The following is a 56,457-nucleotide window of genomic DNA, read 5'->3' on the forward strand; positions in this document are numbered from 1 at the left end:
CGACCAGGGCCTGCACTACCAGCACCCCACCTGGCGCGCCATCCTCGACAAAGCCCGTCTGCCCCAGTCGATGTCCCGCCGAGGCAACTGCCTGGACAACGCCATGGCCGAGAACTTCTTCGGCCACCTCAAAGCAGAACTGTTCCACCACACCAAGTTCGACACCGTCACCGAGCTCACCACCGAACTCGACAACTACATCGACTGGTACAACACCACCCGCATCTCCACCACACTCGGCGGCCTGAACCCGGCCCAATACCGAGCCCAGAACCAACCCGCCTAACCTCCACTTAGCCAGTCCAACTTCCGGGGACCAGTTCAGGGCAGCGCCCCCAGGGGAAGCACGCAACCCAACCAGGCCGCCCGCAACCCAACCACCCACCAAAGCCAGCAGATCAGTAAGCCCGAACACCCTTCCCCAACACCGTCACCCCAGAAGCCGAAACCGTGTACCGCTCCCGATCCATAGGAGCATCCACACCAATCAAAGCCCCATCAGGCACCACAACGTTCTTGTCCAAAATAGCCCGCCGCACAACAGCACCCTTACCGATCCGAACCCCAGGCAACAAAACAGACCCCTGAACCACAGACCCGACCTCGACAGTCACATCGGACGAGATCACCGACCCGTGGATCTTCCCGGAGATGATCGACCCAGGCCCCACCATCGAATCCTCCGCAGACCCCCCAGCGATGAACTTGGCAGGAGGCATCGGCGGAGTAGCAGTCCGAATAGGCCACAACTGGTTGTACAGGTTGAAAATCGGATGGACCGAAACCAGATCCATGTGCGCGTCGTAGTAGGCGTCGATAGTCCCGACATCCCGCCAGTACCCACGATCCCGATCAGTAGCCCCGGGCACGTCGTTGTCCTGGAAGTCGTAGACGTGCGCCTTCCCCCGGTCCACCAGCATGGGGATGATGTCGCCACCCATGTCGTGGTCCGAGTCGGGGTTCAACGCGTCCCCGCGCAAGGCGTCCAGCAACGCCTCGGTCGTGAACATGTAGTTGCCCATCGACGCGAAAGTCACGTCCGGGTCGTCCGGCACGTGCGGCGGCTCGGACGGCTTCTCCAGGAACCGGGTGATCTTTCCCGACGCGTCGCTGTCGATGCACCCGAACGCCTTGGCCTCGTTGCGCGGCACGCGGATGCCGGCGACGGTCACGGCCGCGCCCGACTCGACGTGCTGCGAGATCATCTGGCCGGGGTCCATCCGGTACACGTGGTCGGCTCCGAAGATGACCACGTGGTCGGGCTTCTCGTCGTGGACGAGGTTCAGCGACTGGAAGATCGCGTCGGCCGAGCCCGTGTACCAGCGGGGGCCCAGGCGTTGCTGGGCCGGGACCGGTGTCACGTACTGACCGAGCACATTGGACAGGCGCCACGTGGTCGAGATGTGGCGGTCCAGTGAGTGCGACTTGTACTGCGTCAGCACGCAGAGCTTCGCGAGCCCGGCGTTGACCAGGTTCGACAGCACGAAGTCGACCAGCCGGTAGTTGCCCCCGAAGGGCACAGCCGGTTTCGCGCGGTCGGCCGTCAGTGGCCACAGGCGCTTGCCTTCACCACCGGCAAGCACAATTCCGAGAACGTGCGGCTGCCCCTTCACGGTATGTGACCCTATCCGTGCGATCGTTCTCGAACCAGACGCAAAGCGGTTCGTCCCAACCCCTACCGCCGTGATCTACGGTGGGTGCGTGCGAGTAGCGCTCTTGACCCGGGAGTATCCGCCAGAGGTGTACGGCGGGGCTGGCGTGCACGTGGGTTTCCTCGTGCCCCATCTTCGCGAACTCGTGGAGGTCGACGTGCACTGTTTCGGTGCACCGAGATCGGACGCCACGGCCCACAACGCCCCGCACAGCCTGGAGCAGGCGAACGCGGCTCTCACGACCCTCGCGGTCGACCTGGAAATGGCTTCGGCGATCTCCACGGCCACGCTGGTCCACTCGCACACCTGGTACGCCAACATGGGCGGCCACCTGGGCAAACTTCTGCACGGCATCCCGCACGTGGTGACGGCGCACTCGCTGGAGCCGCGCCGGCCGTGGAAGGCGGAGCAGCTCGGCGGCGGGTACCGGATCTCCTCGTGGGCCGAGCGGACGGCCTACGAACACGCGGACGCGGTCATCGCCGTGAGCGAGGGCATGCGGGCCGACGTGCTCGACGCCTACCCCGCTCTCGATCCGGCGAGGGTGCACGTCGTCCGGAACGGAATCGACAGCAAGGCGTACCACCCCGTCACCGAATCGGACGCCCTGACGTCCCGTGGAATCGATCCCACCAAGCCGATCGTGGCGTTCGTGGGAAGGATCACCCGCCAAAAGGGTTTGAGCCACCTCGTGGCCGCCGCCCACCAGATCGACCCGGAAGCGCAGATCGTGCTGTGCGCGGGGGCACCGGACACGCCGGAGATCGCCGAGGAGATCAAGCAGGCGGTCAGCGAACTCGCGCAGGCACGGCCGGGCGTCTTCTGGATCCAGAAGATGCTGCAGCCCGCCGAGGTGCGGCAGATCCTGAGCCACGCGGCGGTGTTCGTGTGCCCGTCGGTCTACGAGCCACTGGGCATCGTGAACCTGGAGGCGATGGCGTGCGCCACCGCGGTCGTCGCGAGTGACGTCGGCGGCATCCCCGAGGTCGTCGTGCACGGCGAGACGGGCCTTCTCGTCCACTACGACGAGCATGATTTGTCGACATATCGACACCAGCTCGCGGAATCGATCAACGAACTGATCACGGACCCCGAGCGCGCGAAGCGTTTCGGGGCCGCCGGACGCACGCGGGCTGAGCAGGAGTTCTCGTGGTCCGCGATGGCCGAGCAAACCGTCGAGGTCTACCGCAGCGTGATTTGAGACACACTCGGCCGGGGCAACCCGGAAGAGTGAGCGCCGCCTTTAACCAGTAGTGACGTTGTGACTTCAACTGGTGAGGGGCGCGAGGACTGTGCGTTGTGCGGTGCTGGGTCTGACGGTCCTCCTCGCGGTGACTGGATGTGCCACAGCCCCCGCCGCGCAACCGGCGGCGGTCCAGCTCACGATGGACGGCAAGAAGCTCGCCGATGCCTCTGAACTGCAGGCCAACGCCGAGGCGCAGCTCGCCTACACGCTGGACTATGGCTATGTGGCACGGGCCGGCGCCGCCGCGGTCAGCTGCTGGTTCGCGAAGACGGGCCTGGAGTCCGAGGTGGACAAGCGGCTGTGGTGCGGACCGGTCCAGGTGCCCGGCACCGGCGCCGGCACCGACTGGGTGCCCGTGCCGCTCAAGGAAGTCACCAAGACGGATGACGAGGTCCGTTACGAAGTGCAGTCGCCGCAGGTGCCCGAGAAGGGCAACCGCAGCACGCCGATCGGGACGCTCGTGCGCACCGACGGCAAGGAGTTCGACCCGTCGAAGCAGCAGGACCTGACGGCGGGACGGGACTTCCTGGCCGTGCTGCCCGACGACGGCAAGCGCTCGAACCACGAGCTCGGGCTGGGCGACGCCGACATCAAGCTGCGCGACGACCTGCTCGGCACCGCCGTGACCGGCTGGGCGAACCCGGACATCTGGTACACCTCGGAAGGCACGCTCCGCGCCGAGCCCGGGTCACGGCTGCGCGTCGTGAGGATGAAGGTCGAGAAGCTCAACGAGACGGACAGCGGTTTCCACCGCACCAACTGGCAGGGGTTCGCCCCGCAGCCGTCCGAGCTGGCGCTGGAGGTCCCCGGCAAGCGCCAGATCCTCCCTGCCGACCGGTTGCCGGCCAACGGCTCGGTCTTCGTCGTCTACACCGTGCCGGACCCGCAGGAGGGCACCGAGCACCTCATGCTCGGCACGCTCGGCGCCAAGTCTCTGGAACAGCGCGCCGAGGTGCCGTCCGGCAAGCGTTCCGACAACGCACCGCAGGTGCTGCAGCGCGCCTCCGCCCCCGCCCAGTTCGCGGAGCAGACGCAGAAGATCCGGTTCAACGACCACGAACTAGGCATGAAGATCACCGGGGTGCGGCTCGGCCGCCAGCGCCCGGTCAAGCTCGGCGAGAGCCAGTACGACGTGGCCACGATCTCCGCGCCGGACAAGGCGTTGCTGGAGGTGCGGGTCGAGGCGACCGGCGACCTGCCCGACACCGCCGGCGGCCTGTGGACCAAGGACCTGATCACCGTCACGCTGCCGGACGGCTCGGCCGCACGGCAGGTCGGCGCGCGCTACGACGGGGGCCCGCTGCCGTTCGCGATCGTCGTCGAGGTGCCGGCGGACACCCGCTCGGTCTCGGTCGGCATGGTCGACGGGCTGCTGGACCTGCCGCGTCTCGGCAGGACGACGATCGCGCCGGTCGACTCGCGCGCCACCCTCGCCCTGGAGTTCTGACCGAGCATCGCCGCGAGGGCCAGCCAGCCCAGGAGCACCAGCACCAATCCGCTCCAGCCCCACTCCTCGTACGCGGTGGCGCCGGACGTCCCGCCGATGCTGCTACCCAGGTAGAAGCCGGCGAGGTAGAGCCCTGAGGCCTGGCCGCGGGCGTGCGAGGGGGCTCGCGCGGCGACCCAGCCGCTCGCCGTCGTGTGCGAGGCGAAGAACCCGGCGGTGACGATCGCCAGGCCGAGCGGCACCCACACCAGGCTCGCCAGGGCACCAAGAGCCAGCACGCCGATGCACAGCAGCAGCACGCGGCCGCGGCCGAACCGGTCGGCGAGCCTGCCCGCGAACGCCGCCGCGGTGCTGCCGAACCCGTAGAAGAGGAAGACCAGCGTCTCCAGCCACGCAGGGCCGGTGAGCTGGAAGCCGGCGACGTTGTAGAACGAGATGAACGTCCCCACCAGCAGCACCGCGACCACGTACATGGACAGCAGCACCGGGTCCTTCAGCGCGGCCTTCATGCCGCTGGGCGCCCGCTTCGGCCGGTGCTGGGCCCTGGGCAGGAAGAACACCACGACCAGGGCCGCGACCAGCCCGAACACGCCGGCGAGCAGCACGGAGCCGCGCCACCCCAGCCAGTCCGACGTCATGCCGGTGACCAGCCGTCCCGACATGCCGCCCAGGCTGTTCCCCGCGATCATCGCGCCCATCGCGGCGCCGAGCTTGCGCTTGTCCAGTTCGTCCGCGAGGTAGGCCATGGACGCCGCGGGCACCCCGGCCGCCGCGACGCCCTGCAGCACCCGCAGGACCAGGAACACCTCGTAGTTCGGTGCGAACGGCAGCACGAGCCCCAGCAACGCCGCCACCAGCACGCTGACCACGATCACCGGCCGGCGCCCGGTCCGTTCGGACAGCATCGCGATCGGCACGACCACCACCGCGAGCGCCAGGGTCGCCGCGGAGAGCGCGAGCGACGCGCTGCCCGGCCCCAGTCCAAACTCGGCGGCGATCTGCGGCATCACGGCCTGCGGGGTGTAGAGCAGCGCGAAGCAAGCGAACCCCGAAGCGGCGATGGACGCGGTCAGCCTGTTCACTCATCCGACGCTAAGCCATACGTCCAATACGGAATTGCGGCAAAATCGATTCGTGGATGAATTGGACCTGGCACCGAAGCTGGCGGTGCTGAAAGCGCTTGCCGCCGACGAGCACGTGACTCGTGTCGCAGAACGCGTCGGGCTCCCCCAGCCCACCGTCAGCCGCTGGATCGCCGAGCTCGGCGAGCAGCTCGGCGCGCCGCTGCTGGTGAAGACCGGCCGCCGGGTCCGCCTCACCCGCACGGGCCGGTTGCTGGCCGAGGCCGCGACGCGCTCGCTGACCGCGCTGGAACCCGGCCTGCGCGAGGTCGAGGAGGAGCTCGACCCGGAGAAGGGCCGGGTCGTGCTGGGCTTTCTGCACATGCTCGGCCGCGCGATCGTGCCGGAGCTGGTCCGCGGCTATCGCGCGGAGCACCCGCACGTGCGGTTCGGCCTGGTCCAGAACGCCCGCCAGGCCGTCGTCGACAAGCTCCTGAGCGGCGAGATCGACCTCGCGCTGGTCGCCCCGCCACCGGAGGGGCCCGAGTTCGAGTCGGTGGTCGTGTTCGAGCAGCCCCTGATCGTGGTGGTGCCCGCCGGGCACCGGCTGGAGTCCCGCAGGGCCGTGCGGATCGGGGACCTGGCCGACGAGGACCTGATCACCCTGGAACCCGGATACGGCCTGCGTCAGATCACCGACGACATGTGCGCCGCGGCGGGGGTCACGCCGCGCTACGTGTTCGAGTGCCAGGAGATCGAGACCGTGCGGGGCCTGGTCGCGCACGGTCTCGGCGTGGCACTGCTCACCCACGCCGAGTTCGCGCCGCCTCCCGGACTGCGGGAGCTGTCACTGACCCCACGGACCGGCCGGATCTTCGGGCTGACCTGGCTGCGGGACAACCCGCTGCCACCCGCCGTCCGCGCGTTCCGCGATCACGCCCTGAGGACTCACGGCGTCCAGCGCTGAGTGCCCGACCACGTCCGCAGGTACGACTCGGCGCCACCGAGCATGTCCTGAACGAGCTGGTCGCCGCCGAGCTGACGGACCTTCTCGACCCAGTCCGGCAGGAGTCCGATGTGCGCGCCGCCGTCGACGTTGATGTCCCAGACGCGCTCGCCGGTGCGCTGCCGGTCGACCAGCGGGCCGTCCGGGTAGGTGCGGAACGGGTAGGTCACGCCGGTCTGCGGTGCCGGGTGCGAACCGACGCCGTTGTAGTCGGAGCCGAACCCGATGCCCACGTCGTACTTGCGCCGCAACGGTTCCGCGGCGGCCGCCTGGGCGACGTAGGACTCGGGGCTGTTCTCGTAGCCCGCGATGAACCCGCCGAGCTGGTAGACCTTCTCGGTCCACTGGGCGTCCATCCAGCTGTGGCTGGAGATGATGCCGGGGTAGCGCGCCTGCGCGGCGAGGTCGAGCGTGCGACCGGCGGCCTTCACGCTCATGTGGTCGATCTCGATCATCATGTGCCGGCGCATCATGCCCTGCACCGCGTACTCGCCCAGCGACGTCAGGCCACGCACGTTGCACCGCTTCGCCGGGTCGTACGCCGGCGCGACGGCCGAGGCCGGGATCAGCGCGTTCGGGCCGACGGTGCCGATCGGGTTGTCCTGCTGCGGGCCCTTGCACTGCTCGGTCTGCCACCACTGGCCGGTGCGCAGGAACTGGCCGGCGTTGATCACGCCGCCCTGCGTGCCCGAGTCGAACCGGACGCCGCACAGCGCGTTGTCGAACTTGTGGCACAGGAACGCGCTGCGCACGCCGAGCGCGTACATCTCGTCGAGGCTGCGGTCGATGTCGCCCCTGTTGCACAACGGGATGTCGAGGAACGTCCGGCAGCCGAAGAGCTCGGAGGTCTCGACGCCGAGGATCACCGCGAGCTTGCCCTGGGTGATCACGTCGCGGGCCTGCTCGGCCGACGTGACGATGCGGAACCAGCCCTTGCCCGCGCCACCGAACTGCCTGTCGACGAACGCCTGCAGCTCGTAGGTGCGCTGAGCCTGCAACCGGACCGACTGCATCTCGTCGCAGGGCTTGTCCTTGAACGGGTGGATGATGCACAGCATGGCGTTGCTCGTCAGGTCCTGGACCAGCACGCGCTGGCCGCCACGCCACGCCCGTTCCAGCCAGGCGTAGTAGTTCTGCTGGTGCGAGACCGTCGTGGACGACGGCCAGTCCTTGAACGTCGGCCAGCCCACCGGGTCGTGGCCGTCGAGGTCGCCCGTCACGATCGCCTCGAAGATCGCGCCCAGACCCGCCGGGTGGTGCTCGGGGCAGTCCTTCAGCGCGTCCGCGATGCCCTGCTCCGAGAACGGCTTGCCGCAGATCAGCTTGCCGCCGAAGCCCTCGTTGGTCATGAGGTGGTTGTGCGCGTCGACGAACCCGCGCACCCTGCCCTGGCCGTCCGTCCCCTTGAACGGCTCACCGGTCACGTTGATCTGCGAGTCCACCGCCGGCCGCGCCACCGGTTCCCACCAGGGCGTGCTCGCGGTGGCAGGACTTAGGGCCGCTAATACCAACGAGACGGCGAGAGCCAGGCGAAGTAACACGAGAGCTCCTCTACGACGGTGTGAAGGCGCTCACATCATGCCGTGGAACTTCGCCGTCTCGTATGGGCAGATCGGGTGCTAACGCGAATATTTTTCAGCCAGCTCGACCAGCGTCCGCGCGCCGAAGCCGGTGGCTCCCGCGACGACCTCGTCGTAGACCTTCTCCGAGCGCGCCGGGCCCGCGATGTCGAGGTGCGCCCACGGCACGTCGCCCGCGAACTTCTGCAGGAACAGCGCCGCCGTGATGCCACCAGGGCCGGGCGGGCACTGCTTGTAGTCCGCGATCTCGCTGGCGACCGCGCTGACGTGCTCCTCCAGCAGCGGCATCCGCCACCACTTCTCGCCGACGTTCGCCCCGGCCTCGACGACCTCGGCCGCGATCTCGTCGGACGAGCTGAACACCCCGCCCGTGCGCAGGCCGAGCGAGACCTTCATCGCGCCGGTCAGCGTCGCCACGTCCACGACGAGGTCGGGCTTCAGGTTCTGCACCGCGTACGCCAGCGCGTCGGCCAGGACCATGCGGCCCTCGGCGTCGGTGTTCGTCACCTCGGTGGTCGCGCCGCCGTAGTGGCGCACGACGTCGCCCGGCCGGTACGCCGAGCCGCTCACGTGGTTCTCCGCGCACGGCACGAGCCCGGTGACCCTGACCGGCAGCTGCCTGCGCGCCACGGCCAGCAGCGCGGCGATCACCGCGCCACCGCCCGCCATGTCGGTGCGCATGAGGTGCATGCCGTCCGCGGGCTTCACCGAGATGCCGCCCGTGTCGAACGTGATGCCCTTGCCGACGAACACCAGGTGCGGGCCGGTGGTGCCGTACGTCAGCTCCAGGAACCGCGGCGGCCGGGCGGATCCGCCGCCGACCGCCAGCACGCCGCCGAAGCCCTGCTGTGCCAGCCACTTCTCGTCGCGCACGGTGGCGCTGAGCCCGTCGACCTTGTCCGCCATCCTGGCGGCGGTCGTGGTGAGCCAGCGCGGGTCCTTGACGTTGGACGGGGTGTTGGCGAGATCACGTGCCAGCGACGTCGCGGTGGCGAGCGCGTGGGCCTTCAGCGCGGCCGACGTCAGCACCTCCTCGAACCCGTCGTCGGCCGTGATCAGCCGCAACGAGCCGACGCGCTTCGGGGCGTCCTCGCCGGTGACCTTGAAGCGGTAGCCGCCGAGCGCCACGCCCAGCACCAACGCGCGCACCTTGGCGGCGTCGAAGTCCGGGGTCAGCAGGACATCGGCGGTCTTCGGCGCGTCGTCGCCGCTCAGCGCGCGCACGAGACTGGCGCCTGCCGCGCGGTAGTCGGCGAGCGACCCGGTGCCGACACCGAGCGTCCAGGTCTCGTCGTGCCGCACCGCCTCGCCGGCCTTGCCGGTCAGGTCGGAGACGTCGATGCCGTCGCCGCCCGGTCCGAGCGCCGGTCCCGTGGCCACGAGCACGACCGCCGGGACGTTGCGGCGCGTGGTGGTGGCCACCTCGACGTCCACGAGCTTGGTTGGCACTGCCGGCACCGTCGACGCCACGGTTGGACCTCCCCTATTGCATTAACGACCGTTCATTCTCACCCAGTGCTGTGATCGTCGTCGTTTGCCCCGTGTTTCGACGGTCAGACGGGTGCATCGTGGTCCCGCCTCCGCGTCCTCGTACTGGTTGTACGGGGGCGCGGGGGCGGGGCCGCGAGGTGCCCTGCTGAGCGCCGAAAGACGCGGCGATCGCCGGCGGTCACAGCACTGCTGTGATCGTCGTTCGCCCTGGGTGGGAACGAAGCGATGCCCCGGTCTCCACTGTGGAAACCGGGGCTCAACACTGCTTCCTCGCCGGGATGCCTCAGCCGGCGGCGGCCCTCAGCGCGTCGCCCAAGGCGCTGGCCTCGTCCGCCGACATCTCGACGACAAGGCGCCCACCACCCTCGAGCGGCACGCGCATGACGATGCCGCGTCCCTCCTTGGTGACCTCGAGGGGACCGTCGCCGGTCCGGGGCTTCATGGCCGCCATCGCGTGCTCCCTCCGTCAACATCTTCCCCGTCCGGCCAGGCCGGATCTGCTCCATTCTCCCCTATGGCGACTCAGGGGCGAAACCGAACCGATCTTTTGGCGAGTCCGGGTGACAGTTGTCGATCTTGGTTTGTGCCTGATCAACACCTGTTTTCGCGACAAGGCAACACTTTTGCCACGGTCGGTCGTGTCGCGTCGGTCTTGGCCCTCGACCGCGGCCGTCGCGGTCTGAACGGCCTTGGTCGTGTCGTGACAGACTGGGCCGGGTGCGAGCCCGTTCCGCGCTCTTCGACGTCTACGGCGGCCACCTGCGCGAGCGCGGTGGCGCCGCCACCATCGCCGCGCTCGTCCGGTTGCTCGAACCCCTGGGTTTCGCCGCGCCGGCCGTCCGCACGGCCGTGTCGCGCACCGTGCGGCAGGGCTGGTTGCAGCCGTCCCGGTTGCCTGACGGGCCCGGATATGCCATGACACCTCGCGGGGAACGCAGGCTCGACGAGGCCGCCGCCCGCATCTACCGCACCGGGCCGTCCACGTGGGACGGTCGCTGGCACGTGGTGGTGCTGGAGGAGATGCCGGGCCGCGACTCGCGCGACCACCTGGCGTCGGAGCTGCAACTGCTCGGCTACGGCGCGCTCGGTCCTGTGACGTGGATCGCTCCCCGGCCGTCCCCGGAGCTGGCAGACGTGCTGGCCGCCGAGGAAGTCGCGGCACGAACTTTTCACGGTTCACACGACGGTGGCGACGCCGAGCTCGCGGCGAAGGCGTGGGACCTGGCCGAACTGGGCCGCGACTACGCCGCGTTCGTCGCGCACTGGCACGAGAAGGTGTCCGTTGTGGACGAAACGGACGACGCGGCGGCGTTCGCGGCCTCACAGCAGCTGCTGCACGCGTGGCGCAAGTTCCTGTTCCGCGATCCCGGTCTTCCTGCTGAACTGTTGCCACCGGACTGGCCCGGGCACGCGGCAGCGTCGTTCTTCGACGAACAGACACTGCGGCTGGCACCGGGCACGAGTCGTTTCGTGGACGAGTGCCTGCGGCCGGTGCGCAACGTTTCCACTGCTTGATGGAGGTCCAGTGTCCGAGCTCCTCGTCGACGACGCCGATGGTGTGCGCACGCTCACGTTCAACCGCCCCGAGTCGTTCAACGCCTTCACCGTCACGCTGAAGGTGGCGTTCCTCGCCGCGCTGAAGGAGGCGGCGGCGGACGAGTCGGTGCGCGCGGTGGTGATCACGGGTGCGGGCAGGGCGTTCTGCGCGGGCCAGGACCTCAAGGAGCACATCGGCCTGCTGCAGGCCGGTGATCCGGCGCCGCTGCACACCGTCGAGAAGCACTACAACCCGATCGTGCGCGAGCTGATCGGCATGCCGAAGCCGGTGATCGCCGCGGTCAACGGCAGCGCGGCCGGTGCGGGCGCCTCGTTCGCCTACGCCGCGGACCTGCGCATCGCGGGCACGTCCGCGAAGTTCCTGATGGCCTTCGCGAACGTAGGCCTGACGGCGGACTCCGGCGCGTCCTACACGCTGCCGCGGCTGATCGGCCACGGCCGCGCGATGGAGATGATGCTGCTCGCCCAGCCCGTCGGCGCCGAGGAGGCGTTGCGGGTCGGCATGGTCAACCAGGTCGTGCCGGACGCCGAACTGCTGTCCACCGCGCACCTGCTGGCCGCTCGACTGGCAGCCGGGCCCACGACCGCGTACGCGAAGATCAAGGAAGCGCTGGCCGCGGCGGCGGACGGGACGCTGGAGGACGCGCTGGAGGCCGAGCGGCGCACCCAGGCCGACTGCGGCGCGACCGAGGACCACCGCGAGGCGGTCGACGCGTTCGTGAACAAGCGGGCGCCGAAGTTCATCGGGCGGTAGCCCGCCATCGGTCCGCGCCGCCGCCTTCAGCGCGGCGCGGATCTCACTTCGTCACGTCGGAACCACGGGTGTACCCGGACGCCAGGTCGATCACCGTCTCAACGGCGAGAACGACCGCCGCCGCCTCCGGATCACCGTCCAGCAGACCGGGATCACCGTAGTTCGAAAGGTCTCGGGCGCCGATCACGTCCTCACACCTCGACACGATCAGGCGGTCCTTGACGCACCGGATGACGACCGTCATCGGGTCGTGCCACGCCGCATGGCGCGCATTGCCCTCGTTCTCGAAGTTGCCCACCACCTCGCCCGCTCTGCTCGCGACCCGATGGCCGACCGCGGCCCACTGGATCGGGGCCGTCTCGCGGGCGATGTCCTCGACGTTCTTGATCTCAGCTCGAAGCCGCACGATCAGTGCGTGGATGTCGGTCATGACCGACCAGCTGAAGTGGTCGAAGGCTGGGCACGGAAGCACGTCGCGATGTGATCGTCGACCATGCCGGTCGCCTGCATCAGCGCGTAGCACGTGGTGGGGCCGAGGAACTTGAAGCCGCGCTTCTTCAGTTCCCTGGCCATCGCCCTGGACTCGTCCGTGATCGCCGGCACGTCCGCGAACGTGGCGGGCCGCACGTGGCCGGTGGGCGCGAACGACCACAGCAGCGCGTCCAGGTCGACGCCCTCCGAGACGATCAGCCGCGCGTTGTGGATCGCGGCGTCGATCTTCAGCCGGTTCCGGACGATGCCCGCGTCGGCCATCAGGCGTTCTACGTCGGCGGGGCCGAACTCCGCTACCAGCACCGGGTCGAAGCCGCCGAACGCCGCGCGGAACGCCTGCCGCTTGCGCAGGATCGTGATCCACGACAGCCCGGACTGGAACGCCTCCAGCGACATCCGCTCGTAGAGCTCGGGCGTGCCGTGCAGCTCCACGCCCCACTCGGTGTCGTGGTACTCGGCGTAGTCCGGGGTCGAGTCGCCCCAGGGACAACGGGAGATCACCGGTACTCCTCCGCGAAACGAGCGAACCGCTGCAGCGAACGGCGCAGCATCAGCACGAACAGCGGCTTCACCAACGGGTAGAAGAACGGCACGTCGAGGCGTTCCGTCCACACGAAACGGCTGCCGCGCACCGCAAACACGGCGGTGCCACGAACCACACGACCCAGGTGCACGACCTCGACGGCGTGCGGCGGGTCCCAGCGGGTGATCCGCATGCGGTCGCTGACGCCGAACGTCACGGCGTCGATCTCGCTGCCGACCGACCTCCCGTCACCCTCGACGACGGAAACGCGCGTGCCGAACACCCACTCCGACTGGCGTTCCCAGTCGGTCATGGCGCGGAAGATCGTGTCCGGCGGCGCCGCGACCTGGACGGTCAGCTCAAGCTCGGTGCTCACAGCTCTCCAGCTCCTCGAGCTCGCGCACGCGCGCCCGCAACGTCTCTACCTCGGTCGCGAGCCGCTGCAACGCCCAGTCGACCTCGGTCATCTTGTAACCGCGGAAGACCTGCTGGAACTTCAGCTCGCGGACGTCGTCCTCGGTGATGTCGTCGGAGGGCAGCCGCGTGGGCGACGCTCCGGGCGGCAGCGGCGCGAGTTCCTCGCCGCGCCCGAACACCAACGCCGCGAGCAGGAACACCACGGCCGCGACGGCGATCATCACGATCAGGTAGATCAGGGCGTTGTTCACACGACGATCGTGGCACAGCTCAGGCAGCGGCGAGCGAGCAGACCGAGCCGGACGATCACGATCCAGGTGATCGCGGTCGCGACGACCATCGGCGACGACTGCACCAGCCGGGACGCGTCGAGGTGCGCGGTCGCCAGGATGATCGAGATGTTGCCGAGCAGCACCACGCCGACGGCGACGATCGCGATGGCCGCACCGATCCTGGCGAGCAGTTTCGTGTCGTATCCGCGGGCCAGGAACCGGCCGAGGATCAACGCCACCAGCGCCACGCCGGACGCGGCGCCGCTGGTCAGGTCGTTGGCCTTGGCGATGAACAGGTACCAGGCCGGCGGCATCGTGGCGAAGTCCTGCCACGGCCCGATGAGCAGCATCCGGCCGTACTCCCACGCCATGTGCATCAGCGGCAGCACGATCGCGAGCCAGACGAGCGTGCGCGTGCCGTACGCGACGGCCAGTTCGGCCTGGTACTCGTTCGCGATCTCGCGCACCGGCCCGAACTCCTCGACCGCGCGCTCCTGGGCCTCGCGCTCGGTGAGACCGCGGTCCACGTGCGCCTCGGTGGCGTCGGTGAGGCTGTCACGGGTCTCGGTGAGCAGGTCGCGGACTTGCTTCTTCGAGCCCTGCAACCGCGACCCGAGATCGGTCACGTACCTGTCGATCACGTCCTCGCCGGTCAGGACTGCGCCCACTTGCCACCTCCCAGCACTCCGTCGATCACCGTCGTGAACTCGCGCCACGCGTCGCGTTCGGCGTTCAACGCGCGCTGCCCCGCCTGCGTGAGCTTGTACGTGCGGCGCTTGCGGCCGCCGACCGTGCTCCAGTCACTGCTGACGTGCCCGGCCCGTTCGAGCCTGCGCAGCGCCGGGTAGACCGTGCCCGTCGGGAGGTCCAGCGCACCCCCGCTGCCCTGCTGCAACGCTTCGATGATCGCGTAGCCGTGCAGCTGCTCGCCGTCGAGCGTGGCCAGCAGCAACGCGTCGAGGTGGCCGCGTAGCGCGTCGGGCTTCATGGGTAGCGACTCTACTGATCCGGGCCCTGCGAGTGGTCCCTGAAATCTTCCGTCAGGGTCAGCCCTGAGATCCCCCTGAGATGCGCTTTCGGGCCTTAATAAGTAGGCGAGCTACACATACCGTCCCTACCCATGAGCGCAGTAGACCTCGCCCGGCTCCAGTTCGCGACGACCACGTCGTTCCACTTCCTGTTCGTGCTGCTCACGCTGGGCCTGGTCACCCTGCTCGTGGTCATGCAGACGAGGTTCACGATCACCGGCGCGCCCGTGCACGAGCGGATGACGCGGTTCTGGGGCCGGATCTACGTGATCAACTACGCGCTGGGGATCGTCACCGGCATCGTGATGGAGTTCCAGTTCGGACTCAACTGGTCCGGGCTCGCGACCTACGCCGGTGACGTGTTCGGCGCGCCGCTCGCGATGGAGACGCTGATCGCGTTCTTCCTGGAGTCGACGTTCCTCGGGTTGTGGATCTTCGGCTGGGGCCGGCTCAACCGCTGGCTGCACCTGGCGCTGCTGTACCTGACGGCGCTGACCGCGTTCGCGTCGGCGTTCTGGATCATGGCGGCGAACGGGTTCCTGCAGCACCCCGTCGGCTACCGGGTCGACGGGAACGTGTTGCGGCTGGACGACTTCGGCGCGTTGCTGACCAACCCGACCTTCACCTCGGCGCTGACGCACGTGGTCTTCGCGGCGATCACGGTCGGCGGCGTGTTCATGACCGGGGTGTCGGCGTACCACTTCATCAAGCGGACGCCCGAGGTCGACTTCTTCCGGCGCTCGTTGCGGATGGGCGTGGTCACCACGGCGCTGGCCACTCCGGCGTTGATCGGGGCAGGGTTCGCGCAGTTCCCGGTGATCGCGAAGTTCCAGCCGGACAAGACCGAGGCGGCGCCGTGGATCGGCGCACCGCTCGGGTTCATGATCCTCATCGGGATGGGGCTGACGATGGTCAGCTGGCTCACGCTGCCGTTGCTCGTGAAGGACGCCGTGATCCGGATGCGTTTTCCGTTGTACCTCATGGTGATCGGCATCCCGTTCCCCTTCGTCGCGGCCATCTTCGGGTGGATGTTCCGGGAGATCGGGCGGCAGCCGTGGCTGGTCTACGGCCTGCTGCGCACCGAGGACGCGGTGTCCCATGTGGACGCTTCGCAGATCCTGTTGTCGCTCATCGTGTTCACGTTCCTGTTCCTGGTGCTGGCGTGCGTCGACTGGGTGTTGATCGCACGTGCGGTCCGCCGTGGTCCGGACGTGGCGCCCGCTCCCGTTTCGCCGATGGTGGTGACGCTCTGATGGAAACTCTCTGGCTGACCGTGCTCGGTGTTCTCACCGTCGGGTACTTCGCTCTGGCCGGCTTCGACTACGGCACCGGACTTCTGCTGCCGTTCCGCGGACGCGAGGTCTCCCTGCGGCGGATGAACCCGTTCTTCCTGGGCAACGAGGTGTGGCTGGTCGCCGCGATCGGCGTGCTGTTCGCGGCCTTCCCGCGGCTCGAAGGCGAACTGCTGTCCGGCGCGCACAGCACGTTCACGCTGGTCCTGGCCGGGCTGGTGCTGTTCATGGCGGCCGTGCAACTGCGGCTGTGGTGGTGGCTGGTGTTCACGGGCGCGCTGATGGTGTCCGTGGGCTGGGGGCTGTTCCTGGCGCACCTGCTGCACGCCCCCTGGCCCGTCGCATTCGTCATGCCGGTGCTGTTCGCGGTGCACGGCTGGGTGTTCCAGACCCGGCGCTGGAAGCTGTTCCCCGTCACCGCGCTGCTCTGCGCGCTGCCGATCCCGCTGGCGTTCAGCTCGATCGACGTCACCGGCCTCATGGCGCACGACGACACTCTCGGCCTGCTCGCGTGGGTCGCGATCCCGATCATCCCGCTGGTGGTGCTGGTGCAATGGTCGATCGTCGCCATCTCCTCGCGCTGATCCCGATCCCGCTCCTGGTGCTCGCCCAGGCCGAACTCCTGGCGTCGGTGCTGAGCGGCGGAACGGGACTTCTCCTGCTGTGCCTGGTGATCGGCGCACGAGTGCTGGTCTGGTGGGGGCACCGCGAGTGGGCGCACCGGGCCGCCGAACGGACTCGGGCGCGGCTGCGGGAAGCGTTCCTGCGTTCGCCCGGCACCAAGGCCGGCGAGGTCGCCACGCTGGTCACAAGGGGCGTGCACGACGTGACGCCGTATGTCGTCGGGTATCTGCCGCAACAGGTTCTGGCGGTGGCCGTGCCGCTCGCGGTGGTGATCAGGCTGGCGTTCGCGGACCTCACGGCCGCGTTGACGATCCTCGCGACCCTGCCGTTGATCCCGATCTTCGGCGCGCTGGTCGGCGCCCACACCCGTGAACGGACGGCCCGCCAGTGGGACGCGCTGGCCACCCTCGGCGGGCACTTTCTGGACGTGGTCAAGGGAATCGGCACGCTGCGGGCGTTCGGGCGGGCCGAGGCGCAGTCCACGACCGTCCGCACGCTGGCCGCGCGGCACCTGACCGAGACGATGTCGGCGCTCAGGGTCGCGTTCCTGTCGGCGTTCGTGCTGGAGCTCGTGGCCACGATGTCGGTCGCGCTCGTCGCCGTGCCGGTCGGCCTCCGGCTGCTCGGCGGCGGAGTGCCGCTGCACACCGCGCTCCTCGTTCTTCTCCTTGCCCCGGAGGCATTTCTGCCGCTCAGGGCCGCCGGCGCCCAGTACCACGCGAGCGCCCAGGGCCGCGAGGTCCTCGCCAAAGTGCCGGCACACCGGGAAACCACGGGCCAGGCTCCGCCGGACCTCGCTCAGGCCGAGATCGTGATCGACGGCGTGAGCGTCCGCAGCCTGAAGAACTTCTCGTTGCGCATCCGGCCCGGCGACCGGATCGCACTGGTCGGCCCGAGCGGTGCGGGCAAGAGCACGATTCTCGGGCTGCTGCTGGGTTTCGTGCGACCCGACCACGGCCGCGTGCTCGTCGGTGGCGTCGACCTGCGCGAGATCGACCACGGGCAGTGGCTGGCGGCGCTGTCCTGGGTGCCGCAACGGCCCACTCTCGTCCCGGCGAACCTCTCGTCCGGTGAGCAGCAGCGGGTCGCGCTGGCCAACGCCCTGGACCGGCGTCAGGCAGGGCTCTTCCTGCTCGACGAACCGACCGCACACCTCGACGCGGAAACGGAGTCCCTTGTGCTCGAAGCAGCCCGCGAGTTCACCCGAGGCCGGACCGCGGTGATCGTCGCGCACCGGCCCGCACTGCTCGGCGAGGTCGACAGGGTGGTCGCGGTATGAAGCTCGCGATCCTCGTCGGCACGCTCGCCGAACTCGCCGGCGTCGGTCTCACCGCGACCGCGACGTGGCTGATCATGCGCGCCGCCGAGCACCCGCCGATGCACGCCCTGACCGTGGCGATCGTCGCGGTCCGCACGCTCGCGCTCGCCAAGGGCGCCCTGCGCTACCTGGAACGCCTGACGAGCCACAGGGCCGTGCTCAGCGAGGCCGTCGAACTGCGCGGCCGGGTCTACGACGACCTCGCGCACCGCAGGCACATCCCGTCCGGCACGGCCCTGACCCGCATCGTCACGAACGTCGACCAGCAGCTCGACACCAGGCTCCGCGCCACGCTCCCGTGGATCACCGCCGCGCTGGTCGGCACCATCGTCACGGCCGCTTCGGGCTTCTCCCTGCCACTGGTCGCCGGTCTGCTGATCAACCTCGCCCTGCTCCCGTGGCTCGCCGTCCGCAGGCCACGGGACCTCACCCCGTTGCGCGCCAGGCTGACCGAACAAACCACCGAACTGGTCCACAGCAAAGAAGAACTCATCGCCTACGGCCTGTTCGACGAAAAACTCCGCGCCGCCACCAAGACCGCGAAGGAGCTGTCCCGCAGGGAACGCACGAGAGACCTGACGCCGCTGGCGATCGCCGTCCAGTTCGGCGCGGCACTGCTGATGCTCGCCCAGCACGAACCGGCCTGGCTGGTCATGGCCGCCGTCGCCACGTTCGAGATCACCGTCCCGCTCGCAGCCCTCACCAAGCCCGTCCCGGAACCCACCGACGAGCCCGAACCGGCCCACAGCCCGGAAACCCCCGAGCTGACCGGCAGAACGGCCATCGTCGGCCCGAGCGGTTCGGGCAAGACGACGCTCCTCAACGCCATCGCGCGGAAACTCGAACCGAGCAAGGGCGCGCTGGCCGACGCCCACGTCTTCCACACCACGGTCCGCACGAACGTCCTGCTGGCCAAACCCGATGCCACCCAGGAACAACTCGACAGGGCAGCCAGGATCACCGAACTGGATCTCGACTGGGACCGGGTCGTCGGCGAACGCGGTGAGGAGATCTCGGGAGGCCAGCGACAGCGCCTGATCCTCACCAGGTCGGTGCTGGCGAACCCGGAGATCCTGCTCATGGACGAGCCCACCGAAGGCCTCGACCCGGACCAGGCCGACCGCGTGCTCGGCAAGGTCCTGGACAACTGCCAGGGCACCGCGCTGGTCGCCACCCACCGGGAGGAGCAGCTAGCCCTTTTTGATCACGTGCGCCATCGGGGGCCGATCGGCCACGAGCACGTCGGTCGAGTCGGGTAGCCACTCGCCGCCGACCTGCACGAACTGCGTCAACGGACCGGATTCCGCCTCGACACCGCAGCGCGCCAGAGCCGTCCCCATGATCTGCGACGACATCGCCCCGAGCTGCAGCAACGACCGGTTCCGGTGCTTGCGCACACCCAGGTTCACCTGCGCCAGCGCGGAAAGGCCGTGCATCCGGTGCACGTCGAGCAACAGCCCGATCTCCACGCCGTACCCGGCCGCGAACGGCACGGACTCCAAAAAGGACCGGGTCGCCGCGTACTCGCCACCGAGTGGCTGCACGACACCGGAAAGCTCGGGGCGCAACGTGTTCAGCAACGGCCGCGCCACCAGTTCGGTCACCCGGCCGCCGCCGGAGCTCTCCAGCCGCAACGGCCGCCGGTAGAACCCCTTCACCAGATGCACGCCGCCATCCAGCAGCAACGGCCCCAGCAACGCCGTGACGAACGCGGTCTCCGGGTCCACCAGGTCGGAGTCCAGGAACACGATCAGGTCCCCGGACGTCGCGGCGAGCGACCGCCACAGCACCTCGCCCTTGCCCGGCAACGGCGGAAGCCACGGCACGACGTCCTCGCGCAGCACGACCCGCGCACCGGCGGCGGAGGCGACCTCCACCGTCCGGTCGGTCGAGCCGGAGTCCATCACCACCAGCTCGTCCACGAGCGTGCCAAGCAACGGCCGGACCACGGAGACCACGTCCCCGACGGTCTCCTCCTCGTTCAACGCGGGCAGCACGACGGACACGGTCCGGCCGCGCTTCAGCGCGACCAGCTCGGCAGGAGTCCACGACGGCTGCTGCCAGGTGTGCGAGGCGAACCAGGCTTCGACGGAAGGCAGCATCAGGCGAGCGCCCGCATCGCACGGGCCGGCGGACGGGTGCCCCTCACGCTCGCGACCATCTCCACGACCTTCCTCGCCTGCCGTACGTCGGACGCACGAACGGCGCGTGCTCCGGACATCGCAGCCACTGTGGCAGCCGCGAGCGTGAAGTCCTCGTCCCCTGCGGGGATGGTCACCACCTCCACCGTCCCGGTCAGCGACGGCAGGTCCAGTTCACCGGCGAACTCGACGATGTCGGCGCCGTCAGCCATGGCCTGGTCCAGGACATCCGCGCTGGTCAGATGCGCAACGACCAGCACTCGGTCTTTCGGCAGGTCAGTGACGCGGAATCGGTTCACACCCTCCAGCGTAAACAGTGACCTGACTCACAGACGTTGCTACTCACGAGTAGGTAGCTGGTTTACTCCCCGGTAACACCCCTGTGTGATCTACGTCATGGTCAAGGAGGACCAGAGTGCGACGGTCACTTGTTCTAGTGCTGGTACTCCTCTCAACCCTGCTCGGTACTCCGGCTGCCATCGCGGCCCCCGGACACCAGATCTCGTACGAGTCGATCACCGGCGTCGGCGGCACCGCCCTGAAGGCACTCGTCGTCGAACCGACCGGACAGGGCAGCGGCCCCTTCCCGTTGCTCGTCATGCCGTCCAGCTGGGCGGTCCCGAACATCGAGTACGTCGGCGCGGCGGCCAAGCTCGCCAAGGAGTCCGGCTACGTCGTGGTGAGCTACACCAGCCGCGGCTTCTGGGACTCGGGCGGCCAGATCGACGTCGCCGGACCGGACACCGTCGGTGACGTCAGCAAGGTCATCGACTGGGCCATCGCCAACGCGCACGCCGACGGCACCAAGGTCGGCGCGGCCGGGATCTCCTACGGCGCCGGGCAGTCGTTGCTCGCCGCCGCCGTCGACAAGCGCATCAAGGCCGTGTCGGCGTTGAGCACCTGGACCGACCTGGCCCGCTCGCTCTACCCCAACAACACCGTGAACAAGCAGGCCGTCGAGTTGCTGCTGGCCGCGGGCAAGGCCACCGGACGTCCCGGACCCGTCCTCGTCGAAGCCGAGGACGCCTACCGCGACGGCAGGTTCGCGGACGTCCTGCCGATCTCCGAGGGCCGTTCCGCCGCCTCGAAGATCGCCCAGATCAACGCCAACGGCACCGCGGTGATGATCGGCAACGCCTGGAACGACGGTCTCTTCGCGCCCGGCCAGGTCGCGGACTTCTACGGTCGGCTCACCGGTCCCAAGCGGCTCATGCTCTCGCCGGGTGACCACGCCACCGCCGAACTGTTCGGCGCGGCGGGGCTGCCCAACGAGATCTGGGAGTCGACCGGCCGCTGGTTCGACCGCTACGTCAAGGGCACGGCCAACGGCATCGACGCCGAACAGCCGGTGCAGCTCAAGCCCAACAACGGCGGCACGTGGAAGAAGTTCGGCGCCTGGCCGAACGGCAACGCGGACACGGTGCAGCTCGCCGGCAAGAGGATCCACGCCGGCTGGGGCACCGTCGCCGACAGCGGCACGCTCCTGCTCTCCGGTGCGCTGCAAGGGTTCCTGAACATCCCGACCGGGGTGTCGCTGCCGTTCGTCGACCGCAACGTCGCGGGCGTGTGGGGCGGACCGCAGTACCCGGGCGGTGCGACGCTCGCCGGCACGCCGAAGCTCAGGCTCCAGGTCACACCGAGTGCGGAGACGACGACGTTGTTCGCGTACCTGTACGAGGTCGGGCCGCTGGGTCTCGGCGCGCTGATCACGCACAAGCCGATCAAGGTGACGGGTGCGGGCCGCACGCAGACGCTCGACGTGGAGCTGGAGCCGACGGTCTGGAACGTCGGCTCGGGCAACCGGCTCGGCCTGGTGATCGACACGGTGGACCCGCGTTACCAGACGGAATCGACGCGTGGCTCAACCGTCACCTTCGGACCGTCGAGCCTCACGGTTCCGAAGGCGTAAGAATGTCCGGGTGGACCTCACCCGGAAACAGGTGCTCCTCCACCGGATCCATCAGCACGAACTGGACCGGCGGATCAGCGACGCGGCCGAGCTGGCGGTGTTCTCCCTGGGCGTCCAGGACAACACCTCCGGCTCGGCCCTGCTGAGTCTCGCCGCCCGGCTGGACGCACCGTCGACGGCGGACTTCACCGTGACCTGGTCCGTACGGGGTGCGCCTCACCTGCACCGGGCCGGCGAGCTGAAGGCGTTCGCCCGCGCGCTGTGGCCGTGGAGCGACGCCGACGCCCGTGCCCGCGCCGCACGTCCGAAGGTGGACGACATGGTGGCGTCCCTGCGGCACATAGCCACCGCCATGAGGTCGATCGTCACGAAGCCGATGACCAAGGGCGAGGTCAGCAAGGCGCTCACGCCGTTGGCTCCGAAGCAGACGATCGAACCGTGCCGGGGCTGCCAGACCGAGCACGTGAGCGACCCGATCTTCCGCCTCGGCGCACTGCCCGCGGGTCTCCGGATCATCCCGGAGGAGAAGACCGTGACGTTCGAACGCATCCACGGCTGGCCGGGCGTACCGCGCAGGACCGCGGGCTTCGACGAGCTGGTGCACCGGTACCTGACGCTGCACGGCCCCGCCGGACCGTCCGAAGTGGCCGGTTACTTCGGCACGTCGACCCGTGAGGTCAAGAAGCGATGGCCGCAGGAGGGCCTGGTCGAGGTCACCGTCGAGGGTGAGAAGGCGTGGCTGCCGGAGGAGGTGGAGATCGCCGGCGCCGAACCGCCGGCGGTCAGGCTCCTGCCGCCGACCGACCCGTACCTCCAGGCACGCGACCGCGACCTGCTGCTGCCGGACAAGGCGGCGCAGAAGGACATCTTCCGCATCCTCGGCCGGCGCGGGGCGATCCTGGTGGACGGCGAGATCGCGGGTTCCTGGCAGGGCAGGGTGGTGTCCGGCAAGCGGTTCGAGGTGACGGCGACGCCGTACCGCCCGCTGCCGGACCTGCTGCCGGAGACCCAGGTCCTGGCCAGGGCGAAGGGGCTAGACGACGCAAGCGTCAAGGGCGACTGACACGTCGTCCGTGACGATCAGCGACTTCAGCGCGGCGTGCGAGACGAAACCCTTGTCCCGCAACTCCGTCAGCCACTCGACGAGTCCCTTGTAGTGGTTGTCGACGTCCAGCAGCACGACGGGCTTGCCGTGCATGCCCAGCACGCCGGCCGTCCACACCTCGAAGAACTCCTCGGCGGTGCCGATGCCACCCGGCAGCGTCAGGAACGCGTCCGCCTTGTCGTCCATCATCTTCTTGCGTTCGCGCATGGTGTCGACGACGTGCAGCTCCGTCGACTCGTGGTCGGCGATCTCCCTGGTGGCCAGGCCCTTCGGGATGACGCCGTAGGTGTGCGCGCCGCCGGCCCTGGCCTGCCGTGCCACCGCGCCCATCATCGACGTCTGCCCGCCGCCCCAGACGAGGTGCCAGCCGCGTGCCGCGATCTGGCGCCCGACCTCCGCCGCGAGGTCGATGTAGCTCTGGGGGACGGTGGCGAGGCTTCCGCAGTACACAGCTACGTACACGGTCTGAGGTTCTCACTTTTCTCGTTCGAAGGACCAAGGGGCCCGTGACGACGTCCGGGAAGTCGCCCGTGGCCCCTGAACACGAGCTTTAGTGCGAGTCCGCCCACGCCTTGTGCGCGTCCTTGACCACGCGCACCGCGTCGTCGATGTCGTCGGTCAGGTGCAGCAGCGCGAGGTCCTTCTCGCCGACCTTGCCACCCGCGAGCACCGAGCTCTGGATCCAGTCGTAAAGACCCTGCCAGTACTCGGTTCCGAACAGCACGACCGGGAACTTCGTGACCTTCTTCGTCTGCACCAGGGTCAGCGCCTCGAACAGCTCGTCGAGCGTGCCGAAACCACCCGGCAGGCAGATGAACGCCTGCGAGTACTTGATGAACATGGTCTTGCGCACGAAGAAGTAGCGGAAGTTCACGCCGAGATCGACCCACGGGTTCAGGCCCTGCTCGAACGGCAGCTCGATGCCGAGGCCGATCGAGAAGCCACCGGCCTCCGAACAACCGCGGTTGACCGCCTCCATCGCGCCGGGGCCACCCCCGGTGATCGCCGCGAACCCGGCCTCGGCCAGCGCCGCGCCCAGGTCACGCCCGGTCTGGTACTCCGGGTGGTCACGGCCGGTGCGCGCCGATCCGAAGACCGTCACCGCGGCCGGCACCTCGGCCAGCGCGCCGAAACCCTCGACGAACTCGGCCTGGATCCGCAGCACCCGCCACGGATCGGTGTGCACCCAGTCCGAGGGGCCACGGGAGTCCAGCAGGCGCTGGTCCGTGGTGGTGGTGCGGTCGTCCTTGCGGTCACGCCTCTCCACGACCGGACCGCGTTGCTTCTCCGAGGGGCGCTCGTCGACGGCGCCGTTCTTCGTCTCTTCCGTCATCACTGAGATTCTAGTGATCAGTCCAGCAAAAACCGCTTAAGCACTGCGAAACACTCGGTGATCTGCCGGACCGGCACGTTCTCCTCCTGGGTGTGCGCCAGCGTCGGATCGCCCGGTCCGAAGTTGATCGCGGGCAGGCCCAGCTCCGCGAACCGCGCCACGTCCGTCCACCCCAGCTTGGCCACCGGGGTGCCGCCGGCGGCCTGCACGAGTTCCTGTGCCGCAGGGGCGCCCAGGCCCGGCAGCGCACCGGCGGCGCGGTCCGTGACGGTGACGTCGAAGCCCTCGAACACCTCGCGCAGGTGCTGTTCGGCCTGCTCCACCGTGCGGTCCGGCGCGAACCGGTGGTTGACCGTGAGCACGGCCTCGTCCGGCACGACGTTGCCCGCGACGCCGCCGCTGATCTTCACGGCCTGCAGGCCCTCGTGGTAGTGGCAGCCGTCGATCTCGGGCTGGCGCGGCACGTAGGCCTCCAGCCTGCGCAGCGCCTCACCCAGGCCGTGGATGGCGTTGCGGCCCATCCACGCCCTGGCGGTGTGGGCGCGTTTTCCGGACGTCCTGATCTCGATGCGCATCGTGCCCTGGCAGCCCGCCTCGACGGTGCCGCCGGACGGCTCGCACACGATCGCCAGGTCGCCCAGCAACCACTCCGGGAGGTCGCGCTCGATCCTGGTGAGCCCGTTGCGTTCGGCCTCGATCTCCTCGCAGTCGTAGAAGACGAACGTGAGGTCGTGGCGCGCGTTCTGGCTCAGAGCCGCGATCGCGAGCATGACCGCGTCGCCGCCCTTCATGTCGACGGTGCCGCAGCCGTGCAGGACATCGCCCTCGCGGCGGCTCGGGAAGTTCTGGTTGATCGGCACGGTGTCCAGGTGCCCGGCCAGTACCACCCGGCGCTCCCGGCCGAAGGTCGTCCGAGCCAGCACGGAGTTCCCTGATCGGGTGATCTCCAGGTGGGGCGCGTGGAGTTCCAGCGACCGCTGCACGAGGTCCGCGATCTCCGCCTCCTCCCCGGACACGCTGCGAACATCCACCAGCGAGGCCGTCAGGTCGATCGGGTCGGCGAACAGATCAAGGGTGTCGGACACGCGGTTCACCCTACCCAGGCGGCTTGGGCGCTGAGCCGTTCAGCCGATACCGTGCTGTGCGTGATCAAGCGCACACTCCTGGTCATCTCCCTGCTGCTCATGGCTACCGGCTGCGGCGAGGCTCCCGCCGCGTGCGACCGGCAGTGCGGCGAGATCCGGACGTTGTTCACCGCGCCGTGCGGCTCGCAGCACAGCTTCACCCCGGCCGACTGCGCCGCGTGGGTCGACGACGTCAGCACCATGACCCGTCAGCTGGACCGGTCGCTGCAGGGCAGGCAGGTCCAGCAGGACGTCAGCGAGGTCCTGCCCCGGCTGATGACCGCCGTGGGCGACTTCGCGGCGCACCGGTGCGCCGAGGTGCGCGTCGACAACGTGTCCAGCACCGACGCGCGTCAGTCGAAGTGCAACGAGGCCCTCATCGCGACTCGCGGCGACCTGGGCTCGCTGTACTTCAGCGCGGAAGTGCCCGACTGACCCTTAGGACTAGGCTTGGTGGCCGTGAGCACCGCATACGGCATCGGCCTGGCCACTGTGACCCCGGACGGCACCGTCCTCGACACCTGGTACCCGTCCCCCGCTCTGGGCGGGACGGCGGAGCTGGGCACCGTGCGCGTGTCCTCCGCCGAGATCGCGGAGGCCCTGGGTGAGGCCGCCGCGAAGCTGCTCGGGGAGGACCTGGAGCGCGGCGTCGAGGTCGTCGGCGTCAGGGTCGCCATCGACCTGGAAGCGGCACCGGAGAACACCTACGACATCTGGCTCCGCCTGCACCTGCTCAGCCACCGCCTGATCAGGCCGCACGGCGCGAACCTCGACGGCATGTTCGGCCTGCTGACGAACGTCGTGTGGACGAACCACGGCCCGTGCGCGGTCGACGGCTTCGAGCAGACCCGCACCCGCCTGCGCGTGCGCGGCCCGGTGACGGTGTTCAGCATCGACAAGTTCCCGCGCATGGTCGACTACGTCGTCCCGTCCGGTGTCCGCATCGGCGACGCGGACCGGGTCCGCCTCGGCGCCCACCTCGCGTCCGGCACCACGGTCATGCACGAGGGCTTCGTGAACTTCAACGCCGGCACGCTCGGCAGCTCGATGGTCGAGGGCCGCATCTCCGGCGGCGTCGTGGTCGGCGACGGCTCGGACGTCGGCGGTGGCGCGTCGATCATGGGCACGCTGTCCGGCGGCGGCAGGCAGGTCATCAGCATCGGCGAGCGCTGCCTGCTCGGCGCGAACGCCGGCCTGGGCATCTCGCTCGGCGACGACTGCGTGATCGAGGCGGGTCTCTACATCACCGCCGGCACGAAGGTGACGCTGCCGGACGGTGAGGTCGTCAAGGCGGTCACTTTGAGCGGACAATCGAACCTGCTGTTCATCCGGGACTCGGTGACCGGCACGGTGAAGGTCAAGCCCCGGAAGGGCACCGGCGTCGAACTGAACGCCGCGTTGCACGCGAACGACTGAGCGCAAGGCGAACTCGGTGTCTGGGGCCCGGTCTGCGCAGGCAGACTGGGCCCTTGCCGGCTCTAGGAGGTGCACGTGCTGAAACAGCGACTGGAGTTGAACGCTCGCGCCGCGATCGAACGTGCCCTGGAGGGGGCGCAGTCCGAGGACTCCTTCGTGGAGTTCAAGACCCAGTGGCCGATCGACCACGGCAAGGCCGCCCGGCAGATCGCCGCGCTGTGCAACGCCGCGCGCGGGTCGGAGGCCATGTGGATCGTCGGCGTCGACGAGAAGGGCCGGCACGTCAAAGGTGCGCTGGCCGAGGAGCTGTCGAGCTGGTGGCCCCGGGTCGAGAGCCACTTCGACGGCGTGGCACCGGGTCTGACCACCGTCGCGTTCGACTGGGTGCGCGGCCGCACCGTCGTCGTTCTCAGCCTGCAGACCGACAACGCGCCGTACGTGTTCGTCACGAAGAAAGAGCCCTACAGCAGGGAAATCCCGTGGCGCTCAGGTGAACGGACCCGGTCCGCCCGCCGCAGCGAGGTGCTGGAACTGCTGGTGCCCAAGCTGGACATGCCCGGCTGGGAGTTCGTCAGCGCCCGTGCGACGTTGAGCCAGCACTCGCCGACGCTGCGGTTCGAGGGCGACCTCTACCTGGAGACGAACCAGCCGTTGTCGTTGCCGCACCACCGATGTCACTCGTACGCGACGTACGGGCTCGACAGCGAGACGGTCGACCTGGCGTTCAGCTTCCGCACCAACACGCGGGACGTGCGGGCGGTCGAACGCGTCGTGCGCGTCGCGGAACCGGCCGTGCTGCACGTCAGCGCGGACGCCGACGTGGAACTGGAAGCGTTCTCCGACCTCTGGGACCTGCACTGGCACCTCGTGCTCGGCCTCGGCCTGAGCGGCGAGGAGATCAGCACGTCGGTGCGGCTCACGACGGATGCCGTGCCACCGAACCAGTTCACCCGCAGGGTCTGGTCGGCTCTCAAGCCTTGAGTCGCTCGGCTGCCGCGCCGATCCGTTCGTCGGTGGCCGTGAGCGCGACCCGCACGTGCTTCGCGCCCGCCGGTCCGTAGAACGTGCCCGGAGCCGCCAGGATGCCGCGGTCGGCCAGCCACGAGATCGTCTCCCAGGCGCCCTCACCGCGGGACGACCACAGGTAGAGCCCGGCCTCCGAGTGCGACACGGTGAACCCGGCCGCCTCCAGCGCGGGCTTCAGGACCTCACGCCGGGCCAGGTACCGGGACCGTTGCTCGGCCACGTGCGCGTCGTCCTCCAGGGCGGCGCGCATGGCCTCCTGCACCGGCCGCGGCACGATCATGCCGGCGTGCTTGCGCAGTTCCAGCAGGCCCGCGATCAGTTCCGGGTCGCCGGTGACGAACCCGGCCCGGTAGCCCGCGAGCGACGACGACTTCGACAGCGAGTGCACGGCGAGCACCCCGTCGAACGAGTCCACAACGGACGGATGCAGCACCGACACCGGTGAGGAGTCCCACGGCAGCGCCAGGTAGCACTCGTCCGACGCCACGACCGCACCGACCGCGCGGGCGGCGGCGACCGCGTCCCGCAGCTGCTCGGCCGACAGCACTCGCCCGGTCGGGTTCGACGGCGAGTTGAGCCACACCAGCTTCGTGCCGGCGGGTGGCAGTTCCCCGTCGGCCAGGCGGACGACCTCGGCCCCCGCCAGCAGCGCGCCCACCTCGTAGGTGGGGTACGCGACGGCGGGCACGGCCACGACGTCGCCCGGCCCGACGCCGAGCAGGGTGGGCAGCCACGCCACGAGCTCCTTGGAGCCGATCGTGGGCAGCACCGCCGCCTGCGGGAGGCCGGCGATCCCGTACCGGCGCTCCACTGCGGCGACGAAGGCCGCACGCAGCTCAGGAGTGCCGTGGGTGGTCGGGTAGCCGGGAATGTCGGAGACCGACGACAGCGCGGACTGGATCACCGCGGGAACCGGGTCGACAGGGGTGCCGACCGACAGGTCGACCACGCCACCGGGGTGCTTGCGCGCCTTGGCGGCGTGGTCTGCCAGCTGGTCCCACGGGAAGTCCGGCAACGCCGGGCCCCTGCGTGAAATGATCAATGCCCCTCAGCCTGCGGCGCGAGGACCTTCACGAACTCCGGGTCGGCGCTGACCTTGCCGACCTTCGACGCGCCACCGGGCGAGCCGAGTTCGTTGAAGAAGTCGACGTTCGCCTTGGTGTAGTCCTTCCACTCATCGGGGACGTCGTCCTCGTAGTAGATGGCTTCCACCGGGCACACGGGTTCGCACGCGCCGCAGTCCACACACTCGTCGGGGTGGATGTAGAGCATCCGGTCGCCTTCGTAGATGCAGTCGACGGGGCACTCTTCGATGCACGCCTTGTCGAGCAGATCCACGCACGGCTGGGCGATCACATAAGTCACTGCGCTCTCCAACTTCATCGGTCACACCGCGCAAGCCGGAGAGTACGCGGCACGTTCGAGTATCACCCGGTCAGGCTTGCCTTAGCTGCACGGTGTGCCACGTCACAACCCCTACTCGGAAAATCTCTTCCCAACCTAGCGAGGATGGACGTGTGCACACCGTGGATCACCTGGAATCACTCTGCGCGCGAGCATGGCCCGTCCTGGCAGAAGTTCCGCTTGGAGACTGGTTGATGCGCGCCGCCGCGGGCTTCACCGGCCGCGCCAACAGCGCGCTGACCTGCGGCGATCCCGGCATGCCGATTCCAGACGCGTTGAGGGCCGTCCAAGGGTTCGCCCGCGAGCACGGCATCAAACCCACCGCGCATGTGGTCAACGGCTCACCCCCGGAGTCCGCGATCGAAGCCGCCGGCTGGCGGGTCGATCTGGATCATCCGGGCGGTGCCGAGTCACTGGTGATGACAGGCCCGCTGGAGAAGTTCGCGGAGGGCGTAGCCGAGAGCCGTGATCTTCCCGGATGGTGGGAACTCACGGCCGGACCCGAGGTGTCGGCCGCGCAACGCCACGTGCTCGGCAGCGGGAGCGGCGTCTGCTTCGCGAGCACCACCGCCGGCGACACCGTGATCGCGGCTGTGCGCGGCGCTGTGGTCGAGGACGTGCTGCACGTCGCCCGGCTCGCCGTACGGCCGTCACAGCGCCGTCAGGGCCTCGCGAGGCGGCTCATGGGCGAGGTGGCGGGCTGGGGCCTGGAACAGGGCGCCACGACGTGCGTGCTGCAGGTGGCCGAGCACAACGAGCCGGCGATCAGGCTGTACGAGGAACTCGGCTGCACCGAGCACCACCGCTACCGCTACTGGATCCCGGCGGGCTCGTAGCGGCCCGGCCGGTTCGCCGCGTTGCGCGCCATCACGGCACCCACGGCAACGGCACCGGGGAACGCGCCGGCCGCGAGCATCAGCAGCCCGCGCCAGTCCTGCAGCAGCAGCACGGAGTTGCTAGCGTTGGAGCCCGGCTCGAGATAGCCGAAGACCAGCAGCGTGAAGAACCAGACCAGCAGCGGCAGCGCGGCGGTCAGGACCCGCTGGGACAGCCCGGCCGCCCACGTCACCAGCAGGGGCGTCGTGACGCCGGCCACGATGATCATGATCGGGAACGGCCAGGCGCCCAGGTCCGGCAGCAGCGTGCCGTCGAAGCGCAGCGGCAGGAACATCGTTTCGAGCACGGCGAGCACTGCTGCCTCGACGCACAGGAGCACCAGGAAGACGACTCGCCAGCTACCTGTCACCCAAGTCCTCCGAACAGATCCGCGGCCGCACCCTCCGGCGAGCCCTTCGCGAGCACGTAGTACTCGGCACCGACCAGCGGCTGCGCGATGTCGTTCGACAACGCGTACCCGCTGTCCCACACACTGACCTGCGTCGAGTGTGCACGCAAAGCGCGGCGCTTGGCCGTCAGGTGCTCCGACACGTCGACAACCGTGGTGATCTCCTCATCCGGCGTCGCCGGCAGTTCGCCCGCCTCGGGCAGCCGGAACGCCTCGGGGACGGCCTCCAGCGCGGCCACACCGGCGTTCGTGGCGTCGCGGGACGTCACGGCGTAGAAGACCCGCTCGACCTCGGACACCTGGGCGCACGCGGCGACCGTGATCTCGTGCGCGCGGATGTGGTCCGGATGGCCGTAGCCGCCGAACGCGTCGTAGCTCACGACGACCTGTGGCTTGACCTCGCGCAGGATCTCGACCAGCTGGGCGGTCTGGTCGTCGAGCGATCCCTGGACGAACGCGCGCGGCTTGGCGTTGGACGGCACGTCGACCATGCCGGAGTCGCGCCAGCGGCCGATGCCGCCGAGGAACCTGTGGTCCGTCACACCGAGTGCGGCGCAGGCGGATCTCAGCTCACCCACCCGGTATCCACCCAGCTGGTCGGCTGCGTCGGCGGCGAGGTTCGCCAGCGCGGGCGGGATGATCTCGCCCTCTTCACCCAGCGTGCAGGTGACGACGGTGACGTGCGCGCCGGCCGAGGCGTAGCGCGCGATGGTGCCGCCGGTCCAGAGACTCTCGTCGTCCGGGTGGGCGTGCACGAAGAGCAACCGTGGTGGGGCAGTCAGCGTCACCGGAAAAGAGTAATGGTTGTGTCAGATCTGGTTACGCCGTACCCAACAACCGGGAAACGACGTGGGCGGTTGTGGCCGACAGTCCGGCCACAACCGCCCACGAGTTCACACGACCGAGCGTTCCTCGGCGAAGTGGCACGCGGACAACGTTCCTTCCGGCCCACCACGCTTTTCGAGCTTCGGTTCCTCGGTGGCGCAGATGTCCTGGGCCTTCCAGCACCGGGTGCGGAACCGGCACCCGGACGGCGGGTTGACCGGCGACGGCACGTCACCGGTCAGCACGATCCGCTGGCGCCGGCGCTCCGCCTTCGGGTCCGGCATCGGCACCGCGGACAGCAACGCCTGCGTGTACGGGTGCATCGGCCTGCCGTAGATGGCCTCGCGATCGCCCATCTCGATGATCTTGCCGAGGTACATGACCGCGACCCGGTCCGAGATGTGCCGCACCACCGAGAGGTCGTGCGCGACGAACAGGTACGCGAGCCCGAGCCGTTCCTGCAGTTCCTCCAGCAGGTTCACGACACCGGCCTGCACCGAGACGTCCAAAGCGGACACCGGCTCGTCCAGCACCATGAACCGCGGGTTCAGCGCCAGGGCACGGGCGATGCCGATGCGCTGCCGCTGACCGCCGGAGAACTCGTGCGCGTAACGGCTGCGGTGCTCGGGGTTCAGGCCCACGAGCTCCATCAGCTCGTTGACCCGCCGCTGCACGCCGCCCTCGACACCGTGGATCACCAGGGGTTCCGCGATGATGTCGTTGACCTGCCACTTGGGGTTCAGCGACGCGTACGGGTCCTGGAAGACGATCTGGATGTCCTTGCGCAGCGGCCTCAACTGCTTGTTGGTCATGGACGTCAGCTCGCGGCCCTCGAACTTCACCGAGCCCGAGGTCGGCTTGTGCAGCTGCAGGATCGCGCGCCCGGTCGTGGACTTGCCGCAGCCGGACTCGCCGACGAGGCCGAGCGTCTCACCGGGTTGCAGCAAGAACGACACCCCGGACACGGCCTGCACCGTGCCGGTGTTGCGCGGGATGATCCCCTTGCCCCGCACGGGGAACTCCTTGACGAGGTCGGTGACCTCCAGCAGTGGCGCGGTCACTTCGCCTCCTCATCTTTCAGGCCGGTGAGCAAAGACCCGTGCACGGCGGTCACTTCGAGCGACTCGTCGGGGTTGGCCGCGGCGAACGCGGCCGGGTTCTCCACCGTGCCGATCTCGTCGTGCAGGAACAGCCTCTGCGGCGTCTCGACCGTCGCCAGGTGCTCCCAGCGGTGGCACCGCGTCGTGTGGTTCGCGGCGCCGGCCTCCTCCAACAGCGGTTCCCACTCGTGGCACACGTCGGCGACGAGCGGGCAGCGCGGCGAGAACGAGCAGCCGCTCGGCAGGTTCACCAGCGACGGCGGCGTGCCCTTGATCGGGGTGAGCCGCTTGCCCAGGGTGGCCGGGTTCGGGACCGAACCCAGAAGTCCCACCGTGTAGGGCATCCGCGGGCGTTCGAAGACGTCGTCGACCGGGCCGGACTCGACCACGGTGCCGCCGTACATCACCTGCACGCGGTTGACCATGCCCGCCACCACGCCGAGGTCGTGCGTGATCATGACGATCGCCGCGTCGGTCTCGGACTGCAGGCGCAGCATGGTGTCGAGGATCTGCGCCTGCACCGTCACGTCGAGCGCGGTGGTCGGCTCGTCGGCGATGATCACGCTGGGGTCGTTGATGATCGCCATCGCGATGACCACGCGCTGCCGCATGCCGCCGGAGAACTCGTGCGGGTACTGGCTCGCACGCTTGTCCGGCTGCGGGATGCCGACGAGTTCCAGCGACTCGATCGCCTTGGCCCACGCCGCCTTCTTGGAGACGTTGTGGTGCGCGCGATAGGTCTCGGCGAGCTGCCACCCCACGGTGTAGACGGGGTTCAGCGACGTCATCGGGTCCTGGAAGATCATCGAGATGTGCTTGCTGCGGAACGGTTGCATCTGCTTGTAGGTGCGACCGTTCAGCTCCTCGCCGCGGTAGCGGATCGAGCCGTCGATGACCGCGTTCTTGGGCAGCAGGCCCATGATCGCCATGGAGGACACCGACTTGCCGGAGCCCGACTCGCCGACGATGCCCAGCACGTCGCCGGGGTTGAGGTCGAACGAGACGTTGCGCACGGCTCGGACGTCGCCGTCATCGGTCGGGAAGGTGACCGACAGGTCCTTGACCGAGAGCAACGGCGCGGTGGTGCTGGAGGGCAGGAAGTCCTCCGTCAGTTCGGAAACACTCATCAGGCACGCACCTTCGTCTGCCTCGGGTCGAACGCGTCGCGCAGGCCGTCACCGATGAAGTTGACGGCCAGGGAGAGCGACACGAGCACGATGAACGGACCCCAGAACAGCCACGGCCGGTTCATGAACTGCCCGTAGTTCTCGAGCACGATCACGCCGAGCGACGTGTCCGGGGGCTGGACGCCCAGGCCCAGGAACGACAACGCGGCCTCGGTCAGCACCGCGGCGGCGATCGCCAGCGTGGCGTTGACCGTGATGCTGCCGATCATGTTCGGCACGAGGTGCTTGAAGATGATGCGTGGCGTCGAGGCACCACAGGCCCGCGCCGCCTCGATGAACTCCCGCTGTGCCAGCGAAAGCGTCTCACCGCGGGTGATGCGGGCGATCGACATCCACGCGAACGCGGCGAGCACCAGCGCGACGACGTACCAGCTGCCGGAGAAGCCCTTGACGACGATCGCGGCGACCGCGATCTGCGGGATGATCAGCAGCAGGTCGACGAGGCGCATCAGCACCGTGTCGATGAAGCCGCGCAGATATCCCGCCAGGGCACCGAAGGTCACACCGATCGCGGTCGCCAGCGCGGCCACGATCAACGCGATCTGCAGCGAGTAGGCCGTGCCGCGCATGAGCAGCGCCAGCATGTCCTTGCCGACCTGGGTGGTGCCGAGCGGGTGGGTGCCGCTCATCGGCTGGTAGGACTTGCTGGTCACGTCCTCGTAGTCGTAGGTCCAGACGAACGGGCCGACGAACGCGAACAGCACGAGGAAGACGAAGACACCGAGGCTCACCATCGCGAGCCGGTGGCGCAGGAAGCGCCGCAGGACGAGCTGACCCTGCGTACGGGTCTTCGCGGCGTCGAACTCGTGGGAGCCAGATCCGGGAGCGCTGTTCACCACGCCGCCCTCGGCCGCCAAGTTGATGTTAGCCAAGGCGAATCCTAGGGTCGAGGATGCCGTACACGACGTCGGCGATCAGGTTGAACAGCACGATCAGGGTCGCCGTGACGGCGAGCCAGCCCATCAGCATCGGCGGGTCGAACTGCCGCACGGAGTTGACCAGCAGCGTGCCCATACCGGCCCAGCCGAACACGGTCTCGGTGATGATCGCGCCGGACAGCACGGCACCGAAGTTCAGCGAGAACAGCGTGGACACCGGGATGAGCGCGTTGCGGAACGCGTGCTTGAAGATCACGCGGCTCTGGGAGATGCCCTTCGCCCGCGCGGTGCGCACGAAGTCCGAGTGCAGGATCTCCAGCATGGAGGCGCGTTCGAACCGGCTGTAGGCGGCGAAGCTGATCAGCATCAGCGCGACCGTCGGCAGCAGGAACGTGCCGGTGTACTTGAAGATCACTTCACCGAAGCTGCCACTGAAGCCACCCGGCCGTGGGCCCGCGGTGGTGAGCCAGCGGTCCAGCCCCATCGACTCCAGGACGTTGTTGAACTGGATGCCGTAGTTCTTCACGATGACCGCGACGCAGAAGATCGGCATCGAGAACATGAGGAACGCGGTGCTGGTGGCCAGGTAGTCGAAGATCGAGTACTGGCGCACGGCGGCGAGCACGCCGACCGAGACACCCAGTGTGAGGGCGAGGAGCTCGGCGCCGATGACGAGGCGTCCGGTGGTCCACAGCGCGTCGGTGACGGCCGGGAAGACAGCGGTCTTGGCCTGACCGAGGGCGATGCTCTGACCCCAGTCGCCGGACAGGAAGTCGGTGAGCCAGTTCCAGTAACGGATGAACACCGGCTTGTCCAGGCCGAGGGCCACCTCGGCGGCCTTGAGGTCGGCTTCGGTGACGCCGGGCCGGAATCGCATTTCCGCCAAGGGGTTTCCGGCGGTGGCGACCAGGACGTAACAGGCGAAGCTGCCGATCAGCAGGATGGGTATGGAGATCAGCAGCCGTCGGATGATGTAGCGGATCACGGCGGGCTCCTAGGGGGCAACCCGGCTCGGGCGGGGCCGGACTCGTGGTCCGGCCCCGCCCGGTCAGGCGTTGCGCACTTCAGCTAAGACGATTACTTGGTCTGCCACTCGTTGGCGTTCCAAAGCGCGCCGTAGTAGCTCTGGAAGTACACGCGGTCGAGCCCCTTGAATGCCCACATGTTCGGCATCTGGAAGAGCGGGAGCGACGCGTAGGCGTTCGAGATCTCCTCGTCGGCCTTCTGGAAGAACTTGAGCGAGTCCGCGATCGACGTCTGGGACACGGCCGACTTGAAGGCCTCGTCCGCTGCCGGGACCGACACGTTCTGCCAGTTCTGGCCACCGCCGGTCTCGTAGATCGACTTCTTGTCGCTCTTGGTCGGGCCACCGGACCACGCGAACAGCGCGACGTCGTAGTCACCCTGGCTCACGCGCTCGTCGAGGAAGTTCGGGTCGGTGTCGTCCTTGATCTCGATACCGGCTTCCTTGCACTGGCCCTGGACCAGCTCGACGGTCTGCTTGCGCCGCGGGATGTCGGTGTGGCTGATCCGGAAGGAGGCACGCACGCCGTCCTTCGCGAACACGCCGTCCGCACCCTGCGTCCAGCCCGCGTCACTGAGGATCTTCTTCGCCGCGGTGGGGTCGCCCTTGGCCTTCTCGGCGTAGAGGTCCTTGTAGCCCTCGTCCTTCGGGAAGAAGATCAGGCTGCCGAGCGGCTTCGCGTCGGACTGCACCTCGGAGATCAGCTTGTCGATGATGTCCTGGCGCTTGACGCACATGAAGAACGCCTTGCGGACCTCTTCCTTCGACAGCACCGGGTGCTTCATCTGGATGTCGAAGTGCTCGAACGACAGGCCGGGGCCCGCGCCGAACGTGATGCCCTGGGCGCTGAGGCCCTTCAGCTTCGTCGCGGCGTTCGCGTCGGGCTGGGCCATGGAGTTGACGGCGACCTCACCGTTCTCCAGCGCCTGCGCCTGCGCGACGGGGTCCGGGACCGCCTTGAGGACGATCTTGGACGGGCCACCGGGCTTGCCGACCCACTTGGGGTTGCGCTCCAGCGTCACCGACTGGTTCGGCTCGAAGGCCGTCAGGACGTAGGGGCCCGCACCCGGCATGAGCGCCGCGGTGAAGCCGTTCCACTTCTCGTTCCAGAAGTCGGCGGCCTTCTGGATGTCAGCGGCCGCGCTGTCCTTGTTCAGCTTGGTGATGTCGGCGATGCCGGCGTTCTTCTCCAGGATGTGCGCGGGGAGAACGTCGTTGTTGAACAGGCCGATGTAGTCCGGGTACGGGTCGGCGAAGTTGCCGACGAACGTCTGGTCGTCCTTGCACTCACCGGTCATCAGGTCGTACCCGGTGCTGCCGGCCGGCTTGAAGTACTTGCTGCCGTCGGCCTTCTTGGACGAGTTGCTCTGCGTGAACCACGCCATGTAGAAGTCGTCGCAGTCCCAGGCCTCGCCGTCGGACCAGGTGACGCCCTTCTTCAGCTTCCACGTCACGACCTGCGGAGACTTCGAGGTGACCTCGACGCTCTCCATCACGTCCTTGTTGACGCTGTACTTGTTGTTGCCGTTCAGGATGTGCGCACCCGGCTGCGTGAGAACCAGCGCGAACGTGTTGTAGGACTGGTTGGCGTCCTCAGTCGCGTTGTTGTACGCGGTGAACGCCTTGTCCGTCGACACCACGACCTGGTCGCTCGGCTTCGTTTCCGGCGCGGTGTAGCCGTCCGCGGACTCGCCGCGTGCGACAGCCATCTCCGCGATGGTGGCGTCGCCACCGTTCGCGTCGCTGCTCCCACCGCCGCCGCCACCGCAGGCACCCAGCACGAGAGACGCGCTGGCGACCAGCGCGATCGCCGGCAGTGCTTTGGTTCTCCTCATCGACACGTGCCCTCCTAGCACTGGGCGGCTGTGGCCTGGTCGGCCAGCACGCCCATAACCGTGATGTGCCATACGCGCCCCGAACCGGCACATCGTGGGCAGCACGGTAAGAACCCGTTGAGGCGGCGGTCACTACCTAAGGGGGTGATCGTGACCCAATGGAAACAGGTTGTAGCAGGCCGCAATGGCCCGATTACCGGGCGAAAGCGTTCGTTGACCGGGCACGTGAAATTCTGTCAACGACAACGGCCGAACGTAGCAACGCGAAAAGGGCGCGCGCAACGCATTTTTCGGCCCCGACTACCTGTCGAGACGCCGCCATTCGGGTGCGTCGCTGAGCACGCCCGCGAAGGGTGCCCCGGCGTCGACACCCGAGACCGCCGTGGGAAGCACACCAAGTAGATCGACTACCTGGAACAACGGCACCGAAACGGCCTGGGCGGCGATCAACGGCTCGACCCGCGCCAGCACGTCGGCCACGAGCACCTTGCCGGTCAGCGCGGCGTCGATGTCCGCCTGGATCGCCGGGTCGCAGAAGCCGGCGGCGTTCCGCGGGCTGGGCGTCGCCCCGTCCGGAGCGTCACCGGCACACCCGAACTCACTCGCGAGCGCCGCCGCCGTGTCCCCCGCGTCGACCCGCGGCACGACGGCGATGTCGATGTCCTTCTCCGTGAGCTGCGTGCTGAAAAGGTCCTCGGCGCTCGGCGTGACGACCTCGGAGTCGATCCCGCGTTCCTTCAGCTGGACCTTGATCCGGTTCGCGATGCCGACGTACGGCTCGGTCTTCTCCGGCGCGGCGATGCGGAGCTTGAGCGCCTTGCCGTCCTTCTGCCACTCGGCGCCGGCCTTGGAGTAGCCGGCCTCGGTCAGCAACTGCTCGCTCGCCGCCACGTCGAGCGTGTTCCCGTTGATCGTCTGCACGTACCCGGCACGGCTGGGCGGCACCACGTACGAGTCGGCCCGGAACGAGGCACTCGGCCCGCTCTGCGTCCCGGACGCAATGAGCGCCTCACGGTCGAGCGAGGCCACGATCGCCTTGCGCATCTTGACGTCCGCGAGCCGCTCACTCGCCGGCCGCAACAACACCTGCACGACCTCGTTGCGCGGCACGGGTTTCGTCGTGACCTTCTCGATCTCCTTGAGCACGTTCACATCCGCGGCGTCCGCACGAAGCAGCGCGGCCTGATTGTCGCCTTTGGACAGTGACTCGGCCATCGCGCTGTGCGTGGCCCTGCGGATGACGACCCGGTCGAGCGTCGTCGGCACCTCCCAGTACCGATCGCTGCGTTCGAGCACGACCTCGCCACGCGGCTCGTCGAGGCTGCGCACCTGGAAAGGCCCCGCAGTGGCCGGAAAGCCGGTGGAGAGCACGTTCGACCACGTGCCCGGCGCGTCCTTGAGCAGGTGCGCGGGCAACAGGTTCGAGAAGAGGCTCCGCCACCCAGGGAACGGCTTGCCGAAGACGACCTCGACGACCTTGCCGCCCTCACGCGCGCTGATGTTGTTGATGAGCCGGTAACCCGCCGGATCCACCACACCGGGCTCGGCCCGCATACGCTGCCACAGGTAGTAGAAGTCCTCGGCGGCGATCGGAGCGCTGTCCGACCAGCTGGCGTCCTTACGGATCGTGTAGCTGACCGTGAACGGCTCGGCCTTCGTGACCTTCGCGCTCACCATGAGGTTCCGGTCAAGCTGCGGCGCGCCGTCGTTGCCCGGCCTGAACGGACTCGGCAGCAGCAGCGAACTCAACGCGGTCGTGATGGGACTCTGCGCGGCGAGGGCATGCGGGTTGTAACCGCCGGCCACGTCGTCCACGCCGACCACGATCTCGGTGACCTTGGGCCCCGTGGTGGTGATGACAGGCGCCTCGGACTTGGGGACCAGGGGCGGAGGCGGCGCGTTCGTGCACGCCGCAGCTGTGCCGCACAGGACGGCAGCAGCAAGCACTCCCCCGAGTCGCCTCATGGTCCTCACATTGCCAGAAGGTTGGTGGTGGCGTTCGGGCAACCCGGCTTTTGTCACCCGCGCCACTTGTGGGACGTGTGGTGGTTGTTACGGGTTGCTCGGTTGGTGGGTAGTACGGGTCACTTGGGTGGGTGGTTCGGGGGTTGGGTGGGTTGGATCCGGCGGGGTGGTGGGCTGCTGTGCGAGTGGTCGGCTTTCGGGGGGTTGGGGAGCGTGCGGGTCGGCTTGCGTGGGCTTGTCGCGTTCCAGCGGGGTGGTCACCTGCCGTGCGGGCGGTCGCCCTGCGTGGGCGGGCGGGTTGGGGGCGTGCGGGTCGGCTTGCGTTGGCCTGTTGCTGTTCCAGCGGGGTGGTCACCTGCCGTGCGGGCGGTCACCGTGCGTGGGTGGCTGGGCGGGCAGTACCGGGTCGGTGCCGGTCATCGCCGCTGCGCGTCGATAGCGATTGGGGCTTGACCTTGAGCCTCTGGCGGGATGCTTGACGGCCGGAAAAGGCCGGGCTGAAAAGCGCCCGGCCGTGCCCATGAGGGGAGCATCCCGCCCACTCAAGGTCAAGCCCCAATCGCCGGGGTTGGTTGCGTCATCACCGCTTGACCAGCAGGGAGAGGTCCACACGCCTCGGCTTCGCCATTGCCGTTGGCGGAAGGGCGGCTTGGCTTCGCCGTTGCCCTTCGCGTGCGGAGGGACGCCTCGGCTTCGCCATTGCCATTGGCGGCAGGGGAGGCTCGGCTCCGCCGTTGCCCTGCGTGTGCGGGAGGGACGCCTCGGCTTCGCCGTTGCGTTGGGCGGCAGGGTGGCTCGGCTCCGCCATCGCCCTGCCCGCGCGGCTTGAGTCCCGCCGCGCCCCAGGGCCTGGCTCTGACCGCTCTTCTGGTCAGGGCCAGCCCCACCCCTCACATCGGCCATTCCAGTCGTCCAGGCCGCCCCCAACCCTGCCTTCAGGCCGTTCCTGCCACCGGCGCCGTCCGGCTCAGGCCTCGTCCGGCCCAGATCACTCCTCCACCGCGCCCCGTCCTGCCCCCTGGCAGCACCCCGGACAAGACGAAGGGCGGCCGGGCCATTGGCCCGGCCGCCCTGTCAGGCGTTACGTCAGCGCTGGTGTCAGCCGCGCGCCTTGAGACGCGAGCGCTCGCGGCCTCGCAGGTTCGCGTCCAGGGTCACCTTGCGGACGCGGATGACCTCCGGGGCCACCTCCACGCACTCGTCGGAGGCGCAGAACTCCAGCGCCTCTTCCAGCGAGAGCTTGCGGGGGCGGGCGAGGGTCTCCATCACGTCTGCCGTGGAGGAGCGCATGTTCGTGAGCTTCTTCTCGCGGGTGATGTTGACGTCGAGGTCCTCGGCGCGCGGGTTCTCGCCCACGACCATGCCCTCGTAGGCGTCGGCGCCCGGCTCCACGAAGAAGGTGCCTCGGTCGGCCAGCTGGATCATCGCGTAGGCGGTGATGGAGCCGGTGCGGTCGGCTACCAGGGAGCCGTTGTGGCGGGTGCGGATCTCGCCCGCCCACGGGGCGTAGCCCTCGGAGACGGCGTTGGCGATGCCGGTGCCTCGGGTCTCGGTGAGGAACTCCGTGCGGAAGCCGATGAGGCCTCGTGACGGGACCACGTAGTCGAGCTTGATGCGGCCGGTGCCGTGGCCCGACATGTTCTCCATGCGGCCCTTGCGGTTCGCCAGCAGCTGCGTGACGGCGCCGAGGTGCTCCTCGGGGCAGTCGACGGACAGGCGCTCGAACGGCTCGTGGATCTTGCCGTCGACCATGTGCGTGACGACCTGGGGCTTGCCCACGGTCAGCTCGAAGCCCTCGCGGCGCATCTGCTCGACCAGGATGGCCAGCGCCAGCTCGCCGCGGCCCTGCACCTCCCAGGTGTCCGGGCGCTCGGTCGGCAGGACCTTCACCGACACGTTGCCGACGAGTTCGGCGTCGAGACGCGCCTTGAGCACGCGGGCGGTGAGCTTGGTGCCGCCGTTGCGACCCGCCAGGGGCGAGGTGTTCACACCGACGGTCATCGAGATGGCCGGCTGGTCGACCGTGATCCGGGGCAGCGCCTCGGGGGTCTCGGCGTCGGCCAGCGTGTCACCGATGGTGATGTCCGCGATGCCGGCGATGGCGACCAGGTCACCCGCACGAGCGAACTCGGCCGGGACGCGGTCCAGCGCCTCGGTGATGAGGAGCTCGGTGATGCGGACCTTGACGGGCTCGCCGTCCTCGCGGCACCACGCCACGGTCTCGCCCTTGCGCATCGTGCCCTGGTGGATGCGGCACAGTGCGATACGACCGAGGAAGGTCGAGGCGTCGAGGTTCGTGACGAGCGCCTGCAGCGGGCCGTCGACGTCGACGTGAGGGGCGGGGATGTGGTCGAGCAGCACCTGGAACAGGACGTCCAGGTTCTCCTCGTCCGGCAGGCCGCCGTCCTCGGGCTGGTTCAGCGACGCACGACCGGCGCGCGCCGAGGCGTAGACGACCGGCAGGTCCAGCACGGACTCGTCGGCGCCCACCTCGGTCGCGAGGTCGAGCAGCAGGTCGTGGGCTTCCTCGACGACCTCGGAGATCCGGGCGTCGGGGCGGTCGACCTTGTTGACCAGCAGGATCACCGGCAGGCCGGCCGAGAGCGTCTTGCGCAGGACGAAGCGCGTCTGGGGCAGCGGGCCCTCGGACGCGTCGACCAGCAGGACGACGCCGTCGACCATCGCCAGCGCACGCTCGACCTCGCCGCCGAAGTCGGCGTGGCCGGGGGTGTCGACCACGTTGATGATCACGTCGCCGTCCGGCGTGTGCCTGCGCACAGCCGTGTTCTTGGCGAGGATCGTGATGCCCTTCTCCCGCTCGAGCTCGCCCGAGTCCATGACCCGGTCGACGAGCTCGGCACGCGCGGAGAAGGCGCCAGACTGGCGCAGCATTGCATCGACCAGGGTGGTCTTACCGTGGTCGACGTGCGCGACGATCGCGACATTTCGCAGGTCAGTTCGCGTCTGAAGGACAGACACGGTGGCCGTGGGCACGCAGAACTCCTATGAGCTTCGAAGGCGTTGGAGGGGCTCGCGCCGGACACTTCGATGCGCAGGGCCACTACTGATACTACCGGCTGCGTCGCCATTACCACACAAGAGTGCCAGTGAACTGAGCCTCACCTACTCTAGCGATACGTGTCGGAGTGGAGTTCAACCAGTGGGCAAAAAGCTCAAGAAGAAGTGCTGCCGGTCGAAGCCCCAGTGCAAGCGCTGCCCGGTTCCGTTCCTGCTCAAGGAGCGTGACAAGGCCAGGAAGAAGGCCGCGAAGAAGGCTGAGAAGGCGGCCAGGAAGGCCCTGAAGAAGGCTGCCTGAGACCCACCCGGGTCCAGGCCTCCGCCAGCGTCACTCGACCGGGAACGACGGCCAGAGGACAGGTGTCGAAGCTCACCTGCCCGGCGGCGGGTCCCGGACACACGGCGCCACCCCGGTCGCCCAGCGCGGCGATCGAGTGGCTGGCCGAACCGGAGGCCTAGCTCTGCAGCACGGCCTCGTTCAGCTTCAGGAGCTCGGGCGCCGTCCGCGTCGCCTCGAACTCACAGATCTCGTACTTCACCAGTTTCTGCTCGGCCCACGGGTCCGTGGCGAGCAGCGCTTCGAGCTTGCCCCGCGGCATGGGCCGCGTGATGATCACGCCGCCCGTCCTCGGCACCTGACGCCCCGAGGCGAGGAAGAGACCTCGCTCGTACTGCTTCTCGACCCAGGCTCGATGGTCGGGCAGGGCGTAGTCGATCTGTTCCAGTGGCGCGGCGTACTTCAGCAGCACGATGAACATACGTTGACGGTAGACCTATACTCATGATCGTGCGCACGATGAACGCCTTCTGGCGGGCCGCTTTCAGGCGGCCGGAGTAGCTGTGCGCAGAGTTCACCACTGACGCAACACGAGCCGCCCGCGACGGGCGGCTTTTTTGTGCGTTTCGTCGGGGCGGTCCTGCACGAAAGGACCAACGTCATGATCCGGCTCTCCGCCATCACGCCCTCCGGCCAGGTGCACCTGGGCAACTACCTCGGCGCGCTGCGCACGTGGGCTCGTGAGGGCACCGACGACGACGTGTACTTCATCAGCGACCTGCACGCGATGACGTCGTCACACAACCCGCAACGGCTGCGATCCATGACGCGGGAGCAGCTCGCGGTGCTCATCGCGTCCGGCATCGCCCCTGCCAGCGTGTGCGTGCAGAGCGATCTGATCCGCGAGCTGGGGGCGCTGAACTGGGTGCTGGAGTGCACCTGTACGTACGGGGAGGCCGCGCGGATGATCCAGTTCAAGGAGAAGTCGCTCGGCCGCGACTCGGTGCGCCTGAGCCTGCTGACCTATCCGGTGCTGATGGCCGCGGACATCCTGCTGCAGGGCACCGCGGAGGTGCCGGTCGGCGAGGACCAGCTCCAGCACGTCGAACTGGCCCGCGCGCTCGCCCGGCGGTTCAACCACGCCTACGGCGACGCGTTCATCGTGCCGACCGCGGTGGTGCCGAAGGTGGGGGCGCGCATCAAGGACCTCTCGGACCCGGCACGCAAGATGGACAAGTCGGCGCAGAACTCCACGGGCGTCGTCTTCGTGCTCGACGACCCGGACCTGGTGCGGCGCAAGGTCCGCAGGGCCGTGTCGTCCACCGAGGGCATCGCGAACCTGACCGAGATCCTGGCCTCCTGCACCGGCAAGGACCCCGAGGACTACACGAGCAGGTTCGCCGACCTCAAGAACGTCGTGGCCGAAGCGGTGATCGAGGAACTCCGTCCCGTGCGCGACCGCACGCTGGAGCTCCTCGCCGACCCCGCCGAGCTGGACCGGATCAGGGCGTCCGGCGCGGAACGGGCCCGTGAACGCGCCCAGCACCGGCTGAACGCGGCCCTGCGCCTGTCCGGGCTCAGTTGAGGAGTTCCTGAAGGGCCGGCACCAGCACGCGGTCGGCGGGCAGCCAGTCCAGGCCGGGCAGCTCGCCGGCGGTGAGCCACCGGACAGCGTTGTGCTCCAACGCTTCCGGCTCACCGCCGGCGAGTTCCGCGGCGAAGATCCGCAGCACCATGTCCTTCTTCAACGGCACGTCCGGCCCGACCTGCTCGCCGACGACAACGGAGACACCCAGCTCTTCCACGCACTCGCGCACCAGCGCGTCCGCGGGCTTCTCGCCGGGCTCGACCCGCCCACCGGGCAGTTCCCACTGCCCCGCATGGCTTTCCGGGTAGGACCGCTGCTGCGCCAGCAACCGTCCATCCCGGACGATCGCCGCGCCCACCACGACCCTGGCCGCGCGCAGCTCCTCGCACCGCCGGGCGAGCGACGCCGAGCGCTTCTCCAGCACCCGCAACGCCATCCCGCGCCCGACCGTCACGTCCGCGAACCGGCCGACGACACCGCGTACCGAAGTCCACGAGACCCGGTCGACCACCATCGTCCCGGCGGCGGTCGCCACGAGATCGGTGTGCAGCTCCAGGAAGTCACCGGCCGCGGACACACCGGACAGATCAGCGCGCGTGACCGTCAGCCGCACCCCGAACGGCCCGGTGAGCACGTCTCCCAGGCACAGCAACGGTCCCGGGACCCCCACCCCGAACCCCGTGATCAGCGAGGTGTCCAGCAGGGCACCCGCGACAACGGGGACAGGCGCGTCGACCAGCGCCGACGCTCGCAACTCTGGCACCAGAGCTTGCTACCAGGACGGCCAGCGGATCTCCAAACGCGCACCACCGGCAGGTGACTCCGCGGCACGGACCGTCCCGCCCCTCCGTTGCACGAGGTGCGACACCAGGGCCAGCCCGAGACCGAACCCTCCGGACCGGCGGCCGCGGTCCTCCTCCACCCGGTAGAACCGGTCGAACACCTTCGCGCGGTGCTCGGCGGGGATGCCGTGCCCGTCGTCGTCCACGAGCAACCGCACGTCCCGCCCGACCGGCACCAGCGTCAGCGTGATCGTCGAGTACGCGTACCGGGCGGCGTTGCGCAGCAGGTTGTCCAGCACCAGCTCCACCTCGGAGCGCCTGGCCGACACCAGGCACGCCGACGGCGGGGCGGTCAGCCGCACCAGCAGCTCCGTGTCCAGCCGGGAGATCGCCGCCTCGGCCTCCAGCACCAGGTCCACGGCCTCGGCGCGCGGTGGCGCCGCCGTGTCCGCGCGGGCCAGGATCAGCAACGACTCCACCAGGGCGCTGAGCCGGATCGACTCCTCGACCACCGACTCCAGCACCTCGATGGAGAAGTCGGGATCCGGGTGCGCCACCGCGACCTCGGCCTGCGCCCGCACGGACGCGACCGGCGACCTCAGCTCGTGCGCCGCGTCCCCGGTGAACCGCCGCAACCGGTCCGTGGCCTCGTCCCGCCGGGCCAGCAACGCGTTCAACGCCTCGGCCAGCGCCTGCAACTCGTCGCGCGACGGCGGCACCGGCAGCCGTTCACCGTGCGGCAGCTCCCCCGCCGCGACCCGCATCCGTTCCACCGGCCGCAACGACGAGCGCACCGACAGCCACGTCGCGATCCCCACCAGCCCGGCCACCAGCACCGCCGCGACGGCCAGCCAGCGCGAGCCGAGCGTGTTGGCCTTCCCGTACCCGAGCAACGTGCTCGCGTAGACCTCCAGCCGGGGCGTCCCGTCCGCGGAGAACACCACCTGCCCGCGGAACCGGTGCGCGGACTCCCCCTCCAGCCGCAGCACGGGTTCCCCGGATCTCAGCGTCCGGATGTCCTGCGTGGTCAGCGGAAGCGGCGGCTTGCCGTCCACCGGCACGCCGGCCACGTCCAGCACCCGCGGCGGCGACTTCTCCAGCGCCTGGTCGACCGCGGTGATCTGGATCAGCCCGATCAACGCGGGCGCGAGCCCCGTGAACGCGAGCAGGCACAGCAACGCGACCCCGGTGGCCACGACGGTGATGCGGAAGCGCAGCGTGCGCCGCAACCACCAGCCAGGACTCACTTGTTGCCCAGCGCGTTGTCCAGGTCCGGCGTGGACGCGATGTACCCGTGCCCGCGGATGGTCCGCACGACCTCGCCGGCCCCCACGGCGTCCAGCTTGCGCCGGAGGTACCCGACGTAGACCTCGACGGCGTTCCTGGTCGCGGCCTGCTCGTCTCCCCAGACGGTCCGCAGCAGCTCGTCCTTGGTCACCACGGACCCCGCCCGCGACGCCAGCACGTCGAGCACCGCGTACTCGCGCGGCGACAGCGACACGTCGTGCCCGCCCCAGCTGACCTCGCGCAGCCCGCGGTCGATCACCAGGTGCCCCAGCGTCAGCCTCCGGCGCGCCCCGCCACCCCGTCGCAGCAACGCCCTGACCTGGGCCACCAGCACGACGAAGCTGAACGGCTTGACCAGGTAACCGTCGGCGCCGAGGTCCAGGCCGTCCGCCTGGTCGACCTCCCCGTCCTTCGCGGACACCATCAGCACGGGCGTCCGCACCCCGTCGGCGCGCATGCGCTGCAGCACGCGGTAGCCCGACAGCCCGGGCAGCATGATGTCGAGCAGCACCACGTCGAAGGCCCCGGTCAACGCGACCCGCAACGCCGTGGGCCCGTCGGAGGCGGTGACGACCTCCATGCCCTCGGCCGAAAGGCCACGCTCCAACGCCCGGCGCACGCCGACTTCGTCGTCCACGACCAGCACTCGAGGCTTCACGGGTCACAGCATGCCGCGCGCGGCTCTCAGCTGCGCGCAAGATCTCAGCCGACTCTCAGGAAACACCTGGGAACAGACACAAAACCGCAGGTGGGAGTAGTCTCAGCACCATCTCAGCAACCCACCGCCAAGCTATGGGTACAAGCCCTTGGAGGAGGGGACCACTGATGAACAAGCGAAAGGTGACCCTGGCCGCTGCGGCGGCCGGTGTGATCACCGGTGTGGCAGGGCTCAGCCTTGCCGCCATGCCAGCGGGTGCGGGCCAGCCGCCATCACTCCCGGACGTGTCCGCGGAGTCACTCGTCGAACAGGTGCTGACGAGCAAGCCGGGTGCGTTCGGCGGGACCGTGGAGGTCGACAACAAGCTCGGCCTGCCGGCGCTCGCCGAGATCCCGCAGCTCGCCGACGGCAAGCACAGCGCCCGGATCTGGACGGACGGCAACGGCAAGTTCCGCGCCGCCCTGCCGAACGGCCAGTCCGAGCAGACCATCGTGAACGACGGCAAGATCACGTGGTCGTGGAACTCGGCGAACAACGAGGTCACGAAGGCCGAGCACAAGGCGGACCAGCCGAAGCCGGACGAGCAGAAGGCCCAGGCGGTCGACCCGGCCGCCGCGGCCAAGCAGGTCGTCGGCATGACCAAGGAGTTCAGCGACATCACCGTCGACGGCACCGCGCGAGTCGCGAACCGTGCCGCCTACGAGCTCGTGCTGACCCCCAAGGCCAGCGAGAAGACCCTGATCCGCGAGGTGCGGATCGCGGTCGACGCCGAGCTGAAGATGCCGTTGCGCGTGGCCGTGCTGACCAACGGGGCGAGCGAGCCCGCGGGCACGGTCGGTTTCAGCGAGATCAACGTCGGCGCGCAGGACCCGAAGCTCTTCGAGTTCACGCCGCCGGCCCAGGCCAAGGTCACCACGCCGGAGGCCAAGGAGCAGAAGGACCGCGACCGCGGCCCGGAGCTCGGCCTGGAGCAGGCGTTGCAGGGCAAGGACCCGCAGATCTTCGGCACGGGCTGGGACACGGTCGTCGGCGCACGCATTCCGGCCGAGGCCATGACCCAGGTTCCCGCCGAGGCTCAGGGCCTGGTCGACAAGTTCACCAAGAAGGTCAGCGGTGCCTGGGGTAGCGGCCAGATCTTCAACACGAAGGTCGCCACGATCCTGATCGCGGACGACGGTCGTGTCGTCGCGGGTGCCGTGCCCGAGCAGGTCCTGTTCGACACGATCGGACAGGTGAAGTGACCACCTCGACCAGCGCGCCGGCGACAGCGCCCAGCAAGACAGCTGTCGCCGCGCGGACCAAGGGTCTGCGCAAGGAGTACGGGAGCACGGTCGCCGTGGACCGCGTCGACCTGGAGCTGCCGGAAGGTGCCGTGCTCGGCATGCTCGGACCCAACGGGTCCGGCAAGACGACCACGATCCGGATGCTGCTCGGGTTGGTCCGCCCCACGCAGGGGGAGATCGAACTGCTCGGAAAGCCGCTGCCAGAGGGAGCCGAGCAGGCGCTGCCGCACGTGGGCGCGCTGGTCGAGGGTCCGGGGTTCCACCCGTTCCTCAGTGGACGGGAGAACCTCGTCAGGTGTGCCGCGTTCGAGCCGCTGCTGCCTCGCAAGGAGATCAAGCAGGCAGTCGAGGACGCCCTCGAACGCGTCGGGCTCGCCCAGGCGGCCCACCGCAGGTACCGGGGTTACTCGCTCGGCATGAAGCAACGTCTCGGCCTGGCCGCGGCGTTGCTCGTGCCGCGCAGGCTCGTCGTCCTCGACGAGCCGACCAACGGCCTCGACCCGGCCGGCACGCGGGAGATCCGCAAGATCATCGCGGAACTGCACGCGGCCGGCAGCACCGTCCTCGTCTCCAGCCACCTGCTGAGCGAGGTCGAGGCCACCTGCACGCACGTCGCGGTGCTGCACCGCGGCACCGTGGTGGCACAGGGAGAACTGACCGAACTGCTGCAGGCGGGCGGTTCGGCGCTCCAGGTGATCACCCCGGACGTCGAGAAGGCGCTGAGCGCTCTCCGGCAGGCCAAGATCTCCGCCCGTCCGCTCGGCGAGGGCCTCCGGGTCGAGCTCGCCGGGACGAGCGCGCCGCAGGTGATCGAGACGCTCGTCCAGGGCGGCGCCCGTGTCTTCGAGGCGACCCGCTGGAAGACCGGCCTGGAGGAGCTGTTCGCACGGCTCACCGAGGCCGAGGAGGCCGAGCGCGGAATGTCCGCTGTGGACACTCTGGACGGGGGACGGCGATGATCACGCGGCAGTTCGGTTCCGAGGTGCGCTGGATGCTGCGCCGGCCGCGGACCCTCATCGGGTTGTTCGGCCTGATCCTCGTCCCGATCCTCATCAGCTTCGGCATCTGGACCGCGAGCGACGACGGTGAGAGCGGCGGCGGGCCTCCCGGGCTCGGCGCCATCCTGCAGGGCAACGGCATGGTCGTGCCGATCTTCACGTTGTTCCTGTCGCTCAACCTGCTACTGCCGCTGGTGGCGTCGATCTGGGCGGCGGACGGCCTCGCGGGCGAGGCCCAGCACGGCACGTTGCGCGGCCTGCTGGTCGCACCGGTGTCACGCGTGCGGCTGCTGTTCGTGAAGCTCTTCGGCCTCGCCGCGATGTCGCTGTTCGCCGTCACGCTGATGGCCGTCGTCGGCATCATCGCGGGCACGGCGTTCCTCGGCACCGACGGCATGATGACGCTGTCCGGCACCACGCTCTCGACCGCGGAGGGCCTGGCGCGCATCGGTCTGTTCATCCTGCTGGTGACGTTCCAGATGGTGGCGATCGGCGCCGTCGCCCTCGCCGTCTCGTCGACCACCGAGCATCCACTGGTGGTGCAGGCGGCGACGATGACGACGATCATCGTGTTCCAGGTGCTGGGGCAGTTCACCTCACTGGACTGGCTGCACCCGTTCCTGATCACGACGGGCTTCCCAGGGCTGATCGACGTGATGCGCGATCCGATCCCGTTGGGGCAGATCGGTGACAGCACACTGCTCGCCGGGTGCTACCTGCTGATCGGCACCGGCCTGGCGGCCATCCGCCTGGTCACGAAGGACAGCTAACGCCGGAAGCCGCCCTCGCTGTCGATCACCTGCCCGGTGATCCACGCGGCGTCGTCGGTGCACAGCCAGGAGATCAGCCGGGCGGCGTCGTCCGGCTGACCCCAGCGCTTCAACGGCATCCGCTCATTGACGACGTCGGTCAGCTCGGGCCCGGCCCAGCCGGTGTCGGTCGGACCGGGGTTCACCGCGTTGACGGTGATACCCCGGTCCGCCAGTTCGTGCGACAGCGTCGCCACGATCGCCGCCAGCGCGCCCTTCGATGCCGCGTACGCGATCTCACCCGGCATCGGCCCGAGGTTCTGCCCGGACGTCATGAACACGATCCGCCCGCCATCAGCCCTGTTCCACTGACGGGCAAACGCTTGCGCGAGCAGAATCGACGACCGTGTGTTCACGGCGTAGTGCTCGTCGAGCATGGCGGCGTCCAACGCCCCCAGCGGCCCGTCGCCACCAGACCGCGCGTGATTGCACACCAGCACGTCGACGCGTCCGCAAGCCTTCACAGCCGCAGCCATCAGCTCGTCCGGTGCTTCGGGTCGTGCCAGATCCACGCCCAGTCCCCGAGCGCCGATGTCTGCCAGCACCTCGTCCACGACATCCGCGCCCCACGGCTGCCCGGCGTCATGCGCGACGTGGTGCTGCACGAACAGGTCCGCGCCCAGCCCGGCCAGCCGCTGCGCGATCGCGTACCCGATGCCCTGCCGCCTGCTCACGCCCGTGACGAGCGCGACCCGTCCTTCGAGAGATCCCATAGGACTCACAGCTAACCGATGCGGGCGACCCCGTCCAAGTCAATTTCGAGCCGGACCCGGTCCCCGATCTCGGTCATCGGCCCCACAGCCTCGTACTCCTCGCCGTCGATCTCCACGAGCAGCCGCACGTGATCGCGGCGATGGACCCGCTCCACCACCGTGCCCTCGATCAGCCCGTCGGAGTCGACCCGCAGCGCCGTGGCCCGCAGCCCGACCCGTTCCACGTCCAGCCCGACGAACGAGCCGGGCACGAACTTGTTGCAGCCCAGGAACTTCGCGGTCTCCACGTCCACTGGCGACGACCACACCTCGGCCGGCGGGCCGACCTGGACGATCCGGCCGCGCGACATGATCGCCACCCGGTCGGCCAGCGTGAAGGCCTCGTCGTGGTCGTGCGTCACGACCAGAGCCGTGGTCGCGGCCTCGCGCAGCAACCGCGCCAGGTCGACCGCCAGCTGTTCGCGCAACGCCCTGTCCAGCGCCGACAGCGGCTCGTCCAGCAGCAACAACCGGGGCGAGGGAGCCAGGGCCCGCGCCAGCGCCACCCGTTGCTGCTCGCCGCCGGACAGCTGCGTCACCCGGCGATCGGCATAGCCTTCGAGCCCGACCAGCTCCAGCAGCGACAGCACGCGCTTGTCCCGCGCCTCGCGTTCGACCTTCTTCATCCGCAGGCCGAACGCCACGTTCCCGGCGACCGTCCGGTGCGGGAACAGCTGCCCGTCCTGGAAGACCAGCCCGAACTCGCGCCGGTGCACCGGGACGCCGGCCAGATCGGTGGTGTCCCAGGAGACAGACCCCGAGGTGGGCTTCTCCAGCCCGGCCACCGTGCGCAGCAACGTCGACTTGCCGCACCCCGACGGCCCGAGCAGCGCCACGACCTCGCCGTCCGCCACCGAAAGCGACACGTCCGACACCGCGGCCGTCTGTCCATAACGGACGGTGATCGAGTCCAGTTCCAGCGCCATCAGAACTCCCCGCTGCTCGGCACGCGCAACCGCTCGATCAGCAGCACGCACCCGACCGTCACGACCATCAGCAGCGCGCACGCCGCGTAGGCCATCTGGCTGTTCAACTCCCCCGGCCGCGACATCAGCCGCGCGATCACCACCGGCAACGTCGGCGCGTCCGGCCTGGCCAGGAAGCTCGTGGCCCCGAACTCCCCCAGCGCCACGACGTACCCGAACCCGGCCGCCGCCACCAGGGACCGCCCGACCAGCGGCAGGTCCACCTCGCGCCACACCCGCGACGGCGAGGCGCCCAGCGTCGCCGCCGCCTGCCGCAGCCGTTCGTCGACGGCCCTGAGCACCGGCAGCACCATCCGCACGATCAACGGCGTCACCACCAGCGCCTGCGCCAGCGGCACCAGCAGCGGCGACGTGCGGAAGTCGCCCGGCAGCGCGTCCATCGTGATCAGGTACCCGAAGCCGACCGTCACCGCGGACACGCCGAGCGGCAGCATCAACGCGGTGTCCAGCACCTCGGCGAAGCGGGCCCCCGACCGCCGCAACCCGACCAGCACGACGGCCGAGAACACCCCGACCACCAGCGCCACCAGGGTCGCGTCGAAGGCCGTCCGCAGCGAGTTCACCGCGGCGTCGATGCCGGTGACCGCCAGCGTGCCGCGGTCGCCGCGCGTGTTCAGCGCCACGTACCCGGCGAAGCTCCAGCCGTCCCTTGTGGACAGTGAGCGTGTCACCAGCCCGACGACCGGCGTCAGCAACGCCACCACGACGGCGAACGCGGCGAGAACCACGTACCACTCGCCACCGGACGGCCGTCGCGCCAGCTCTTCCCTGTCCCGCAACGCCAGCGCGGTCTCCCGGCGGCGCCGGGCCAGCGCGCCCAGCACCAGCACCGCCAGCACGGCGGCGAACTGCAGCAACGACAACGCCGCCGCCCCGGACAGGTCGAACAGCTCGACGGTGCGCAGGTAGATCTCGGTCTCCAGCGTCCGGTACTTCGACCCGCCCAGTACCAGCACGACACCGAAACTGGTGGCGCAGAACAGGAACACGACCGCCGCGGCCGACCCGATCGCCGGCGCCAGCGCGGGCAGCACCACCGACAGGAACGCACGCGGCCGCGATGCACCCAGAGCACGGGCCGCGTCCTCAGCGCGTCGATCCGTGTGCGCCCACAACCCACCGACGGTCCTCGCGACCACGGCCACGTTGAAGAACGCGTTGGCCAGCACGATCGGCAGCACTCCGCCGTCCGGCCAGAACGTCCGGAAGGCCAGGCCCACCACCACGGTCGGCAGCACGAACGGCACCATCACGGCGGCCCTGATCAGCCCGAGCCCGCGAATCCGGCACCGCGCCAGCACGAACGCCAGCGGCATCCCGGCGACGACCGCCACGACCGTCGACGCCAGCGCCTGTCCCAGCGTGAAGCCGACGAGTTCCCAGGTGTCGCTGTCGGACAACGCCGACAGCACACCACCTTCGCGCAGCCCGAGCGACACGATCGCCAGCACGGGCCAGGCGAAGAAGAGGGCCAGGAAGGCCAGCGGCAGCAGCGCCGCCGCCGACCACCCCGTGCGGGAACTCAGCCCTGCACGAGCTTGCGCCACTGCTCGACCCATGCCTCGCGGTTGTCCTTCACCTTGTCCGCGGGCAGGGCCTGCGGGTTCGGCGGCAACGGCGCGTCCTTGGCCCACGACTCGGGCAGCGCGACGCCCTCACGCGACGGGTAGACGTACATCTGCTCGGCCACCTGGGCCTGGAACTTCTCGCCCAGCAGGAAGTCGAGGACCTTCTTCGCGTCCTCGGGGTTCTTGGCGCCGGACAACACGCCCGCGTACTCGACCTGGCGGTAGCACGTGTCCAGCACGGCCTTGGTCCTGCCGCCCTCGGCCGACGGCGACGACGCGTAGGACACGACGATGGGCCGGTCACCCTTGGTGGCGGAGAACTCCTGGTTGTAGGCCTCTTCCCAGCCGCTCACGACCTTGACGCCGTTGGCCCTGAGCTTGGTCCAGTACTCCTGCCAGCCGTTCTCGCCGTACTTGGCGATCGTGCCGAGCAGGAACGCGAGACCGGGCGAGGACGTGGCCGGGTTCTCGACGACCAGCATGTCCTTGAACCTCGGGTCGATCAGGTCGTCGTACGACCGGGGCTCGACGCCGCCGAGCTTGGCCGGGTCGATGTTCAGGCACACGTCACCGACGTCGACGGCCTGCAGGCGGTTCGAGTCGTCAGCCTTGTAGCGCTGCGCGCCCTTCGAGGCCTCCGGCGAGGCGTACTCGGCGAACACGCCCTCGTTCAGAGCCCGTGAGGCGAACGTCGAGTCGACACCGAACGCGACGTCGCCGATCGGGTTCGACCTGGTGAGCACCAGCTTGTTCGTGAGCTCGCCCGCGTCACCGCTCGCGAGCTGCTTCACGGTGATCCCGGAGGACTTCTGGAACTCCTCCAGCACCTCCGGCTTCACGGCGAACGAGTCGTGCGTCACCAGCGTGACCTCGTGCGACTGCGGCGCCGTCGACGTGCCGGCCGAACAACCGGTCACCGCCACAGCAGCGACGACGGCAGCAAGAATCCTTCTCACAGCAAACCTCTCCCTACGCCGGTATGACCCGGATCAGGTGGACGGTCGAGGGCTTGCGAGCCCTCCTCTCAGCCCGGCGCTTCACCGGACTCCCGTGGTAACGCGCAGCCTACGTGACGTGGTGGGACGATCAGGACATGGCCGAGCTGTTGAGCGACGATCAGTTGAACGACGTGCTGCCCAAGCTGCCCGACTGGAGCGCCCAGGACGCGGCGCTGGTCCGGACCGTGGAGCTGGCGAGCTTCTCCCACGCGATCATGGTCGTGAACCGGATCGCGGAGATCGCGGAGAACGACAACCACCACCCGGACATCGACATCCGCTACAAGACACTGACATTTCGCCTGAGCACGCACTACAAGGGAGGAATCACCGCGCTCGACGTGTCCCTCGCCGAGGAGATCGACGGGGTCCTGGACGCAATGGCCTGACCTCAGCCGACCACGCGGCTGGGTTCGGCGGCTTCCTCGCCGGCGGGCAGCGGCTCGTCTCGCCGGCGCCGGGCCGCCAGCCCGATCGCGGCCAGCGTGAGCATGCCCGCGGCCGGATAACCCCAGCCGAGCAGCACGAAGTACCAGGGCCGCGGGAAGTCCCAGATGTTCGGCTGGGCGAGCAGCAGGAACGAGATCAGGTAACCGCCGGTCAGCAGCACCCACAGGCCGGCGGTGATCCTGCACAGCAGGTGTCCGCCCTCGTAGATCAGCCACAGCAGGGCGGGCACCATCCACACCCAGTGGTGGCTCCACGAGATCGGCGAGACCAGCAGGCCGAGCATCTGGACGCTGACGATCAACGCCAGCGCGTCCTTGGTCCTGCTGACCGCGAACCACGTCAGCGCGGCCACGACGAGCACGGCGACGATGTAGATCGGCCCGGTCTTGACGTCGTACCCGACCGTGCGGCTCAGGGCGCCGCGCAACGACTGGTTGATCGCGCTGCCGACCGGTCCGACCCGGCTCGCGTCCCCGAGCAGCTGGAACCAGAACTTGTCCGACTGGGACGGCGAGATGGCCCAGCCGATGCCGTACACCGCGACAAAGGCGACGAACGACCACACGGCGGCCATCCACCGCCGCTGGATGAGGAAGTAGAGCCCGGAGATCGCGGGCGTGAGCTTGATGCCGGCGGCGAACCCCACACCGGCACCGCCGACCCAGTTCCGTGCGCTGGCGAGCGTGCCGATCAGGATCGCGACCAGCACGAGGTTGATCTGGCCGTAGTTGAGCGTGGTGCGGACCGGCTCGATCCACAGCGTCAGCGCGGTCCACATCATGGCGCGGCGCGGGTCCTGCAGCTTCAGCAGCTTCAGGCTGGTGCGCACGATGTAGTAGAGGCAGCCCAGGCAGATGAGCTGCCAGATCCAGCGCGACGCCTCCCACGGCACCCAGCTCATCGGCGTGAAGATCGCGGCCGCGAACGGCGGGTAGGTGAACGGCAGCGGGAACACGTCCGCGTACTGGTCGAGCCGCCACTCGTAGAGGTCGCCGGAGAACAGGTGCGGCGACCCGTTGCGGTACACCAGCAGGTCGATCATGGTCATCTTCGCCTGGAAGGCGACCATGAACAGGTGCCCGGCGACCGACAACGCGAGCAACCACGGTGCTACGGAGAGCACACGCGCTTCCACAGCACGGAGTTTCACCCCGAAAACGTTACCCGAGGCAACGAAACGGGGTACCCCGGCGTCATTAGGACGGGAGAGATCGCAAGAGGGAGTTTTTCTGATCATGTCAGTTGATCTTGTAGTTGCCGCTGTCGCCGCTCTGGCCATGCTGGGGGTCGCGTTCGGAGTGTTCGCCGCTGCCGCACGCGCCAAGAACAACGTGTAAAGCCGTTGTGAGACACAAAGAAGGGGCAACCGTCCCCCAGTGATTGAACACTGTGGACGGTTGCCCCTTCTTCTTTGTCGTTCCGAGAGTGTTTGGTACGGCGTTTAGAAGTAGTGCGCCCTGCCGCCGATCGGCTTGCCGACCGCGCCCAGCACGGCGAGAATCGCGCCGATCACCAGCAACACCACGCCAAGCGTCGTCAGGATGCTGATACCAGCCAGCCATCCGACGACGAGCAGGATCAGTCCGAGGACGATCATGACACCTCCAGGTGGGGAATCCTGGTCTAGAGGTACCCGGCGGAGGTCGGTACAAACCTCGCTTCATGCATTCGTCACCGATACAATCA

At 68.9% G+C, this 56,457-nt stretch carries 58 protein-coding genes; 21 read left to right on the plus strand and 37 right to left on the minus strand.

What is annotated here, in order from left to right; genetic code table 11:
- On the plus strand, positions 1–286 hold a 286-nt coding region (locus tag BLR21_RS18875), incomplete at its 5' end, for an IS3 family transposase (RefSeq protein ID WP_143027728.1).
- Between the two features lie 112 nt (positions 287–398).
- On the opposite strand, the gene glgC is transcribed toward BLR21_RS18875, so the two are convergent.
- A complete protein-coding gene (gene glgC / locus BLR21_RS18880; RefSeq protein ID WP_030480873.1) occupies positions 399–1,613 on the minus strand; it encodes a glucose-1-phosphate adenylyltransferase in 1,215 nt (404 codons plus the stop codon).
- A gap of 88 nt (positions 1,614–1,701) precedes the next feature.
- Between glgC and glgA the strand changes: the two genes are divergently transcribed.
- Positions 1,702–2,853: a glycogen synthase gene (gene glgA / locus BLR21_RS18885; RefSeq protein WP_090007430.1), complete on the plus strand. Its 1,152-nt coding sequence runs from the start codon at positions 1,702–1,704 to the stop codon at positions 2,851–2,853.
- 1,329 nt (positions 2,854–4,182) lie between these two features.
- On the opposite strand, the gene BLR21_RS18890 is transcribed toward glgA, so the two are convergent.
- The gene (locus BLR21_RS18890) at positions 4,183–5,427 is read right to left on the minus strand and encodes an MFS transporter (protein WP_090007161.1); all 1,245 of its coding nucleotides are present in this window, start codon (positions 5,425–5,427) and stop codon (positions 4,183–4,185) included.
- A gap of 52 nt (positions 5,428–5,479) precedes the next feature.
- Here BLR21_RS18890 and BLR21_RS18895 point away from each other — a divergent pair, with 52 nt between their 5' ends.
- Complete coding sequence (locus BLR21_RS18895; protein ID WP_256334783.1) at positions 5,480–6,373, plus strand: LysR family transcriptional regulator; 894 nt, start codon at positions 5,480–5,482, stop codon at positions 6,371–6,373.
- Here the strand turns inward: BLR21_RS18895 and BLR21_RS18900 are convergent.
- The 3 genes from BLR21_RS18900 to BLR21_RS18910 form a co-directional block, all read right to left on the minus strand.
- Positions 6,355–7,869, minus strand: coding sequence for an amidohydrolase family protein (locus tag BLR21_RS18900; RefSeq protein WP_090007162.1), 1,515 nt, complete (start codon positions 7,867–7,869; stop codon positions 6,355–6,357). The genes BLR21_RS18895 and BLR21_RS18900 overlap by 19 nt on opposite strands.
- 162 nt (positions 7,870–8,031) lie before the next feature.
- Positions 8,032–9,441: a leucyl aminopeptidase family protein gene (locus tag BLR21_RS18905; RefSeq protein ID WP_256334784.1), complete on the minus strand. Its 1,410-nt coding sequence runs from the start codon at positions 9,439–9,441 to the stop codon at positions 8,032–8,034.
- A gap of 325 nt (positions 9,442–9,766) precedes the next feature.
- The gene (locus BLR21_RS18910) at positions 9,767–9,934 is read right to left on the minus strand and encodes a DUF3117 domain-containing protein (RefSeq protein WP_084402065.1); all 168 of its coding nucleotides are present in this window, start codon (positions 9,932–9,934) and stop codon (positions 9,767–9,769) included.
- Between the two features lie 266 nt (positions 9,935–10,200).
- On the opposite strand from BLR21_RS18910, the gene BLR21_RS18915 reads away from it, so the two are divergent.
- On the plus strand, positions 10,201–10,998 hold the full coding sequence (locus tag BLR21_RS18915) for a PaaX family transcriptional regulator (RefSeq protein WP_030480867.1): 798 nt from the start codon (positions 10,201–10,203) through the stop codon (positions 10,996–10,998).
- Between the two features lie 10 nt (positions 10,999–11,008).
- Positions 11,009–11,794, plus strand: a complete 786-nt coding sequence (locus BLR21_RS18920; protein ID WP_090007164.1) for an enoyl-CoA hydratase-related protein — start codon at positions 11,009–11,011, stop codon at positions 11,792–11,794.
- Between the two features lie 43 nt (positions 11,795–11,837).
- Here the strand turns inward: BLR21_RS18920 and BLR21_RS18925 are convergent, their stop codons facing one another.
- From BLR21_RS18925 to BLR21_RS18950, 6 genes are read right to left on the minus strand one after another with little or no spacing between them, the layout of a single operon-like run.
- Entirely contained in the window at positions 11,838–12,224 is a 387-nt protein-coding gene (locus BLR21_RS18925; RefSeq protein ID WP_090007165.1) for a DUF6221 family protein, read from the minus strand.
- A complete protein-coding gene (locus BLR21_RS18930; protein ID WP_256334785.1) occupies positions 12,221–12,787 on the minus strand; it encodes a DNA-3-methyladenine glycosylase I in 567 nt (188 codons plus the stop codon). Before BLR21_RS18930 ends, BLR21_RS18925 begins: the two co-directional genes overlap by 4 nt.
- Positions 12,784–13,185: an SRPBCC family protein gene (locus BLR21_RS18935; RefSeq protein WP_090007166.1), complete on the minus strand. Its 402-nt coding sequence runs from the start codon at positions 13,183–13,185 to the stop codon at positions 12,784–12,786. Before BLR21_RS18935 ends, BLR21_RS18930 begins: the two co-directional genes overlap by 4 nt.
- Complete coding sequence (locus tag BLR21_RS18940) at positions 13,169–13,477, minus strand: DivIVA domain-containing protein (RefSeq protein WP_090007167.1); 309 nt, start codon at positions 13,475–13,477, stop codon at positions 13,169–13,171. Before BLR21_RS18940 ends, BLR21_RS18935 begins: the two co-directional genes overlap by 17 nt.
- On the minus strand, positions 13,474–14,166 hold the full coding sequence (locus BLR21_RS18945; protein ID WP_090007168.1) for a permease prefix domain 1-containing protein: 693 nt from the start codon (positions 14,164–14,166) through the stop codon (positions 13,474–13,476). The genes BLR21_RS18940 and BLR21_RS18945 overlap by 4 nt, the downstream gene beginning before the upstream one ends.
- Positions 14,151–14,486, minus strand: coding sequence for a PadR family transcriptional regulator (locus tag BLR21_RS18950; RefSeq protein ID WP_090007169.1), 336 nt, complete (start codon positions 14,484–14,486; stop codon positions 14,151–14,153). The genes BLR21_RS18945 and BLR21_RS18950 overlap by 16 nt, the downstream gene beginning before the upstream one ends.
- Before the next feature lie 132 nt (positions 14,487–14,618).
- On the opposite strand from BLR21_RS18950, the gene BLR21_RS18955 reads away from it, so the two are divergent.
- Genes BLR21_RS18955 through BLR21_RS18970 form a run of 4 tightly spaced genes read left to right on the plus strand, consistent with a single transcriptional unit; the run spans position 14,619 to position 19,019 of the window.
- Entirely contained in the window at positions 14,619–15,779 is a 1,161-nt protein-coding gene (locus tag BLR21_RS18955; protein WP_090007170.1) for a cytochrome ubiquinol oxidase subunit I, read from the plus strand.
- Entirely contained in the window at positions 15,779–16,402 is a 624-nt protein-coding gene (locus BLR21_RS18960; protein WP_090007171.1) for a cytochrome d ubiquinol oxidase subunit II, read from the plus strand. Before BLR21_RS18955 ends, BLR21_RS18960 begins: the two co-directional genes overlap by 1 nt.
- Positions 16,372–17,721, plus strand: a complete 1,350-nt coding sequence (locus BLR21_RS18965; protein ID WP_090007172.1) for an ABC transporter ATP-binding protein/permease — start codon at positions 16,372–16,374, stop codon at positions 17,719–17,721. Before BLR21_RS18960 ends, BLR21_RS18965 begins: the two co-directional genes overlap by 31 nt.
- Positions 17,718–19,019 (plus strand): amino acid ABC transporter ATP-binding/permease protein, encoded by a 1,302-nt coding sequence (locus tag BLR21_RS18970; RefSeq protein ID WP_090007173.1) that lies wholly within the window; start codon positions 17,718–17,720, stop codon positions 19,017–19,019. The genes BLR21_RS18965 and BLR21_RS18970 overlap by 4 nt, the downstream gene beginning before the upstream one ends.
- On the opposite strand, the gene BLR21_RS18975 is transcribed toward BLR21_RS18970, so the two are convergent.
- Both BLR21_RS18975 and BLR21_RS18980 read right to left on the minus strand, forming a co-directional pair.
- Positions 18,951–19,862, minus strand: coding sequence for a glucosyl-3-phosphoglycerate synthase (locus BLR21_RS18975; RefSeq protein ID WP_090007174.1), 912 nt, complete (start codon positions 19,860–19,862; stop codon positions 18,951–18,953). The genes BLR21_RS18970 and BLR21_RS18975 overlap by 69 nt on opposite strands.
- Positions 19,862–20,200 (minus strand): hypothetical protein, encoded by a 339-nt coding sequence (locus BLR21_RS18980; protein ID WP_090007175.1) that lies wholly within the window; start codon positions 20,198–20,200, stop codon positions 19,862–19,864. Before BLR21_RS18980 ends, BLR21_RS18975 begins: the two co-directional genes overlap by 1 nt.
- 116 nt (positions 20,201–20,316) lie before the next feature.
- Here BLR21_RS18980 and BLR21_RS18985 point away from each other — a divergent pair, with 116 nt between their 5' ends.
- A complete protein-coding gene (locus tag BLR21_RS18985; RefSeq protein WP_090007176.1) occupies positions 20,317–21,810 on the plus strand; it encodes a CocE/NonD family hydrolase in 1,494 nt (497 codons plus the stop codon).
- A 10-nt stretch (positions 21,811–21,820) separates the two neighbouring features.
- Entirely contained in the window at positions 21,821–22,873 is a 1,053-nt protein-coding gene (locus tag BLR21_RS18990; RefSeq protein ID WP_176929697.1) for a winged helix DNA-binding domain-containing protein, read from the plus strand.
- Here the strand turns inward: BLR21_RS18990 and BLR21_RS18995 are convergent.
- From BLR21_RS18995 to dapE, 3 genes are all read right to left on the minus strand, one after another.
- Positions 22,844–23,377 (minus strand): LOG family protein, encoded by a 534-nt coding sequence (locus BLR21_RS18995; protein ID WP_090007178.1) that lies wholly within the window; start codon positions 23,375–23,377, stop codon positions 22,844–22,846. The genes BLR21_RS18990 and BLR21_RS18995 overlap by 30 nt on opposite strands.
- An 88-nt stretch (positions 23,378–23,465) precedes the next feature.
- Complete coding sequence (locus tag BLR21_RS19000; RefSeq protein ID WP_090007179.1) at positions 23,466–24,248, minus strand: LOG family protein; 783 nt, start codon at positions 24,246–24,248, stop codon at positions 23,466–23,468.
- Between the two features lie 17 nt (positions 24,249–24,265).
- Complete coding sequence (gene dapE / locus BLR21_RS19005; protein ID WP_090007180.1) at positions 24,266–25,333, minus strand: succinyl-diaminopimelate desuccinylase; 1,068 nt, start codon at positions 25,331–25,333, stop codon at positions 24,266–24,268.
- A 60-nt stretch (positions 25,334–25,393) separates the two neighbouring features.
- On the opposite strand from dapE, the gene BLR21_RS19010 reads away from it, so the two are divergent.
- The 3 genes from BLR21_RS19010 to BLR21_RS19020 all read left to right on the plus strand — a co-directional run bounded on the left by BLR21_RS19010 (position 25,394) and on the right by BLR21_RS19020 (position 27,769).
- Positions 25,394–25,807 (plus strand): hypothetical protein, encoded by a 414-nt coding sequence (locus BLR21_RS19010; protein ID WP_143027770.1) that lies wholly within the window; start codon positions 25,394–25,396, stop codon positions 25,805–25,807.
- 24 nt (positions 25,808–25,831) lie between these two features.
- The gene (dapD, locus tag BLR21_RS19015) at positions 25,832–26,788 is read left to right on the plus strand and encodes a 2,3,4,5-tetrahydropyridine-2,6-dicarboxylate N-succinyltransferase (RefSeq protein WP_256334786.1); all 957 of its coding nucleotides are present in this window, start codon (positions 25,832–25,834) and stop codon (positions 26,786–26,788) included.
- Positions 26,789–26,863: 75 nt separating this feature from the next.
- Positions 26,864–27,769 (plus strand): hypothetical protein, encoded by a 906-nt coding sequence (locus BLR21_RS19020; protein WP_143027771.1) that lies wholly within the window; start codon positions 26,864–26,866, stop codon positions 27,767–27,769.
- Here the strand turns inward: BLR21_RS19020 and dapC are convergent.
- Entirely contained in the window at positions 27,759–28,850 is a 1,092-nt protein-coding gene (gene dapC, locus BLR21_RS19025) for a succinyldiaminopimelate transaminase (protein ID WP_090007433.1), read from the minus strand. The genes BLR21_RS19020 and dapC overlap by 11 nt on opposite strands.
- A 2-nt stretch (positions 28,851–28,852) precedes the next feature.
- Positions 28,853–29,179 carry a ferredoxin gene (fdxA, locus tag BLR21_RS19030; protein ID WP_030480843.1) on the minus strand — a complete coding sequence of 109 codons (327 nt, stop codon included), beginning with the start codon at positions 29,177–29,179 and terminating at the stop codon, positions 28,853–28,855.
- 161 nt (positions 29,180–29,340) lie between these two features.
- Between fdxA and BLR21_RS19035 the strand changes: the two genes are divergently transcribed.
- The gene (locus BLR21_RS19035) at positions 29,341–30,054 is read left to right on the plus strand and encodes a GNAT family N-acetyltransferase (RefSeq protein WP_420843898.1); all 714 of its coding nucleotides are present in this window, start codon (positions 29,341–29,343) and stop codon (positions 30,052–30,054) included.
- Here the strand turns inward: BLR21_RS19035 and BLR21_RS19040 are convergent.
- From BLR21_RS19040 to typA, 9 genes are all read right to left on the minus strand, one after another.
- A complete protein-coding gene (locus BLR21_RS19040; RefSeq protein WP_090007185.1) occupies positions 30,030–30,464 on the minus strand; it encodes a hypothetical protein in 435 nt (144 codons plus the stop codon). The two genes, BLR21_RS19035 and BLR21_RS19040, sit on opposite strands and share 25 nt — an antisense overlap.
- Positions 30,461–31,291 (minus strand): N-acetyl-1-D-myo-inositol-2-amino-2-deoxy-alpha-D-glucopyranoside deacetylase, encoded by an 831-nt coding sequence (mshB, locus tag BLR21_RS19045; RefSeq protein ID WP_090007186.1) that lies wholly within the window; start codon positions 31,289–31,291, stop codon positions 30,461–30,463. Before mshB ends, BLR21_RS19040 begins: the two co-directional genes overlap by 4 nt.
- A gap of 105 nt (positions 31,292–31,396) precedes the next feature.
- Positions 31,397–32,389, minus strand: a complete 993-nt coding sequence (locus BLR21_RS19050; protein WP_090007187.1) for an ABC transporter ATP-binding protein — start codon at positions 32,387–32,389, stop codon at positions 31,397–31,399.
- Positions 32,386–33,555 (minus strand): ABC transporter ATP-binding protein, encoded by a 1,170-nt coding sequence (locus BLR21_RS19055; RefSeq protein WP_090007188.1) that lies wholly within the window; start codon positions 33,553–33,555, stop codon positions 32,386–32,388. Before BLR21_RS19055 ends, BLR21_RS19050 begins: the two co-directional genes overlap by 4 nt.
- Positions 33,555–34,487, minus strand: a complete 933-nt coding sequence (locus tag BLR21_RS19060; RefSeq protein ID WP_420843896.1) for an ABC transporter permease — start codon at positions 34,485–34,487, stop codon at positions 33,555–33,557. The genes BLR21_RS19055 and BLR21_RS19060 overlap by 1 nt, the downstream gene beginning before the upstream one ends.
- Entirely contained in the window at positions 34,480–35,478 is a 999-nt protein-coding gene (locus BLR21_RS19065; protein ID WP_090007189.1) for an ABC transporter permease, read from the minus strand. Before BLR21_RS19065 ends, BLR21_RS19060 begins: the two co-directional genes overlap by 8 nt.
- Before the next feature lie 92 nt (positions 35,479–35,570).
- Positions 35,571–37,352, minus strand: coding sequence for an ABC transporter family substrate-binding protein (locus BLR21_RS19070; RefSeq protein ID WP_090007190.1), 1,782 nt, complete (start codon positions 37,350–37,352; stop codon positions 35,571–35,573).
- Between the two features lie 300 nt (positions 37,353–37,652).
- Positions 37,653–39,317, minus strand: a complete 1,665-nt coding sequence (locus BLR21_RS19075) for an ABC transporter family substrate-binding protein (protein ID WP_090007191.1) — start codon at positions 39,315–39,317, stop codon at positions 37,653–37,655.
- Between the two features lie 1,098 nt (positions 39,318–40,415).
- Positions 40,416–42,311: a translational GTPase TypA gene (typA, locus tag BLR21_RS19080; RefSeq protein WP_090007192.1), complete on the minus strand. Its 1,896-nt coding sequence runs from the start codon at positions 42,309–42,311 to the stop codon at positions 40,416–40,418.
- Positions 42,312–42,477: 166 nt separating this feature from the next.
- On the opposite strand from typA, the gene BLR21_RS42550 reads away from it, so the two are divergent.
- A complete protein-coding gene (locus tag BLR21_RS42550) occupies positions 42,478–42,633 on the plus strand; it encodes a hypothetical protein (protein ID WP_176929698.1) in 156 nt (51 codons plus the stop codon).
- 157 nt (positions 42,634–42,790) lie between these two features.
- Here the strand turns inward: BLR21_RS42550 and BLR21_RS19085 are convergent, their stop codons facing one another.
- Positions 42,791–43,093, minus strand: a complete 303-nt coding sequence (locus tag BLR21_RS19085; RefSeq protein ID WP_030482187.1) for a YciI family protein — start codon at positions 43,091–43,093, stop codon at positions 42,791–42,793.
- A gap of 180 nt (positions 43,094–43,273) precedes the next feature.
- Here BLR21_RS19085 and trpS point away from each other — a divergent pair, with 180 nt between their 5' ends.
- On the plus strand, positions 43,274–44,197 hold the full coding sequence (trpS, locus tag BLR21_RS19090; RefSeq protein WP_090007434.1) for a tryptophan--tRNA ligase: 924 nt from the start codon (positions 43,274–43,276) through the stop codon (positions 44,195–44,197).
- Here the strand turns inward: trpS and BLR21_RS43830 are convergent.
- The 3 genes from BLR21_RS43830 to BLR21_RS19105 are packed head-to-tail and all read right to left on the minus strand — an operon-like array spanning position 44,190 to position 46,927.
- A complete protein-coding gene (locus BLR21_RS43830; protein ID WP_256334788.1) occupies positions 44,190–44,963 on the minus strand; it encodes a (deoxy)nucleoside triphosphate pyrophosphohydrolase in 774 nt (257 codons plus the stop codon). The two genes, trpS and BLR21_RS43830, sit on opposite strands and share 8 nt — an antisense overlap.
- Before the next feature lie 9 nt (positions 44,964–44,972).
- Positions 44,973–46,229: a sensor histidine kinase gene (locus BLR21_RS19100; RefSeq protein WP_090007193.1), complete on the minus strand. Its 1,257-nt coding sequence runs from the start codon at positions 46,227–46,229 to the stop codon at positions 44,973–44,975.
- Positions 46,226–46,927 (minus strand): response regulator transcription factor, encoded by a 702-nt coding sequence (locus BLR21_RS19105; RefSeq protein ID WP_256334789.1) that lies wholly within the window; start codon positions 46,925–46,927, stop codon positions 46,226–46,228. Before BLR21_RS19105 ends, BLR21_RS19100 begins: the two co-directional genes overlap by 4 nt.
- Before the next feature lie 167 nt (positions 46,928–47,094).
- Here BLR21_RS19105 and BLR21_RS19110 point away from each other — a divergent pair, with 167 nt between their 5' ends.
- The 3 genes from BLR21_RS19110 to BLR21_RS19120 are packed head-to-tail and all read left to right on the plus strand — an operon-like array spanning position 47,095 to position 49,978.
- A complete protein-coding gene (locus BLR21_RS19110) occupies positions 47,095–48,168 on the plus strand; it encodes a LolA family protein (protein ID WP_090007195.1) in 1,074 nt (357 codons plus the stop codon).
- Positions 48,165–49,169 carry an ABC transporter ATP-binding protein gene (locus BLR21_RS19115; RefSeq protein WP_090007196.1) on the plus strand — a complete coding sequence of 335 codons (1,005 nt, stop codon included), beginning with the start codon at positions 48,165–48,167 and terminating at the stop codon, positions 49,167–49,169. The genes BLR21_RS19110 and BLR21_RS19115 overlap by 4 nt, the downstream gene beginning before the upstream one ends.
- On the plus strand, positions 49,166–49,978 hold the full coding sequence (locus tag BLR21_RS19120; RefSeq protein ID WP_090007197.1) for an ABC transporter permease: 813 nt from the start codon (positions 49,166–49,168) through the stop codon (positions 49,976–49,978). Before BLR21_RS19115 ends, BLR21_RS19120 begins: the two co-directional genes overlap by 4 nt.
- Here BLR21_RS19120 and BLR21_RS19125 read toward each other — a convergent pair.
- From BLR21_RS19125 to BLR21_RS19140, 4 genes are read right to left on the minus strand one after another with little or no spacing between them, the layout of a single operon-like run.
- Positions 49,975–50,730 carry an SDR family oxidoreductase gene (locus BLR21_RS19125; protein WP_090007198.1) on the minus strand — a complete coding sequence of 252 codons (756 nt, stop codon included), beginning with the start codon at positions 50,728–50,730 and terminating at the stop codon, positions 49,975–49,977. The genes BLR21_RS19120 and BLR21_RS19125 overlap by 4 nt on opposite strands.
- 11 nt (positions 50,731–50,741) lie before the next feature.
- Entirely contained in the window at positions 50,742–51,695 is a 954-nt protein-coding gene (locus BLR21_RS19130) for an ABC transporter ATP-binding protein (protein WP_090007199.1), read from the minus strand.
- On the minus strand, positions 51,695–53,314 hold the full coding sequence (locus BLR21_RS19135) for an ABC transporter permease (protein ID WP_090007200.1): 1,620 nt from the start codon (positions 53,312–53,314) through the stop codon (positions 51,695–51,697). Before BLR21_RS19135 ends, BLR21_RS19130 begins: the two co-directional genes overlap by 1 nt.
- Positions 53,278–54,279 (minus strand): thiamine ABC transporter substrate-binding protein, encoded by a 1,002-nt coding sequence (locus BLR21_RS19140; protein WP_090007201.1) that lies wholly within the window; start codon positions 54,277–54,279, stop codon positions 53,278–53,280. Before BLR21_RS19140 ends, BLR21_RS19135 begins: the two co-directional genes overlap by 37 nt.
- A gap of 137 nt (positions 54,280–54,416) precedes the next feature.
- On the opposite strand from BLR21_RS19140, the gene BLR21_RS19145 reads away from it, so the two are divergent.
- Positions 54,417–54,710: a 4a-hydroxytetrahydrobiopterin dehydratase gene (locus BLR21_RS19145; RefSeq protein ID WP_030482175.1), complete on the plus strand. Its 294-nt coding sequence runs from the start codon at positions 54,417–54,419 to the stop codon at positions 54,708–54,710.
- Between the two features lie 2 nt (positions 54,711–54,712).
- Here BLR21_RS19145 and BLR21_RS19150 read toward each other — a convergent pair whose 3' ends face one another.
- Positions 54,713–55,921, minus strand: a complete 1,209-nt coding sequence (locus BLR21_RS19150) for a mannosyltransferase (protein ID WP_090007202.1) — start codon at positions 55,919–55,921, stop codon at positions 54,713–54,715.
- Positions 55,922–56,212: 291 nt separating this feature from the next.
- A complete protein-coding gene (locus tag BLR21_RS42555; RefSeq protein ID WP_090007203.1) occupies positions 56,213–56,368 on the minus strand; it encodes a DUF6131 family protein in 156 nt (51 codons plus the stop codon).
- Positions 56,369–56,457: the final 89 nt, after the last annotated feature.

The sequence above is a fragment of the Lentzea albidocapillata subsp. violacea genome (assembly GCF_900100275.1).
GTDB classification, from domain to species: domain Bacteria; phylum Actinomycetota; class Actinomycetes; order Mycobacteriales; family Pseudonocardiaceae; genus Lentzea; species Lentzea violacea.

Excerpts from the sequence above, each read along its gene's own strand:
- BLR21_RS19145 (WP_030482175.1), top strand. The coding sequence starts at position 54,417 with ATGGCCGAGCTGTTGAGCGACGATCAGTTGAACGACGTGCTGCCCAAG.
- BLR21_RS18955 (WP_090007170.1), top strand. The coding sequence starts at position 14,619 with ATGAGCGCAGTAGACCTCGCCCGGCTCCAGTTCGCGACGACCACGTCG.
- BLR21_RS19110 (WP_090007195.1), top strand. The coding sequence starts at position 47,095 with ATGAACAAGCGAAAGGTGACCCTGGCCGCTGCGGCGGCCGGTGTGATC.
- BLR21_RS19075 (WP_090007191.1), bottom strand. The coding sequence starts at position 39,317 with ATGAGGCGACTCGGGGGAGTGCTTGCTGCTGCCGTCCTGTGCGGCACA.
- BLR21_RS19125 (WP_090007198.1), bottom strand. The coding sequence starts at position 50,730 with ATGGGATCTCTCGAAGGACGGGTCGCGCTCGTCACGGGCGTGAGCAGG.
- BLR21_RS18925 (WP_090007165.1), bottom strand. The coding sequence starts at position 12,224 with ATGACCGACATCCACGCACTGATCGTGCGGCTTCGAGCTGAGATCAAG.
- BLR21_RS18910 (WP_084402065.1), bottom strand. The coding sequence starts at position 9,934 with ATGGCGGCCATGAAGCCCCGGACCGGCGACGGTCCCCTCGAGGTCACC.
- BLR21_RS19085 (WP_030482187.1), bottom strand. The coding sequence starts at position 43,093 with ATGTTCATCGTGCTGCTGAAGTACGCCGCGCCACTGGAACAGATCGAC.
- BLR21_RS19070 (WP_090007190.1), bottom strand. The coding sequence starts at position 37,352 with ATGAGGAGAACCAAAGCACTGCCGGCGATCGCGCTGGTCGCCAGCGCG.
- BLR21_RS18970 (WP_090007173.1), top strand. The coding sequence starts at position 17,718 with ATGAAGCTCGCGATCCTCGTCGGCACGCTCGCCGAACTCGCCGGCGTC.
- BLR21_RS18975 (WP_090007174.1), bottom strand. The coding sequence starts at position 19,862 with ATGCTGCCTTCCGTCGAAGCCTGGTTCGCCTCGCACACCTGGCAGCAG.
- trpS (WP_090007434.1), top strand. The coding sequence starts at position 43,274 with ATGATCCGGCTCTCCGCCATCACGCCCTCCGGCCAGGTGCACCTGGGC.
- BLR21_RS19135 (WP_090007200.1), bottom strand. The coding sequence starts at position 53,314 with ATGGGTCGAGCAGTGGCGCAAGCTCGTGCAGGGCTGAGTTCCCGCACG.
- BLR21_RS19000 (WP_090007179.1), bottom strand. The coding sequence starts at position 24,248 with ATGACGGAAGAGACGAAGAACGGCGCCGTCGACGAGCGCCCCTCGGAG.
- BLR21_RS19055 (WP_090007188.1), bottom strand. The coding sequence starts at position 33,555 with ATGAGTGTTTCCGAACTGACGGAGGACTTCCTGCCCTCCAGCACCACC.
- BLR21_RS19120 (WP_090007197.1), top strand. The coding sequence starts at position 49,166 with ATGATCACGCGGCAGTTCGGTTCCGAGGTGCGCTGGATGCTGCGCCGG.
- BLR21_RS42555 (WP_090007203.1), bottom strand. The coding sequence starts at position 56,368 with ATGATCGTCCTCGGACTGATCCTGCTCGTCGTCGGATGGCTGGCTGGT.
- BLR21_RS19130 (WP_090007199.1), bottom strand. The coding sequence starts at position 51,695 with ATGGCGCTGGAACTGGACTCGATCACCGTCCGTTATGGACAGACGGCC.
- BLR21_RS18950 (WP_090007169.1), bottom strand. The coding sequence starts at position 14,486 with ATGAAGCCCGACGCGCTACGCGGCCACCTCGACGCGTTGCTGCTGGCC.
- BLR21_RS18960 (WP_090007171.1), top strand. The coding sequence starts at position 15,779 with ATGGAAACTCTCTGGCTGACCGTGCTCGGTGTTCTCACCGTCGGGTAC.
- BLR21_RS18965 (WP_090007172.1), top strand. The coding sequence starts at position 16,372 with ATGGTCGATCGTCGCCATCTCCTCGCGCTGATCCCGATCCCGCTCCTG.